Genomic DNA, 57,671 nt, shown 5'->3' on the forward strand with positions numbered 1-57,671 from the left:
CTGCGGCCTGCGGCCTGCGGCCTGCGGCCTGCGGCCTGCGGCCTGCGGCCTGCGGCCTGCGGCCTGCGGCCTGCGGCCTGCGGCCTGCGGCCTGCGGCCTGCGGCCTGCGGCCTGCGGCCTGCGGCCTGCGGCCTGCGGCCTGCGGCCTGCGGCCTGCGGCCTGCGGCCTGGCGGTGCCGCTGGCGGTCTGCCTGGTGGCTGGTGGGGTTTGGTGGTCGAGGGGCGCCCGTCGCGAGGGTGTGCGCCCCACAGCCCGTTCCGCGGAGCGGCGGTCGTCGGCTGGCCACAGCCCGCTCCACCGAGCGGCGGTCGTCAGCTGGCGCCCTGCGTCCCCCGAACCCCGACGCCCCCGCCCCGCCCTCCACCCGCCAGGCTGCCCCCCTGGTCGATCCCCCGAAGCCGCACGACGACCCCTGACCAGCCCTCCGTTCCCCAGCCGGCCCTCGCCGCCGAGCCCTCACGCCCATCTGACCACCACCAGCTGAGCCCCCCGCCCAGCCCTCGCCCCTGGCGTCCCGGCGTCCCTCACCCCGAATCTCACCCCGATCCCCGCCCGTCGTCCTCGCCCCCACCTTTCACCCGAACCTCGCCCCAACCCGCCACCTCCCCGCCCCCCTGCAAGCGCCGCTCCCCACTCACCCACCCCCAGTCACCCACCCCCACCCCCGTTCGACAGGCCGACCCCACCCACCCCACCTGCACACTCGCGGTCGCGACCAGCCCCGCGCCCTCAACTCCCCTCGCCGTCAAGGCGATCCCCCTCGTATCGATTCCTGTCCGAATCATTGACGCGCCCGAAACCCCTCCGTACCTTGTGCCAGCAAGCGCTTACTTGAAACGATTCATGCAGGCGGCAACGACGTCGCGGGGAGGCCCGACTGTGGGTAACAACGGGAGTGTCGAGAGGCGTACGGTCCTCAAGGCGGCGGGAGCTTCGCTGGCCACGGTGGGGCTGGCGGCGGCGACGGGGTGCGGCGGGGGGAGCGGTTCCGGGGACGGGACCGTGACGATCCGGTATGCCTGGTGGGGCGCCGACGAGCGGGCGAAGCGGATCAACCAGACCATCGCGCTCTTCGAGAAGAAGTACCCGAAGATCAAGGTGAAGACGGACTTCCAGGACTACGTGGCCTTTTGGGAGAAGTTTCAGACCCAGGCCGCGGGCGGAAATCCACCGGACGTATTCCAGAACGCGGTGGGATTTCTTCGGAAGTACGACAAGAGAAGCGTCCTTCTCGACCTCAAGACCCAAGTGGACGCGGGAAATCTGAGCCTGGAGAACTTCCGCGCCGGAGTCGAAAAGGTCGGGGAGGTCGACGGTAAACTTCTGGGAGTACCCGTCGGATCCAACACCATGTCACTTGTCATCGACGAAAAGGTATTTGAGGCGGCCGGCGTCAAGCCCGAGCAGGGCTGGACATGGGACGAGTATTTCGCCGCCCTCAAGAAGATCCACGACACCCAGAAGGTGGCCGGCGACACCGGTTACTTCGGGATCATGTACCTCTACGACCTCTACCTCCGCCAGAACGGCAAGGCGTTCTTCACCGAGGACGGACTCGGCTTCGATGAGGCCGATCTGACGGAGTGGTGGACGGACGGCTACAGCCGCGTCAAGGCGGGGATCGTCACCGACCCCAAGCGCGTCGAGCAGGACAAGCCCAAGTCGTCCCTCTCGGCCGCGCACGGCGCCTCCGAGTTCACCTGGGACAACTTCACCGTCCGCTACACCGCCGAGGGAGACAGCACGTACGGCCTCGCGCCGATCCCCACGACGGACGGCAAGCAGACCGGCCAGTACCTCGCCTCGCTCATGCTGAGCGCCTCCGCACGCACCGAGCACCCCAAGGAAGTCGCCCAGTTCATCAATTTCATGGTCCACGACCCCGAGGTCGGAAAGATCATGGGCTACGACCGCGGCATCCTCGCCACCACCGAGCAGTTCGACGCCTTCAAGCCGGCCGACGCCCCCAGCAAGGCGATCGCCAAGTACGAGGAGGACGTCGTCGCGGCCGGCGTTCTGGGCGCCCTCACCCCGCACCCGGCCGGCGCCGACACCGCCGAGGCGGCCTTCCTGCGGATCGCCGGTGACATGTCGCAGGGCACGACCAAGGTCGCCGACGCGGTGAAGCAGTTCTTCTCCGAGGCGAAGACCGCCCTCGCCGCCTGATGGGAACCGCCGTGACGCTCGTCAAGGACTCTCCGCCCGACGCCCCGGACAGGCCCCGCGCCGCCCCCGCCGCCCGAAAGCGGCGGGGGCGCCGGGAGAATCTCGCCGGATATCTCTTCATGTCCCCGTGGATCGCGGGCTTCCTGCTGCTGACCGCGGGCCCGATGGCCGCCTCGCTCTACTTCGCGTTCACCGACTACAACCTCTTCAATTCACCGAGCTGGATCGGCTTCGACAACTTCACGAAGATGTTCGAGGATCCCCGGTGGCAGAAGTCGGTCGAGGTGACGGCGAAGTACGTCGTCATCGGGACGCCGCTGAAGCTGCTGCTGGCCCTGGGGGTCGCCCTGCTGCTCGCGCAGAGCCGACGCGGGCAGGCCGTCTACCGGGCGGCGTTCTACGCGCCCTCGCTGATCGGCGCGAGCGTCTCGGTCGGCTTCGTCTGGCGGGCGCTCTTCTCGGACGAAGCCATCGTGGACCGTACGCAGTCGTTCCTCGGATTCCACACGGGCGGCTGGGTCGGTGACCCGGAGTGGGTGCTCTACAGCCTGGTCGCCCTCACCGTGTGGCAGTTCGGCGCGCCCATGGTGATCTTCCTCGCCGGGCTCAAGCAGGTTCCGAAGGAGCTGTACGAGGCCGCCGAGGTGGACGGGGCGGGGCCGCTGCGGAGGTTCTGGAACATCACGCTGCCGATGATCTCGCCGGTGCTGTTCTTCAACGTGCTGCTGGAGACCATCCACTCGTTCCAGATCTTCGGCTCCGCGTACGTCGTCTCCAACGCCACCTGCGGACCGGCCGACGCCACGCTCGTCTACACCTGCTACCTGTACCAGAAGGGCTTCAGGGAGTCCCAGATGGGCTTCGCGTCCGCCATGGCCTGGATGCTGCTGCTCGCCGTGGCGCTGGTGACGGCCGTCCTCTTCTGGTCGCAGAAGCGGTGGGTGCACTACGAGGAGGACTCCCGATGAGCACCACCCTGCGCAAGCCCGCGGAACTCGGCGGCCGCAGACGCGCCGGTTCGCTCGCCTGGCATCTCGGCGCCCTGGCCGTCCTGGCTGTCGTCCTCTACCCCGTCGTCTGGGTGATCGGTGCCTCGTTCAAGCCCAGCCGGGAGATCATCGGCAGCCTGGACCTGTTCCCGGCCAGTCCCGTCCTCGGCAATTTCCGGGGGCTCGCCGACGGCATCGCCGACATCTCGATCGCCACCTTCTTCCAGAACTCCCTTTTCTACGCGCTCGGTTCCGTCGTCGGCATCGTCGTCTCCTGCTCGTTGACGGCGTACGCCTTCGCCAAGATCAGGTTCGCCGGGCGGAACCTGATGTTCTCGATCATGATCGGCACACTGCTGCTGCCGTACCACGTGCTGATCATTCCGCAGTACGTGATGTTCCAGAAGATGGAGCTGATCAACACCTATGTGCCGCTGCTGATCGGCAAGTACCTGGCCACCGAGGCGTTCTTCGTCTTCCTCATGGTGCAGTTCATGCGGAACCTGCCCAGGGAACTGGACGAGGCGGCCCGGCTCGACGGGTGCGGGCATCTGCGGATCTACTGGTCGATCGTGCTGCCGCTGTGCCGGCCCGCGCTCATCACCAGCGCGATCTTCACCTTCATCAACGCCTGGAACGACTTCATGGGCCCGTTGATCTACCTCAACGAGCCCAGCAAGTACACCGTCTCGCTGGGCATGATGATGTTCCGGGACCAGGAGGGTGTCGCCAACTACGGCGGCATGATCGCGATGTCTCTGGTCGCGCTGCTGCCCGTGCTGCTGTTCTTCCTCGCCTTCCAGCGCTACCTCATCGACGGCATGGCGACCTCCGGATTGAAGGGCTGAGATGGCCACCGGCCGGGCGCGCGCGAAAGCACGCGAGGCACCTCGGGAGTCCGTTCTCGCCGAGCGGTTCGCCGTCTTCGCCGAGTGCCTGCTCACCGGAGTGTGGATCGCGGTGGCCTCGCTCCCGCTGATCACCTGGCCCGCCGCGTTCGCCGCCGGGTCACGGCACCTGCGGCGGCGTACGGGCCATGAGGCGGGCGGATGGCGGGAGTTCACCGCCGACTTCCGGGCGGCCGTCCGGGGCGGCTGGATCGTCGGGGTGGCCGGATGGGCCGCGGTCGCCGCGGCCTGGATCGATGTCCAGGCCGTGCGCGCCGGGATTCCCGGCGGCCCGCTCGTCGGCGCCGTCGGTCTCTTCGCACTGCTCGGACTCGCCGTCGCCGTGCTGCGCGCGGCGGCGGTCTGGGTGCCCGGGGTGTCCTGGCGCACGCTGCTCGCGGACGCCGGGCGCCGCACCGTCCTCGATCCGGCAGGCTCGTTCCTGCTGGTGGGCGGGCTGGCCGTGGTGGCCTGCTCGGCCTGGATCATCGCGCCCCTGGCGGTCCCCGTCCTGGGGGCCGTCGCGGCGGCGGCCGTCGCCGTCGAGGAGCGCCACCGCCACCGTCACCGCCTTCGCTGAGTTCTCCTCGGGCCGGCGCCGGGCGCTGTACCTCGCTGTGTCATGCCCCTGACTTCCCCGCACGGAAAGGAAAGGCCATGTCTCCCATTCCTCGCAGGTCCCTTCTCAAGGCGGCCGCGGTCGCCGGAGCCGCCGCCCAGTTCAGCTGGGCGCTGGGAAGCGCGAACGCCCAGGCCGCGCCGGGAACCGAGGCCGCCGACGCGGACCCCGTCACCCTGGACTGGCTGGAGGAGGGCGGCCTCGGCGCCGCCCCCGGTTCCACGGTCGGCGTGCCCTGGCCGATGGGCACCTACGCCGAGGGCCAGACCTTCGCGCTCACGGACGCCGAGGGCGGCGCGGTGCCTGTGCAGTCCTGGCCGATCGCCTACTGGCCCGACGGTTCCCTCAAGTGGACCGCGCACGCGGTCAGTTCGGGAGTCGGTCGGCTGAGTCTCGCCGCCGGGGAGCCCGCCGCCCCCGAGAGGAAGGTCACCGTCCGCGAACGCGGCGGAACCATCGACATATCGACTGGCGTCATCACCGCGAAACTCGGCAAGAGCGGCTCCACACTCGTCAGGTCCGTCACCCGCGGGACCACCGAGATCGCCAGGAACGGCCGCCTCGTGCTCATCCGCCAGCCCGAGATCGAGGACGAGGACCAGGGCGCGGAGAAGTTCGAACGCTTCGAGAGCGCCATCTCCGAGGTCGAGGTCGAGCAGGAGGGCCCGGTCCGCGCGGTCGTCCGCATCGACGGCAAGCACCGCAAGGGCGGCCGGAGTTGGCTCCCCTTCTCGGTGCGGCTGTACTTCTACGCCGGCGCCGACTCGTTCCGCATGGTCCACACCGTCACCTTCGACGGGACACAGGAGCCCGGTAAGGCGAGCGGTGACTTCATCCGCGGGCTCGGCGTCCGCTTCACCGTCCCGATGCGCGACGCCTCGTACGACCGGCACATCCGGATCGGCGGCGACGGCACCGGACTTCTGCGGGAGGCGGTCAAGGGCATCACCGGGCTGCGCCGCGATCCCGGCGCGACGGTGCAGGCGGCGCAGTTCGCGGGGGAGAAGCTGGCCGACCCGTCGACCTGGGACCAGCGGGTCACCACGCGGCTCCAGTACATCCCCGAGTGGGGCGACTACACGCTCTCGCAGCTCTCCGCGGACGGCTTCGGACTGCGCAAGCGCACGAAGAAGGGGTACGGCTGGATCCCCGCGGGCGGCGGCAGGCGGGCGTCCGGCTTCGGCTACGTCGGGGGCCCCAGCGGCGGATTCTCCTTCGGGCTGCGGGACTTCTGGGAGAAGCATCCGGCCCAGCTCGACATCCGCGACGCCCACACCGACGAGGCCGAGGTCACCCTCTGGCTCTGGTCGCCCGAGGCGCAGCCCATGGACCTGCGCTTCTACCACGACGGCATGGGCCAGGACACGTTCGCCGAACAGCTCGAAGGCCTCAACATCACCTACGAGGACTACGAGCCGGAGTTCGGGACCCCCTACGGCATCGCCCGCACCTCCGAACTCCTCTTCTGGGCCAACGAGTCGACACCCACCCCCGAGAAGCTCGCCCAACAGGTCAAGGCCGTAAGGGTGTTGCCCCAACTGGCCGCGCCGCCCGCGCACCTCGTCAAGGCCAAGGTGTTCGGCGGTCTCTTCTCCGAGCCCGACCGCTCCACCGCGGCCAAGGCGAAGATCGAGGACCACCTGGACTTCCTCTTCACCTACTACAAGGACCAGGTGGAGATGCGCCGTTGGTACGGCTTCTGGGACTACGGCGACATCATGCACTCCTACGACCCGGTCAGACACCAGTGGCGGTACGACGTCGGCGGCTACGCCTGGGACAACTCCGAGCTCTCGCCCGACCTCTGGCTCTGGTTCGCCTACCTCCGCTCGGGCCGTGCCGACATCTTCCGCTTCGCCGAGGCGATGACCCGGCACACCGGCGAGGTCGACGTCTACCACCTGGGCCAGTGGGCGGGCCTCGGCACCCGGCACGGCGTGCAGCACTACGCCGACAGCGCCAAGCAGCAGCGCATCGCGAACACCACGTACCGGCGCTACTACTACTTCCTCACCGCCGACGAACGCGTCGGCGACCTGATGCACGCCAACGTCGACTCCGACGAGACCTTCCTGGTCCTCGACCCGATCCGCAAGATCCGCACCGAGCCCTACACACCCGACCGGCACGCCCTGTCGATCGGCTTCGGCACGGACTGGAGCGGGCTGGTGTCGGCGTGGCTGACGGAGTGGGAGCGCAGGGGGCCCAAGTGGGAGAAGGCCAGGGCGCGCGTGCTGTCGACGATGGAGACGATCGCCGCCCAGCCCAACGGGTTCGTGCAGGGCACCGGCCTGTACGACCTGGACACCGGGAGGTTCGCGATCGCCGCGGCGCCCGTGGTCGGCGTCTCGCACCTGTCCGCGGTCTTCGGACTCAACGAACTCTGCGCCGAACTCATCGACCTCGTCGACGTGCCCGGCTTCAAGGACGCCTACCTCGACTACTGCCGCTACTTCAACGCCACCAAGACCGAACAGGCGGCCCGCTACGGCTCCAACTTCGGGACGCTGCTGCTGTTCCAGGGACACTCACGTCTCGACGCGTACGCGGCCGTGCAGACCGGTGACGCGAAGCTCGCGGCACGCGCGTGGGACAAGTTCTACAACTCCGACGGCTACAAGGAGTCGGCGCCCTGGACCACGGAGGAGCTGAGCGGCCCGGTCACCCTGGTGCCGGGCAGCGAGGCCGACTGGGTCTACACGAACGACACCGCCCTGTACGGCCTCGCGGCGATCGAGAACCTGGCGCTGCTCGGCGACCGGATGCCGTAGAGCGGGGCCCGTCAGCGCATCCTCCCCAGCACCTCCCGCACTCGCCGCGCGTCACGGATCCGCCGCTCGTACGTCGCCCCGAGCGCGAGCAGCAGCAGACCGGCGAGTGCGGGAAGCACCCAGCGGGGGAGCGCCTCGGCCACCTGCGCGATGTACGGGGCGAGTTCGTGCAGCGCGTCGAGGACCAGCACCGTGCCGCCCAGGACGAGCGGCGCCTGGAGACGGTGCCGGGCGCCGGTCAGAGTGACGGCGAGGGCCGCCACGCCGAACAGCAGCGGGCGCGTCCAGTGCGCGTCGCCCCAGGCGGCGAGGAGGCTGGGCACGAGCGTGACGGACAGACCCGGGCCGTACGCCGTCCAGGACGAGACGCGGGTGTCCCGGCGGCGCCTGAGCACGCCGACGAGCAGCGCGGGGACGGTCACCGCAAGCGTGTACGCCTCCGGGGAGCCGACGTCCCAGGACGCCAGGCGGACCCAGGTGGCTAGCACGAACAGCGCCGTGGCCGCGTAGCCGACGGGACGCCGGTCCACCCGTACGGCCGTACCCGCCGCGATGACTCCGCAGAGGGCCAGCACCAGGGCCAGCGTCGGCGGATCGGTGACCGTGAGTCCGACGGCGAGCAGCGCGGCGGCGGCGCCCGTCACCTCCAGGGACACGGTCGTGGGGGAGGCGCCGAGGCGTCCCGCGAGCAGCGCGGCGGCGACGGGCACCACGAGGACGAGCAGCGCGGTCCGCTGCGGCTGCCAGTCGAGGGAGGCACCGACGGCGCAGAGGAGGGCCGTCGCGTGGACCAGCGAGGCCGGCGCCGCGATCGGGCCGAGGCGCGGACGCGCGGCGGCGGCCGCGAACAGGGCCGTCAACGCGGCCGACACGAGCAGAGTGGCCGGCCTGGAGGCCAGGGCGAGGAAGGCGAGGCTGACGGAGGTGAGGAGGGCGAGACCGAGGGCGAGGAGCGGAGCGGGCTCGGGAAGCGCCGGGAGCCGCGGAGACCGCTGTGCGGCCGCCACCAGAGCCACCGTCAGCAGGAACTGCGCCGACAGGCCCGCCGCGTAGGGGAGTTCGAGGGTCGCGGGGAGGACGAGAGCCGTCGCCCAGGCCAGGGTGAGCGCACCCGTCACGGCCTGCGGGCGCCAGGTCGTGCCACGGGTCGCGAGCGCCAGTACAGCGGCGACCAGCGCGAGGACGAGAGGCGCCGTGGCCGAGTCCGCGGGCCAGGGCAGGTCGGCGGTCGTCACCGCGTCGCGGGCGGTGGCCGGGGCCCCGGTCCAGGCCCGCCGGGCCCAGTCGAGCGGGCCCAGCAGGGCGACGAGGACCGTGGGCAGCGCCCACAGCACCGCGACGGCCTGCACACCGGCGGAAGCCTGGGCCAGACCGTGCCGCAGGGGCTCCGGGAGGCGGGAGCGCAGGACCGCCAACAGGGCGACGGCGCACACCAGATAGCCGGGAACCGACCAGGAATCGGGCAGCGCCGAGTGCGGCACCCCGCCGATGCCGGCGACGGTGATCAGGCCGCCCGCCACCGCGATGCCGCTGCCGACGCGCGCTGCGGGGACCCGCCAGGCCGCCGTCAGGGCGATCGCCGCGGCGAAGAGGAGGAGCGCCGCCGCACGGGCCACGGCGCTCGGGCCGGCGGCCGTCCAGGACAGCCAGCCGGCGGCGAAGGTGCCCCAGCCGCCCCAGCCGTACGCACCCACGGTGGCGACGACGCGGACGGACCTCACGGGCGTCCGCAGCGCGAGAGCCGTGTCGAACGCGGCCGTCAGCAGAAGCGCGGCCGTCACGGTGTGAGCGCCCGCGTCCGCGGCGCCCGCCCAGAGCAGCAGCGGGAACTGGGCCGCCGCGGTCGCGAGCGGCAGGGGCAGCCGCAGCGGGCCCGGCCGGTGCGCCCGGACGCCCGCCGACGAGTGCGCCGCGCCGAGCGTGAGCCCGTACGCCGCCCACCCCACGGCGAGCACCGCCGAGGCCACGGCCGCGTACCCGAGGCCGTCCGTGTCCGGGAGCGCCACCTCGTACAGCGCGTAGGCGTCGAGGACCGTCAGCGCGAGACCCAGCCCCGCCACCGCCTCGGCCGTCGCGCCCAGCCCCCGCCGCAGGAGCGGCACGGGCGCCCCGAGCGCGGCCACGGTCACCGCGCCCAGCACCACAGAGCGGCCGGTGATCCCCAGGTGACCCCAGCTGACCAGGGTGAAAGCGATCGCGGCGATGGTCAGCAGGACGCCGCCGAGGATCAGCAGCACGTTCTGGACGCTGGGAGCCGTGGTCTCGGGCCGGCGTACGGCGGCGACGGGCCGTGGCGCGGGCACCGGGTACAGCGCCTGGATCAGCCAGGCGCGGCGGCCCAGCAACTGGGCGCGGCGAGCGTCGAGTTGCCGCAGCTCGGTGTCGAGGAGCCGCAACTCCTCGGCAGGGGGCGGGAAGTGGGTCATGCCCGAAAGTGTGGTCCCGGTCACGTCCGTGGGCATGAGCGCAGGTACTCAGGCGGTACTCAACCGGCCGGGCGGGCACACTCCGTACATGGACTGGAGCCATTACCGCTTCCGCAGCGTGTGGGACCTGCCCGCGCCGCCCGCCGACGTCTACGTCGTGCTGGAGCGGGCCGAGGAGTACCCGCGCTGGTGGCCACAGGTGCGCGAGGTGACGCGCCTCGACGGGCGCAGCGGTGAGATCCGGGTCCGCTCGGCCCTGCCGTACGACCTGACCTTCACCGGGCGTGAGGTGCGCCGCGACCCGGAAGGCGGCGTCCTGGAGATCGCGATGTCCGGCGACCTGGAGGGCTGGGCACGCTGGAGCCTGACAGCCGCGGGACGGGGCACACGGGCGCGGTACGAGCAGGAGGTCGAGGTGACCAAGCCGCTGCTGCGGCGGCTCGCCGTGCCGGGGCGGCCCGTCTTCCGCGCCAACCACGCGCTGATGATGCGGGCGGGCAGGCGCGGCCTCAGGGCGTACCTCGAAACGGACTGACCGAAGCGGTTTGACGGTTTGACCGAAGCGGTTTGAACGACACCCGCCGAGACCTGTATTGTTCGGTGCGTTCCCGGGCGATTAGCTCAGTGGGAGAGCGCTTCGTTCACACCGAAGAGGTCACTGGTTCGAACCCAGTATCGCCCACCCGGAAAGAACCGGTCCGTCGCAGACGGACCGGTTTTCTGTTGCCCGGTCTCCTGGCCGGGCGTGTCCTACGCCGCCGTCGCCAGGTCCGGGCGCAGCGGCCACGCCGGATCCACCGCCTCCTCCGAACCGCTGCGCGCGAACCAGGCCTGGAGCCCACGCGCCTGTGCCGCGTGCCACACGGCCTGGAGCGTGTGCAGTTCGGCCGGTGACAGCCGCTCCAGCCGGGCCGCGAACCGGCGCCCGACCGCGCGTACGACCTCGATCGAGGCGACCGCGTCGGCCGCCGCGTCGTGCGCGCCCTCCAGCGCCACGCCGTAGTGCGCGCAGAGGTCGGTGAGGGTGCGGCGGCCCTTGCGGTAACGGTCCAGATGCTTGTCGAGGACGCGGGGGTCGAGCACGCGCAGCGGCTTCGCCTCGAACCAGTGGTCGAGCGTCGAGGCGCGATGGCGGCGCAACTCCCGGTCCAGCAGGGTCAGATCGAAGGGAGCGTTCATCACCACGAGCGGCCGGCCCGCCGCGGCCTGTTGGGCCAGTTCCCTGGCTATCTCGTCCATCACGGGCGACGGCCAGCGGCCGTTGCTCCGCAGATGCTCGTCCGTCAGCCCGTGGATCGCCGTCGCCCCCGCGGGCACCGGCACTCCCGGGCTGACCAGCCACCGGGTCACCCGCGGGCGCAGGCCCGGGGCGTCCTGGACGACGACGGCGGCCGACACGATCCTGTCGGTCTCGACGTCCACACCCGTGGTCTCCGTGTCGAACGCGGCCAAGGGGCCCTCGTACCAGCACGTCATACGCACACAACTCCTCGTTCACCCACGGCAGCTGACGCACCGTCTTCTGCCAGTTTGGTGATACCCGCGCTGTTTGCGCCGTAACTCCGGAGGAGACAACAGAGGTACGGGTCTTCGCAGTTCAGCGGCCCGTCGCGGGGATACACCTGGTTTGGAAGGCTGTTGGACTCATGGCACTCGCGCAGCCCGAGCGGGGCGGGCTGCTGCCCCAGCGCACAGCACCCCACAGAGGCTCACTCGCCACCACCGCCTGCATGGAGACCCTCCAGGTGGGCTACCTGCACGCCGTCGCGGCAGCCGCGGGCTGCTCGCTCTCCCAGCCGTTTCCCGACAACGGCATCGACTGGCACGTCAGCCACAGCGCCCCCGCGCACACGGTCGACGACGAAGTCACCATAAAAGTGCAGCTCAAGTGCACGTACCAGATACCGCCGAACCCCCCGGGCCCCGCCTTCTCCTTCACGCTCGACAACGCGCACCTGGAGAAGCTGGCCCGTACCCCGGTCTCGGTGCACAAGATACTGGTCGTGATGCTCGTGCCCCGCTCGCAGGACGACTGGCTGCGCGCCGGCCACGACCGCCTCGACCTGCGGCACTGCTGCTACTGGATCAACCTCGCCGGACAGGCCGTCACCGGCCGGCGCAGGACCACCGTCCGCGTCCCGACCGCACGCGTCTTCGACGACCGAGCGCTCTGCGAGATCATGACGCGGGTCGGGACGGGAGGAAAACCGTGACACACCGCCCGATCGACGAAGCCCCGCGGCCGGTCAGGCCGCACCCGGCCGAGGCCCTCTGGAGCGAGCCGCCCGAGCCCGGCCAGGTCGACCCCGCAGTGCTCGGCGCGCTGCTCCACCGGCACGGCTGGCAGCGCCGCGGCGGCGCGCCGGGCCGGTACGGCCGATGGACCCCACCCGGGCCCGGTGGCGGCGGTACGAGCCTGCTCGTACCGGAAAGCCGGGCCTTCCCCGACAGCGACGACCTGCTCGGCGAGGCACTCCTCGCACTCTCCCGCAGCGACTCGCCCTCCGCGCGCGACATCCTGGTCGCGCTCGCCGTGCCCAGCGACGAGATCCGCTGGTGGCGCGACGTCCCGACCGGTCCCGCGGGCGCCGCGCCCTGGACCGTCGAGGAACAACTGCGCGCCGCAGCCCGCCAGATGCTGCTGGCCGGGGCGCTGGCCACCCGCGCGCGGGCCGGCTACCACGGCGCCCGCCACCGCGGGCCCGCCGCCGCCTCCCTGGACAAGGTCCTGGTCGGCGCCGAGCCCGGCGGACGCCGGCTCACCGCCTTCGTGCCCGTCGACACCGGACGGCCCCTCGCCGTACGCCTGCACCAGGCGCTGTACGCCGCCCGCGAGGCCGTCGACTACCAGCGGGCCACCGGCGGCATGGACGCCTTCGACGCGGCGGTGGAGGCCGGCGTCAGCCACGAGCTCATGGAAGCCCTGGTGACCCTCGTCCGCGGCACCGAGGGCGCCCGGATCGCCGTGGAGTGGGCGCCCTCCGCGGGCGTCCCCGAGGGCTGCGCGGCACCCGCCGAGCCCGTCGAGTTCTCGCCAGGCGACCTGCCCGTGCTGCGGGAGGCCGGGGCCCGCTTCCTGCGCGAGGAACCGTCCGTGCCCGTACGCGTCACGGGCGCCGTCGTACGGATGCGCAGGTCCGGGCCGCGCGGCGAGGGCACCGTACGGCTGAAGGTCATCGCGGGCGCGGAGGTCCCGCACGTCCGGATGACGCTCGACGAGGAGGCGTACCGGACAGCGGGCCACGCCCACCTCGTCGGGCTGCCGGTGCGGGTGCACGGGCGGCTGGAGAGCCGGGGCGGTTTCCGCCGGCTCACGGACGCCTCCGGGGTCGTGCCCGTACAGGTCGACGAGGCCGAGCGGGACCGGCTGATGAAGTCGATCCAGGAAACCGCCGAGATCACAGCCTTCTTCGAGGAGGCGTGCGGCGAGGACTGAGAAGGGGTGAGGTTTAACCGTTTAGCGAACGGGACCCAGGGCTCGGTACGATCCATCTTGTATTGCGTGCGTAATAGAAGATGCGCCCGTGCCCTTCAGTCAGGAGAAGACCGGTGTCAGACGTCCGTGTGATCATCCAACGCGATTCCGAGCGGGAAGAGCGCGTGGTGACGACGGGCACTACGGCGGCCGACCTCTTCGGCGGCGAGCGCACCATCGTCGCGGCGCGCGTCGGCGGCGAGCTCAAGGACCTCGCGTACGAGGTGCGGGACGGCGAGGAGGTCGAGCCCGTCGAGATCTCCTCCGAGGACGGCCTCAACATCCTGCGCCACTCCACCGCGCACGTCATGGCGCAGGCCGTGCAGGAGCTCTTCCCCGACGCCAAGCTGGGCATCGGCCCGCCGGTCAAGGACGGGTTCTACTACGACTTCGACGTCGAGAAGCCCTTCCACCCCGATGACCTCAAGGCCATCGAGAAGAAGATGCAGGAGATCCAGAAGCGCGGCCAGCGCTTCTCCCGCCGCGTGGTCACCGACGAGGCCGCCCGCGAGGAGCTGGCGTCGGAGCCGTACAAGCTGGAGCTCATCGGCATCAAGGGCGCCGCGTCCACCGACGACGGCGCGGACGTCGAGGTGGGCGGCGGCGAGCTGACCATCTACGACAACCTCGACGCGAAGACCGGCGAGCTGTGCTGGAAGGACCTCTGCCGCGGTCCCCACCTGCCCACCACCCGCTTCATCCCGGCGTTCAAGCTGATGCGCAACGCCGCCGCGTACTGGCGCGGCAGCGAGAAGAACCCCATGCTCCAGCGCATCTACGGCACCGCGTGGCCCTCCAAGGACGAGCTGAAGGCGCACCTCGACTTCCTCGCCGAGGCGGAGAAGCGCGACCACCGCAAACTGGGCAGCGAGCTGGACCTGTTCTCCATCCCGGAGCAGATCGGCTCCGGCCTCGCCGTCTTCCACCCCAAGGGCGGCGTCGTCCGCCGGGTCATGGAGGACTACTCGCGCCGCCGGCACGAGGAGGAGGGCTACGAGTTCGTCTACACCCCGCACGCCACCAAGGGGAAGCTCTTCGAGACCTCGGGCCACCTGGACTGGTACGCCGACGGCATGTACCCGCCCATGCAGCTCGACGAGGGCGTGGACTACTACCTCAAGCCCATGAACTGCCCGATGCACAACCTGATCTTCGACGCGCGCGGCCGGTCCTACCGCGAACTGCCGCTGCGCCTCTTCGAGTTCGGGACCGTGTACCGGTACGAGAAGTCGGGCGTCGTGCACGGTCTGACCCGGGCCCGCGGCTTCACCCAGGACGACGCGCACATCTACTGCACCAAGGAGCAGATGGCGGACGAGCTCGACAAGACGCTCACCTTCGTCCTGAACCTGCTGCGCGACTACGGCCTGACCGACTTCTACCTGGAGCTGTCGACCAAGGACCCGGAGAAGTTCGTCGGCTCCGACGAGGTCTGGGAGGAGGCCACCGAGACGCTGCGCAAGGTGGCGGAGAAGCAGGGCCTCCCGCTGGTCCCGGACCCGGGCGGCGCCGCGTTCTACGGCCCGAAGATCTCCGTGCAGACCAAGGACGCCATCGGCCGCACCTGGCAGATGTCGACCGTGCAGCTCGACTTCAACCTGCCGGAGCGCTTCGACCTGGAGTACACCGGCCCCGACGGCTCCAAGCAGCGGCCCGTCATGATCCACCGCGCGCTGTTCGGCTCCATCGAGCGCTTCTTCGCCGTGCTCCTGGAGCACTACGCGGGCGCGTTCCCGGCCTGGCTGGCGCCCGTGCAGGCGATCGGTATCCCGATCGGCGACGCGCACGTCGAGTACCTGGAGAAGTTCGCCGCCGAGGCCAGGCGGAAGGGGCTGCGCGTCGAGGTCGACTCGTCCTCCGACCGCATGCAGAAGAAGATCCGCAACGCGCAGAAGCAGAAGGTGCCCTTCATGGTCATCGCGGGCGACGAGGACATGGCGGCCGGCGCCGTCTCCTTCCGCTACCGCGACGGCGCGCAGGAGAACGGCATCCCGGTCGAGGAAGCCATCGCCAAGATCGCGAAGGTCGTCGAGGACCGCGTGCAGGTCTGACGCGCCGAGGTCGTGCCGGAGGCCCCCGGGGAGCTCAGCTCCCCGGGGGCCTCTTTCCGCCCTCGTCCCTGTCCTCGCTGGAGAACACCTGCAACAGCCACGACGAGAACGAACCCGTCACCGCGCCGAGCAGTGCGAGCCCGCACGCCATCAGGCCGACCGCGATCGTCCGCCCCGCGGGCGTCACCGGCGTCACATCCCCGTAGCCGACCGTCGCGAGCGTCGCGCAGGTCCACCACACCGCGTCACCGAAGGTCCGCATCGTCGCGCCCGGCGCCCCGCGCTCCTGCTGGTAGACGGCGAGGGCGCCCGCGAACCCGAGCAGCGCGACGGACAGGCCCGCGTACACGATCACGCGCGCGTGCAGCGCGAGCCGGGGCTCACCGCGCCGGCGCTGCACGGCCTCGTAGACCCGCACGACGCGCAGCGGCCGCAGCAGCGGCAGGACGACGACCAGGGTGTCCAGCCAGTGCTTCCGGACGAAGCGGTGGCCCTGCCCGCTCAGCCGCCAGCGCACGGCGTAGTCGAGGGCGAACAGCGCCCAGGCACCGAGCAGCACCGCGAGGCAGAGGTCCCGCCAGGCGGCGGGCAGACCGTGCGCGAGGACGAGGGTCGCGTACGCGGCCAGGTACAGCAGGGAGGCCAGCCCGAGCGGGAACTCGGTGAGCCGCTCCCAGTGGGCCTTGCGGCTGTCGTCGTCCATCGCACCAGCTTGGCCGGGGACCCTTTTGTTCGGCACCCGCCGACACGCCGCGAACGGGCGAAGCAATATGCTGCACATCATGACGAGCGAGCCGGAGCAGCAGGTCGGAGTGGGAACCCAGGACGCGTTCCAGCGCCTGTGGACGCCTCATCGGATGGCTTACATCCAGGGCGAGAACAAGCCCACCGGCCCCGGGGCCGAAGACGGCTGTCCCTTCTGCTCGATCCCCGCCAAGTCCGACGAGGACGGGCTCGTCGTCAGGCGCGGCGAGCAGGTCTACGCGGTGCTCAACCTCTACCCGTACAACGGCGGCCACCTGATGGTGGTGCCCTACCGGCACGTCGCGGACTACACCGATCTGACCGGCCCCGAGACCGCGGAGCTCGGCGAGCTGACCAAGCAGGCGATGACCGCGCTGCGGACCGCCTCGGGCGCGCACGGCTTCAACATCGGCATGAACCAGGGCACGGTCGCGGGCGCGGGCATCGCCGCCCACCTCCACCAGCACATCGTCCCCCGATGGGGCGGTGACACGAACTTCATGCCGGTGGTCGGCCACACCAAGGTCCTGCCGCAGCTTCTCGCGGACACCCGCAAGATGCTCGCGGAGGCATGGCCGACGGCTGCCTGACAGGCCGGCTGGTCCCGGGCGGCCGACGACCGCCCGGCCGGTCTCCGGCTACGCGTGCCGGCCGTGCGTGCCGACTGCGCGTTCCGGCCGTGCGTTCCGGCTACGCGTCGTACACGTCGGCCTTCCTCGGCATCGGGTCCTGCACCGCCGTGCTCAGGAACGAGGACCTGTTGCCGAACGGCTCCGTGTCGACGCCGTTCTCGTCGAGGACCTTGATCGCCGCCGAGTGCACCACGCGCAGCACGGGGGCCGCGGCCCGCAGCGCGTCGTCGGCCATGAAGCGGTGCCGCCAGGGCTGGTCGGCCCAGGAGTGCCGGAGGCCGAACGGCTCGGGGAGCGCCAGGCTGCCGCCGAGCCAGTTGAGGAGCGGCGGGTACCAGGTCAACGGGGCGCGGGCGGCGAGCCGTACGACCTCGTCGGTGGTGACCAGCGGCAGGCTGACCTTGCGGGTCTCCCAGAACTTGACGGCCTTCGCGACCTCTTTGCTGGGTGCTTCGGGCTTGCTGGTGAACAGCGAGTTCACCGGTCCCAGCGCGTGCCCGGTGACCTCGATGCGCAGCGTCTGGTGCAGCACGGTCACGGTGATGAGCATGGTGATGACCAACTGGCCGTCCCAGAGCGTCCACTGGACCCCGAGGTAGTGCCGGTCGCCACCGCCGAACTGCTGCTTGTTGCAGATTTCCTGTATGGCGTGGTTCTTGATCGTGTAGGCGTCGACGTCCGTACCGCCGGGCCGCGACACCGCCTTGGAGTTCTCGCCGATCGGCGTCACGATCCAGTGCTTTATCGTCGGCTTGGTGAAGCCGCCGGTGTTGAGCGGACCGCGCTCCAGCATGCGGAGCTGGTCGTGGATGGACCGGATGACGTCCCAACTGCGGAACGGGTGGATCTCCTTGTTCGCGTCGCGCGCCACCAGTTCCTCGGCGAGCTGCCAGCTGCCCCACCGGGTGCCCATGCCGAGTATGCCCTTGGGCCCGGCGTAGAAGACGGAGTTGGACTGCTGCTCGGCGCTGAGCCGGGCCAGTTCCTGGCGCAGCCGCTCGGCCGCCGACTCACCCGGGCTGCCGGGCACCGCCTCGGGGATCTTGGCGCCGATCGCGCCGCCGGACAGCAGGCTGGCCCAGCGCTCGCGGAGGTCCTTGGCGGTGCGCTCGCAGATCCGCTTGGCCCAGAACCAGCCGACGACCGGGAGGACGATCGACGCACGCCCGTACCAGCCCCAGAAGCCGCCGAACGGCATCTTGACCAGGAAGAGCACGGCCAGGGCGCCGACGGCGACCAGGAGGGTGGTGGCGAGCGCGGAGGCCCGCTTGTCCGCGGTCCTGGCGACGGTCGACCGGATCTGGAAGACCAGCAGCCACACCAACAGGCCGGGCAGGAAGAGCACTCCGCACAGCACCATCACGGCCGACAGCCAGTTGTCGCGCTCGCGGCGGATGCGGTTCGCCGCCAGGCAGTGCTCGACGACGACCTGCGGCTCGGTGCCGAAGGACTGGATGAGCGGCTTGCGTCCCGCGCCCAGCATGCGGTCCTGCACCGCCCGCGCGAAGGCCTCGCCCAGGTTCGGCGCGAACAGCTTGATCCGCGGGGGCTTGATGGTGGACTTGTGCCATTCGTTGTCGGCCTTGAGGATCTCCTCGACCGGTCCGTCCCGGTATGACGCCGAGGCGAGGGCGTAGGTCGCGGCCGTCTGTCCCTCGGCGCCCGAGAGCGGCACCTGCGCCCCAGGAGTGAAATCGAATCCGTCGAACGCCACTGCCGCCCCCCACTGCCGCTGTTCCGCTGCTGCGGCCTTTCCCGACTTCCGTGCTCCGCACACCTGTTGATCAGGTCATCGGCTTGATCAGGTTCTCAGAGTATCGGCCGGAACCGCCATTCGTCAGTGGGCGACCGAAGCCGTCCACCGATGCGCGGGGGAGCCGGGACGGTCCGGCGTCGCAGGTCGGACCACTCGCGGGGCCGGATCGACCACTTCACCGCGCGGCGGCCGAACTACGAGGCGGTACGGGCCTGTTCGCGAATCCTCTCGGCGATCTGTGGCGGCATCGGCTCGTGCCGCGCGTAACTTCGGCTGAAGCGCGCCGTGCCGTGTGACAGGGAACGGAGATCGACGGCGTACCGCCCGATCTCGATCTCCGGCACCTCGGCCCGTACGAGCGTGCGCCCGCCGCCCGCCTGCTCGGTGCCCACGACCCGGCCGCGCCGCCCCGAGAGGTCGCTCATCACGGCGCCCACGTAGTCGTCGCCGACCATGACGGTCACCTCGGCCACCGGCTCCAGGAGATGGATCCTGGCGTCGGCGGCGGCCTCGCGCAGGGCGAGCGCGCCCGCGGTCTGGAACGCGGCGTCGGAGGAGTCCACCGAGTGCGCCTTGCCGTCGAGCAGGGTGATCCTGATGTCGATGAGCGGATGCCCCGGGGACACCCCTCTGGCGGCCTGCGCGCGTACGCCCTTCTCCACGGACGGGATGAACTGCCGCGGCACGGCGCCGCCGACGACCTTGTCCACGAACTCGATGCCCGAACCGTTCGGCAGCGGTTCGACCTCGATCTCGCAGATCGCGTACTGGCCGTGCCCGCCGGACTGCTTCACATGGCGTCCCCGTCCGGTGGCCCCGGCGGCGAACGTCTCGCGCAGGGACACCCGGTACGGGATCACGTCGACCTGGACGCCGTAACGGTTGCGCAGCCGCTCCAGGGCCACGTCCGCGTGCGCCTCGCCCAGGCACCACAGGACGACCTGGTGGGTGTTCCGGTTCTGCTCCAGGCGCATGGTGGGGTCCTCGGCCACCAGCCGGCCCAGGCCCTGCGAGAGCTTGTCCTCGTCGGCCTTGCTGTGCGCCTGGATGGCGAGCGGCAGCAGCGGGTCGGGCATCTGCCAGGGCTCCATCAGGAGCGGGTCGTCCTTGGCCGAGAGGGTGTCGCCGGTCTCCGCCCGGTTCAGCTTCGCCACGCACGCCAGGTCGCCCGCGATGCAGTGCGTGAGGGCGCGCTGCTGTTTGCCGAACGGCGCGGACAGGGCGCCGACGCGTTCGTCGACGTCGTGGTCCTCGTGCCCGCGGTCGGACAGACCGTGCCCGGAGACGTGCACGGTCTGGTCGGGGCGCAGGGTTCCGGAGAAGACCCGCACGAGCGAGACCCGGCCCACGTAGGGGTCGGACGCCGTCTTCACGACCTCGGCGACCAGCGGCCCGTCCGGGTCGCAGGCGCCGACCTGACGCGCCCTGCCGTCCGGTGTGGTGACTGCGGGGGCCTCGCGCTCCAGCGGGGTCGGGAAACCGCCCGTGACGAGTTCGAGGAGCTCCACCGTGCCGAGGCCCTGCCGGGCTCCGTCTGCGGCAGGCGCGGCGGCCAGCACCGGGAAGAAGGCCCCGCGTGCCACCGCCCGCTCCAGGTCCTCCACCAGCGTCTTGAGGTCGATGTCCTCGCCGCCGAGGTAGCGGTCCATGAGGGTCTCGTCCTCGCTCTCGGCGATGATTCCCTCGATCAGCCGGTTGCGGGCCTCCTCGATCAGCGGCAGCCTGCCGGCGTCGGGCTCGGCCTCCTCGCGCTCCCCGGAGGAGTAGTCGTACAGACGCCGCGACAGCAGCCCGATAAGCCCGGTCACGTTCGCGTGCCCGTCAGGTCCCGCCGTGCCGTGCAGCGGCAGGTACAGGGGCAGGACGGCGTCGGGGTCGTCCGCGCCGAAGGCCTCCGCGCAGATCCGCGTCATGTCGTCGAAGTCGGCCCGCGCGGATTCGAGATGGGTGACCACGATGGCTCTCGGCATGCCGACGGCCGCGCACTCCTCCCACACCATCCGGGTCGAGCCGTCGACCCCGTCCGAGGCCGAGACGACGAAGAGGGCCGCGTCCGCCGCTCGCAGACCGGCCCTCAGCTCGCCGACGAAATCGGCGTATCCGGGGGTGTCGAGAATATTGATCTTGTATCCGTCCCAGTCGACGGGTACCAGGGAGAGCTGCACCGAACGCTGCTGCCGGTGCTCGATCTCGTCGTAGTCGGAGACGGTGCCGCCGTCCTCCACGCGGCCCGCCCGGTTCACCGCTCCCGCCGTGAGCGCGAGAGCCTCCACCAGAGTCGTCTTGCCCGAACCGCTGTGGCCGACCAGCACCACATTCCGTACGGACGCGGGGTGGTCGGCCGCCGTAGCCCTGCCGGCGGCTCCGGGATGTGCGTTCGCCTTGTCGCCCATGGCCTTGCCTCCCGTACACGGTGAGGTCACTGTGGGCGCGGACACACGGCCCCGCGTACGGTGGCGGCTCCGGTGACGCCCGCGGTGCCTTCGAGCTTTCCACTCGCGTCACGGTGCGTCCATACGGCGGACGCGATCGCGCCGTCGCACCGCCCCGGTCCCGCCGGGACACGGGGCGCGGGTGCCCGAGCGTCGCACAAGCGCGCGCGTGGCTACGATGGGCCAGCCGGCGGCCAACAGGGGCCGCGCGGCGACACCGAACCTCGGGAAGGCCATGCTGAACAAGTACGCGCGTGCATTCTTCACGCGTGTCCTCACACCGTTCGCCGCGTTTCTCATCCGCCGGGGGGTAAGCCCCGACACGGTCACCCTCCTGGGTACGGCCGGAGTGGTGGCGGGCGCGCTGGTCTTCTACCCCCGGGGAGAGTTCTTCTGGGGCACGATCGTCATCACGCTGTTCGTGTTCTCGGACCTCGTCGACGGGAACATGGCACGCCAGCTCGGCCGCACCAGCCGCTGGGGAGCTTTCCTGGACTCCACGCTCGACCGGGTGGCCGACAGCGCGGTCTTCGGCGGCTTCGCTCTCTGGTACGCGGGCAGCGGCGACAACAACGTGCTGTGCGCCGTCTCGATCTTCTGCCTGGCCAGCGGCCAGGTGGTCTCGTACACGAAGGCCCGCGGCGAGTCGATCGGGCTGCCGGTCGCGGTCAACGGACTGATCGAGCGCGCCGAGCGACTGGTGATCTCCCTGGTCGCGGCGGGCCTCGCGGGCTTCCACAAGTTCGGGGTCCCCGGCATCGACATCCTGCTGCCCATCGCTCTGTGGGTCGTCGCCGTGGGCAGCTTCGTGACACTGATCCAGCGCGTGGTGACGGTCCGCAGGGAGTCCGCCGAGGCGGACGCCGCGGCCGAGGCGCAGAGCACCGGGACGTCCTCGTGAGCGGTCTGAAGGACCGGCTGACGGACGGGGCCTACGCGCTCGGCTGGAGCACCGTCAAGAAGCTCCCGGAGCCGGTCGCGGTGCGGCTGGGCCGGAGCATCGCGGACATCGCCTGGAAGAAGCGCGGCAAGGGCGTACAGCGACTGGAGAGCAACTACGCGCGCGTGCTGCCCGACGCGACCCCGGAGCGGCTCGCCGAGCTCTCCAGGGCGGGCATGCGCTCGTACCTGCGTTACTGGATGGAGTCCTTCCGGCTCCCGGCGTGGAGCGCGGAGCGCGTGCGGACGGGCGTCGAGGTCACGGACCTGCACCACCTCACCGACGGGATCGCCTCCGACAAGGGCGTGATCCTGGCGCTGCCCCACATGGGCAACTGGGATCTCGCCGGCGCCTGGGTCACCACCGCCCTCGACACCCCCTTCACCACGGTCGCCGAGCGACTCAAGCCCGAATCGCTGTACGACCGTTTCGTCGCCTACCGCGAGGGCCTGGGCATGGAGGTCCTGCCGCACAGCGGCGGCACCGCGTTCGGCACGCTGGCCCGGCGGCTGCGCGACGGCGGCCTGGTCTGCCTGGTCGCCGAGCGTGACCTGTCCGCGTCCGGCGTCGAGGTCGAGTTCTTCGGCGAGGCGACCCGGATGCCGGCCGGCCCCGCCCTGCTGGCCCAGCAGACCGGTGCGCTGCTCCTGCCCGTGACGCTCTGGTACGACGACTCGACCGTGATGCGCGGCCGTGTCCATCCCCCCGTCGAGGTCCCCGGGTCAGGCGACCGGGCCGAGAAGACGTCTGTCATGACACAGGCGCTGGCCGACGCCTTCGCCACCGGCATCGCCGACCATCCGGAGGACTGGCACATGCTCCAGCGCTTGTGGCTCAAGGACCTCGACCCCGGGAGGGCTCCCGGCGCGGGACCCGACCAGGGCTCCCCGCCCGATCCGGCGAAGGGCACCCCGTGAGGATCGGCATCGTCTGCCCGTACTCCTGGGATGTGCCTGGCGGCGTCCAGTTCCACATCCGCGACCTGGCCGAGCACCTCATCCGCCTCGGCCACGAGGTGTCCGTCCTCGCTCCCGCGGACGACGAGACCCCGCTGCCGCCGTACGTCGTCTCGGCGGGCCGGGCGGTTCCGGTGCCCTACAACGGCTCGGTGGCCCGGCTGAACTTCGGCTTCCTGTCGGCGGCCCGGGTACGGCGCTGGCTGCACGACGGCACCTTCGACGTGATCCACATCCACGAACCGGCCTCGCCCTCGCTCGGCCTGCTGGCCTGCTGGGCGGCGCAGGGCCCGATCGTCGCCACCTTCCACACCTCGAACCCGCGCTCCCGGGCGATGATCGCCGCGTACCCGATCCTCCAGCCCGCGCTGGAGAAGATCCGCGCGCGGATCGCGGTGAGCGAGTACGCGCGGCGCACCCTCGTGGAGCATCTGGGCGGCGACGCCGTCGTCATCCCGAACGGCGTCGACGTCGACTTCTTCGCCCGCGCCGAGCCCAAGTCCGAGTGGCAGGGCGAGACCCTCGGCTTCATAGGGCGCATCGACGAGCCCCGCAAGGGCCTGCCGGTCCTCATGAAGGCCCTGCCGAAGATCCTTGCGGAGCGCCCCGGGACCCGGCTCCTGGTCGCCGGACGCGGCGACGAGAAGGAGGCCGTCGAGAGCCTGCCGGACGAGATGCGCGCGCGCGTCCAGTTCCTCGGCATGGTCAGCGACGAGGACAAGGCACGCTTCCTGAGCAGCGTCGACGTGTACGTCGCGCCCAACACCGGCGGCGAGAGCTTCGGGATCATCCTGGTGGAGGCGCTGTCGGCGGGGGCGCCGGTGCTGGCCTCCGACCTGGACGCGTTCACGCAGGTGCTGGACCAGGGGGCGGCGGGCGAGCTGTTCGCCAACGAGGACGCCGACGCGCTGGCCGCCTCCGCGGTACGGCTGCTCGGTGATCCCGCCCGCCGTGCCGAGCTGCGGGAGCGGGGGAGCGCGCACGTGCGGCGGTTCGACTGGTCGACCGTCGGGGCCGACATCCTGTCCGTGTACGAGACGGTGACGGACGGGGCCGCCGCGGTGGCTGCCGACGAACGCACCGGACTGCGGGCCCGGTTCGGGCTGGCGAGGGACTGAGCGGCACAGCGGAGAGGGAGCGGGCGAGTTGTCCACCCGCGGGCGTGGGTGGACGTATCTCGTGGGTGCCCTGCCGATGCTGATCGCCGTCGTCCACGCGCGCTCGGCTGGACGCTCCAGCTCGTGACGGGCGCGGTGATCCCGTTCGTCGTCCACCCGCGCGCGGGTGGACGACGGCCGAGGAGTACGCCGGAGCCGTCGACCTCGTCGTCAACCCGCGCGCGTGGGTGGACGGTTCGAAGGCCGGCTCCCGCGCCTGCTTGAACGCCGTCGTCCACCCACGCGTGGGTGGACGGTTCGAATGGCGGCTCCCACGCCGTCGTCCACCCGCACGCGGGTGGACGGTTCGAACGGCGGCTCCCACGCCTGCGTCCCCCCGCACGCGGGTGGACGGTTCGCTTTTCCAACTGCCCGTGTCCGGGCGCCCGGAGGGCGGGGCCGGTGCACAGGTAGCCTTTGCGCCCGTGACCCCAACCCTCATCTGGATCCTCGTCGCCCTCGTCGCGATCGGCCTCTACCTGAGCTGGACCGCGGGGCGGCTCGACCGGCTGCACTCCCGGATCGACGCGGCCCGCGCCGCGCTCGACGCGCAACTCCTGCGCCGGGCCTCGGTGGCCCAGGAACTGGCCACCTCCGGCGTGCTCGATCCGGCCGCGTCGATCGTGCTGTACGAGGCGGCGCACGCGGCCCGGCAGGCCGAGGAGGAACAGCGTGAGGTGGCCGAGAGCGAGCTGAGCCAGGCGCTGCGGGCCGTGTTCGGTGAGGTGCAGCAGGTCGAGGCGGTGCGGGCCGCGCCCGGGGGCGAGGAGGCCGCCGGGGAACTGGCCCAGGCGGTGCGGCGGGTGCCGATGGCCCGGCGCTTCCACAACGACGCCGTACGGGCGGCAAGGGCGCTGCGCCGGCACCGCGCGGTCCGCTGGTTCCGGCTGGCCGGGCACGCGCCGTTCCCGCTGGCCTTCGAGATGGACGACGAGCCGCCGGTGGCACTGGCGGACCGGCCGACGAGCTGAGTGCGCGCGGCGTCCTCGGTCCCCGTCCGCGGAGGAAAACGAGCCACCGCCTCCCCATTGGCCCTTGCTGTGGCCTGGTCCACTCCCGTTTCCTCGGTGATGCAGAAACCCTCTTTCACCGAGTGAGGTCTACCCGTGTCCAGCACGCTCTCCAGCTCCGCACAGCCCACCGAACCCACTGCGACCGGCACCGCGCGCGTCAAGCGCGGCATGGCCGAGCAGCTCAAGGGGGGCGTGATCATGGATGTGGTCAACGCCGAACAGGCGAAGATCGCCGAGGACGCGGGCGCCGTCGCCGTCATGGCCCTGGAGCGCGTCCCCGCCGACATCCGCAAGGACGGCGGCGTGGCGCGCATGTCGGACCCGACCATGATCGAGGAGATCATCGAGGCGGTCTCGATCCCCGTCATGGCCAAGTCGCGCATCGGCCACTTCGTCGAGGCCCAGGTGCTCCAGTCCCTCGGCGTCGACTACATCGACGAGTCCGAGGTCCTCACCCCGGCCGACGAGGTCAACCACTCCGACAAGTGGGCGTTCACGACCCCCTTCGTGTGCGGTGCCACCAACCTGGGCGAGGCCCTGCGCCGGATAGCCGAGGGCGCCGCCATGATCCGCTCCAAGGGCGAGGCCGGCACCGGCAACGTCGTCGAGGCGGTCCGCCACCTGCGCCAGATCAAGAACGAGATCGCCCGGCTGCGCGGCTACGACAACAACGAGCTGTACGCCGCCGCCAAGGAGCTCCGCGCCCCGTACGAGATCGTGCGCGAGGTCGCCGAGCTCGGCAAGCTGCCGGTCGTGCTGTTCTCCGCCGGCGGTGTCGCGACCCCCGCCGACGCCGCGCTGATGCGCCAGCTCGGCGCCGAGGGCGTCTTCGTCGGCTCCGGCATCTTCAAGTCCGGCGACCCGGCCAAGCGTGCCGCCGCCATCGTGAAGGCCACCACCTTCTACGACGACCCGAAGATCATCGCGGACGCCTCCCGCAACCTGGGCGAGGCCATGGTCGGCATCAACTGCGACACCCTCCCCGAGTCCGAGCGCTACGCGAACCGTGGCTGGTAGCCACCCATGAGCACTCCTGGTACCCCCGTGATCGGGGTCCTGGCACTCCAGGGTGACGTACGGGAGCACCTGATCGCCCTGGCCGCGGCCGACGCCGTGGCCAGGCCGGTGCGGCGCCCCGAGGAACTCGCCGAGGTCGACGGTCTGGTGATCCCCGGCGGCGAGTCGACCACCATCTCCAAGCTGGCCGTCATGTTCGGCCTGATGGAACCCCTCCGCGCGCGCGTGCGGGACGGCCTGCCGGTATACGGCACCTGCGCCGGCATGATCATGCTCGCCGACAAGATCCTCGACCCGCGCTCGGGCCAGGAGACAGTCGGCGGCATCGACATGATCGTGCGCCGCAACGCCTTCGGACGGCAGAACGAGTCCTTCGAGGCGGCGGTCGACGTCACGGGCGTCGAGGGGGACCCGGTGGAGGGCGTCTTCATCCGTGCCCCCTGGGTCGAGTCCGTGGGCGCCGGGACCGAGGTGCTGGCCGAGCACGAGGGCCACATCGTGGCCGTACGCCAGGGCAACGCGCTCGCCACGTCCTTCCACCCCGAACTGACCGGCGACCACCGCGTGCACGGCCTGTTCGTCGACATGGTGCGCGCCGACCGGACACCTCAGTCCTTGTAGGATCTGGGGATCTCCCCATGCTCTGAAAGCCTGGGGGAGTTCGTACGGGATGGGTTACGCGAAGGAGACAGGCAGATGTCCGGCCACTCTAAATGGGCTACGACGAAGCACAAGAAGGCCGTGATCGACGCCAAACGCGGCAAGCTCTTCGCGAAGATGATCAAGAACATCGAGGTGGCGGCCCGCACGGGCGGCGCCGACGTGTCCGGCAACCCGACGCTGTTCGACGCCATCCAGAAGGCCAAGAAGAGCTCGGTTCCGAACAAGAACATCGACTCCGCGGTGAAGCGCGGCGCCGGTCTCGAAGCCGGTGGCGCCGACTACGAGACGATCATGTACGAGGGTTACGGCCCCAGCGGTGTCGCGGTGCTCATCGAGTGCCTCACCGACAACCGCAACCGGGCCGCCTCGGACGTCCGCGTCGCCATGACGCGCAACGGCGGCAACATGGCCGACCCCGGCTCGGTCTCGTACCTCTTCCACCGCAAGGGCGTCGTGATCGTCCCCAAGGGTGAGCTGGGCGAGGACGACGTCCTGGGCGCCGTGCTCGACGCGGGCGCGGAGGAGGTCAACGACCTCGGTGACTCCTTCGAGGTCATCTCCGAGGCCACCGACCTGGTCGCGGTGCGCACCGCCCTCCAGGAGGCGGGCATCGACTACGACTCCGCCGAGGCGAACTTCGTCCCGACCATGCAGGTCGAGCTCGACGAAGAGGGCGCCCGGAAGATCTTCAAGCTGATCGACGCCCTTGAGGACAGCGACGACGTGCAGAACGTCTTCGCCAACTTCGACGTGAGCGACGACGTCATGGCGAAGGTCGACGCCTGACGCGAGGGTTCCTTTTCGGCGGGCCGGTGGGACACGTCCTACCGGCCCGCCGTCGTTGTCGGTGGCAGCGGATAGCCTGGCGACGACAGACGATGATCGCCGTCCCCGGACCGCGGCCGTCGAGGGAGCGACCAGGACGGCGACCGGCCACCTCCGCGAGAGCGGCGGCGGTTCGGCCGCGAAGGGGGGCTGGGGTGCTGGTACTGGGCGTTGACCCCGGGCTGACGCGGTGCGGTGTCGGCGTGGTCGAAGGTGTCGCGGGCCGGCCCCTGACCATGCGCGGCGTCGGCGTCGTACGCACCGCGGCGGACGCCGATCTGGGCCTGCGCCTCGTCGCCATCGAGCAGGGCATCGAGCGGTGGCTCGACGAGTACAGGCCCCAGTTCGTCGCCGTGGAGCGGGTGTTCAGCCAGCACAACGTCCGTACGGTGATGGGCACCGCCCAGGCCAGCGCGGTCGCCATGCTGTGCGCCGCCCGGCGCGGCATCCCCGTCGCCCTGCACACGCCCAGCGAGGTCAAGGCCGCCGTCACCGGCCACGGACGCGCGGACAAGGCCCAGGTCGGGGCGATGGTCTCGCGCCTGCTCCGCCTCGACACGCCCCCCAAGCCCGCCGACGCCGCGGACGCCCTGGCCCTCGCCATCTGCCACATCTGGCGCGGGCCCGCCCAGAACCGGCTCCAGCAGGCCGTCGCGCAGAACCGCCTGGAGCAGGCCCACGCCCTGCACGCGTCGAAGCAGGCGGCGCACCAGGCATCCCCTTCCGCGGCACAACCCGCATCACCACCCGCATCGAAAGGCCGTACCGCATGATCGCCTTCGTCAGCGGCCCGGTCGCCGCCCTCGCCCCCGACTCGGCGGTCCTGGAGGTCGGCGGCATCGGCATCGCCGTCCAGTGCGCGCCCAACACACTCTCCGGACTCCGGCTGGGACAGCCCGCCAAACTCGCCACCTCGCTGGTCGTACGCGAGGACTCACTGACCCTGTACGGCTTCGTGGACGACGACGAGCGGGGGACCTTCGAACTGCTCCAGACCGCGAGCGGCGTCGGCCCCCGGCTCGCCCAGGCCATGCTCGCCGTGCACTCGCCGGACGCCCTGCGCCGCGCGGTGTCCGCCGGTGACGAGAAGGCGCTCATGGCCGTCCCCGGCATCGGCAAGAAGGGCGCCCAGAAGCTCCTCCTGGAGTTCAAGGACCGGCTCGGCGCCCCCGTCGGCACCGGCACCGCCGTCGGCGCCCCGGTCAGCACCGGCTGGCGCGACCAACTGCACGCCGCGCTGATCGGCCTCGGATACGCGACACGCGAGGCCGACGAGGCGGTCTCCGCGGTCGCCCCGCAGGCCGAGGCCGCCGAGGGCACACCCCAGGTGGGCCACCTGCTGAAGGCCGCCCTCCAGACCCTGAACCGCACTCGCTGAACCGCCGGCGGCCCCACCACCCCGCGGGACACACGCGATGCTGTGTCCCACCGGGGGACGACCCCTGGACCCCGGCCGGCGAGAGCCACCCGGTGTGCCCCCTTCGAGGAGAACTTCAGTGAACTGGGACGACCCGACCGACGAAGCCGCCGACGAGCGGCTCGTCGGAGCGTCCGCCGACCGCGAGGACCAGGCCGTCGAGGCCGCGCTCCGTCCCAAGGACCTGGGCGAGTTCATCGGCCAGGAGAAGGTCCGCGAACAGCTCGACCTCGTCCTGCGCGCCGCACGCGCACGCGGCGCCACCGCCGACCACGTGCTCCTCTCGGGCGCCCCCGGCCTCGGCAAGACCACCCTCTCGATGATCATCGCGGCCGAGATGGAAGCCCCCATCCGCATCACCAGCGGCCCCGCCATCCAGCACGCCGGAGACCTCGCCGCGATCCTCTCCTCGCTCCAGGAGGGCGAGGTGCTCTTCCTCGACGAGATCCACCGCATGTCCCGGCCCGCCGAGGAGATGCTCTACATGGCGATGGAGGACTTCCGCGTCGACGTCATCGTCGGCAAGGGCCCCGGCGCCACAGCCATCCCCCTCGAACTGCCGCCCTTCACCCTGGTCGGCGCCACCACGCGCGCGGGACTGCTGCCCCCGCCGCTGCGCGACCGCTTCGGCTTCACCGCACACATGGAGTTCTACGAACCCGCCGAGCTGGAGCGGGTCATCCACCGTTCGGCGAACCTGCTCGACGTCGAGATCGACACCGCGGGGGCCGCCGAGATCGCCGGCCGCTCCCGGGGCACACCCCGTATCTCCAACCGCCTGCTGCGCCGCGTGCGCGACTACGCGCAGGTCAAGGCCGACGGCGTGATCACGAAGGACATCGCCTGCGCCGCCCTCGCCGTGTACGAGGTGGACGCGCGCGGCCTGGACCGCCTGGACCGCGGCGTGCTCGAAGCCCTGCTCAAGCTCTTCGGCGGCGGCCCGGTCGGCCTCTCCACGCTCGCGGTCGCGGTGGGGGAGGAGCGTGAGACCGTGGAGGAGGTCGCCGAGCCCTTCCTCGTACGGGAGGGACTGCTCGCCCGTACCCCCCGTGGCCGGGTGGCGACACCGGCCGCGTGGGCACATCTCGGACTCACCCCGCCCCGCCAGGCGACCGGCGGAAACGGACAACAGGACCTGTTCGGGACGTGACGACGCGGGTCCCCCCGGCCGAGCCCGGCCGAAGTGGGGGAGGGTACTGCCGGGACAGGAACCCCGGTGCCATGCTGAGCGTTGTTCCATGAGTGCGGACTCGCTTAGACTCCGCCGATGCCGCCCTTGTCGGCGGTGTACACACCCCCATCCAACAGGCCGCTCACCATCGCGGTCGACTGAAGGAAGTTCCGACCCGTGAGTCTCGTGACCCTCCTCCCGTTCATCGTGCTCATCGGGGCGATGTTCCTGATGACCCGCTCGGCCAAGCGCAAGCAGTCGGCGGCCGCGCAGATGCGCAATGAGATGCAGCCCGGCACCGGCGTCCGCACGATCGGCGGCCTGTACGCGACGGTGAAGGAGGTCAACGAGGAGACGGTCCTCCTTGACGCGGCCCCCGGCGTCGACCTCGTCTTCGCCAAGAACTCGATCGGTGCCGTCCTCTCCGACGACGAGTACAACCGCATCGTGCACGGCGTCGAGCACGACCTGAAGTCCGACGTCTCCGTCGTCCCGGACGACGCCTCCTCCCTCACCGAGTCCGACGAGCCCGCCGCCGACGCATCTTCCGACGCTTCCGACGACAAGCCCATCGACCTCGGCAAGAAGGACGCCGTGGACGAGCCGGCCGACAAGCCCGTCGACGTGAAGGCCGATGAGCCCACCGAGACCAAGGCCGCCGAAGCAGAGCCGAAGAAGACCGACGGCGAGACCGACGCGAAGTAGGCACACCCCCAGGCCGCGGCGCGATCCGCTCGCGCCCCGCCGCCGAGGGGATGTGCGGTCCTCGCACGGAATCGCGACACCATGTCATGGCCGCCCGCGCGCTCACCCGGCGTGAGGCGGCCCGAGAGGGAGTACGAGAAGGTGGCAGCACCGAAGAAGGGCCGGAGCGCGAGCGCCCAGAGCAGGCCGGGGCGCTCGCTGGCCCTCATCCTGATCGCCATCGTGGCGCTCACCGGGGGGATGTTCCTCTCCGGGCACACCACTCCACGTCTCGGTATCGACCTCGCCGGCGGCACGAGCATCACGCTCACGGCGAAGAACGAACCGGGCCAGCCCAACGCGATCAACAAGACCAACATGGACACCGCGGTCGACATCATGAACCGCCGTGTCAACGGTCTTGGCGTCTCCGAGGCGGAGGTCCAGACCCAGGGCGACAAGAACATCATCGTCAACATCCCCAAGGGCACGAACTCCGAGCAGGCCCGGGAGCAGGTCGGCACCACCGCCAAGCTCTACTTCCGTCCGGTCCTGGCCACCGAGGTCTCCGGGGCCGCCGCGTCGGCCAGCCCGTCGCCCAGCACCTCCGCCGGGGCGTCGAGCAGTCCTTCGAGCAGCGCCTCCGAGGAAGCCACCGACAAGGCGACCTCCGCCACCCCGTCGGCCACCGCCACCTCCCAGGGCCGCGCCGTCACCGACGCCCTGAAGGCCGACACGACGCCCTCCCCGACCGGCTCCACCAGCCCGTCGGCCAGTGCCTCGCCCTCCGCGAGCGCCAGTGCCCCCGACGCCGCGACGGCGAAGCTCCAAGCCGAGTACACCGCCCTGGACTGCACCGACAAGGCGGCCCGCGCCACCGCGGGCGACGGCGCCAAGCCCAGCGACTCCACCGTGGCCTGCGGTCAGAACGCCTCGGGCCAGTGGCAGAAGTACGTGCTCGGCCCGGCCGCCGTGTCGGGTACGGACATCAAGTCGGCCGCCGCGGTCTTCGACACCCAGGGTGCCGCTGGCTGGAAGGTCACCATGGACTTCACGTCCGGTGGCTCCAAGAAGTTCGCCGAGATCACCGGCACGCTCGCGCAGAACACCACCCCGCAGAACCAGTTCGCCATCGTCCTCGACGGTGAGGTCGTCTCCGACCCGTACGTCAGCCAGGCGCTGACCGGCGGCAGCGCGGAGATCTCCGGCACCTTCGACCAGACCGAGGCGCAGGACCTGGCGAACATGCTGAAGTACGGCGCCCTGCCGCTGACCTTCACCGAGTCCAGCGTCACCACGGTGACCGCCGCGCTCGGCGGCGAGCAGCTGCACGCCGGTCTGATCGCGGGTGCGATCGGCCTGGCCCTGGTCGTCATCTACCTGGTGGTCTACTACCGGGGCCTGTCGCTCATCGCCATCGCCTCGCTGCTGGTCTCGGCCGCCCTCACGTACGTGATCATGTCGCTGCTCGGTCCCGCCATCGGTTTCGCCCTGAACCTCCCGGCGGTCTGTGGAGCGATCGTCGCGATCGGGATCACGGCGGACTCGTTCATCGTGTTCTTCGAACGCATCCGGGACGAGATCCGCGAAGGGCGCTCGCTGCGCCCGGCCGTCGAGCGTGCCTGGCCGCGCGCCCGGCGCACCATCCTGGTCTCCGACTTCGTGTCGTTCCTCGCCGCGGCGGTGCTCTTCATCGTCACCGTCGGCAAGGTCCAGGGCTTCGCATTCACGCTCGGTCTGACGACGCTGCTCGACGTGGTCGTCGTCTTCTTCTTCACCAAGCCGCTGATGACGATCCTCGCCCGCAAGCAGTTCTTCGCGAGCGGTCACACCTGGTCCGGCCTCGACCCGAAGCGACTGGGCGCCAAGCCCCCGCTGCGCCGCACCCGTCGCCCCTCCGCCCCCGTCGACACGAAGGAGGCGTGAGATGTCGAAGCTCGGCACCCTCGGCGCCCGGCTCCACCGCGGTGAGATCGGCTACGACTTCGTCGGCAAGCGCAAGATCTGGTACGGCGTCTCGATCCTGATCACCATCACGGCCATCCTCGGCCTGACGGTCAGCGGCCTGAACATGGGCATCGAGTTCCGCGGCGGCGCCGTCTTCACCACCGAGAAGACCAGCGCCTCGGTCAGCCAGGCCGAGACGTACGCGGAAGAGGCCTCAGGGCACGACGCGATCGTCCAGAAGCTGGGCAACGGCGGCCTGCGCATCCAGATCGCCGACATCGACACCGCCAAGTCCGACGAGATCAAGACCGCTCTCGCCAAGGACCTGAACGTCGACTCCGAGAAGATCGCGGCCGACCTGGTCGGCCCCAGCTGGGGTGAGGAGGTCGCCAACAAGGCCTGGCAGGGTCTGGCGATCTTCATGGTCCTCGTCGTGATCTACCTGGCGATCGCCTTCGAGTGGCGCATGGCCATGGCCGCGCTCGTCGCCCTGATCCACGACATCACGATCACGGTCGGCGTCTACGCCCTGGTCGGCTTCGAGGTCACCCCCGGCACCGTGATCGGTCTGCTCACGATCCTCGGTTACTCGCTGTACGACACGGTGGTCGTCTTCGACAGCCTCAAGGAGCAGACGAAGGACATCACCAAGCAGACCCGCTGGACCTACAGCGACGTCGCCGACCGCTCCATCAACGGCACACTGGTCCGCTCCATCAACACCACCGTGGTGGCGCTCCTGCCGGTCGCCGCCCTGCTGTTCATCGGTGGCGGAGTCCTCGGCGCGGGCATGCTCAACGACATCTCGCTGTCGCTGTTCGTCGGCCTCGCGGCCGGCGCGTACTCCTCGATCTTCATCGCCACGCCGCTCGTCGCCGACCTCAAGGAGCGCGAGCCGCAGATGAAGGCCCTGCGCAAGCGCGTGCTCGCCAAGCGCGCGCAGGCCGCCGCCTCGGGCACGCCCGTGGAGGAGCCGGTCGCCGCCGAGGAGGAGTACGACGACGAGGCGGAGGACGCCGCCCCGGCGGTCGTGGGCCCGCGCAACCAGCCCGCTTCCCGCAACCGCGGCCGTGGCCGTCCGTCGGGCAAGCGCCGGTGACGGGCATCGAGGAGCTGCTGCTCAGCCGCATCCGCGACGTCCCCGACCATCCGCAGCCGGGAGTGGTGTTCAAGGACATCACCCCGCTGCTGGCCGACCCGGACGCCTTCACGGCGCTCACCGACGCCCTGGCGGAGCTCAGCCTGCGGCACGGCGCCACGAAGATCGTCGGCCTGGAGGCCCGTGGGTTCATCCTCGGCGCCCCCGTGGCCGTCCGCGCGGGGCTCGGCTTCATCCCCGTACGCAAGGCGGGCAAGCTCCCCGGAGCGACCCTGAGCCAGACGTACGACCTGGAGTACGGCTCCGCCGAGATCGAGGTGCACGCCGAGGACCTGGCCGCGGGCGACCGCGTCATGGTCATCGACGACGTCCTGGCCACCGGCGGCACCGCCGAGGCCTCGCTCCAGCTCATCCGCCGGGCGGGCGCCGAGGTCGCGGGCGTCGCCGTACTGATGGAGCTCGGCTTCCTCGGCGGCCGCGACCGCCTGGAGCCGGCCCTCGCGGGCGCTCCCCTGGAGGCGCTGCTCACGCTCTGAGCCACCGCGGGGAAGGGCTCAGGAAAGGCCTGGGACACCCGTAGGACACCGCGGAGGCGGGCCCGGAGGAATCCGGCGCCCGCCTCACGTGTTCCTTCTGTACGAGGACGTCCCACCGGCCGAAAGAGAGTCCGAGGCCCAGGATCGCTACCATGGGGGTCCGGAGCCTGACCGGGGGACCCGGAACGCGCACGAGGAGCCCTCTTGCCAGACGAGGCCCAGCCACTGACCGCCGCCAAGCCCGAGCCCGCCTCGGGCCCTGTGGCGACGCCCGCGGAGGACGCCGTCCGTGGGCCGGTCGAGCACGCCCAGTCCGCCCCGGACGACAAGGCGGCCGAGCAGCCGCGGCCCAAGCCCGCGCCTCCCGAGGCGGCGGAACGCCCCGCGAGCGCCCCGGTGGTCCGCCCGGCGACGCCCGCCGGCCAGCCCGCCCGCACCGGCGGTGGCTCCTCCAACCGGGTGCGCGCCCGCCTCGCCCGCCTCGGTGTGCAGCGCTCCAACCCGTACAACCCGGTCCTGGAACCGCTGCTGCGGATAGTGCGCGGCAACGACCCGAAGATCGAGACGGCCACGCTCCGCCAGGTCGAGAAGGCCTACCAGGTCGCCGAGCGCTGGCACCGCGGCCAGAAGCGCAAGAGCGGCGACCCGTACATCACGCACCCGCTCGCCGTCACCACGATCCTCGCCGAGCTCGGCATGGACCCTGCCACGCTGATGGCGGGCCTGCTGCACGACACCGTCGAGGACACCGAGTACGGCCTGGACACCCTCAAGCGGGACTTCGGCGACCAGGTCGCCCTCCTCGTCGACGGCGTCACCAAGCTCGACAAGGTCAAGTTCGGCGAGGCCGCGCAGGCCGAGACCGTGCGCAAGATGGTCGTCGCCATGGCCAAGGACCCCCGCGTCCTGGTCATCAAGCTCGCGGACCGCCTGCACAACATGCGCACCATGCGCTATCTCAAGCGCGAGAAGCAGGAGAAGAAGGCGCGCGAGACCCTGGAGATCTACGCGCCGCTCGCCCACCGGCTGGGCATGAACACCATCAAGTGGGAGCTGGAGGACCTCGCCTTCGCGATCCTCTACCCCAAGATGTACGACGAGATCGTGCGGCTGGTCGCCGAGCGCGCCCCCAAGCGCGACGAGTACCTCGCCATAGTGACCGACGAGGTCCAGTCCGACCTGCGCGCGGCCCGCATCAAGGCGACCGTCACCGGCCGCCCCAAGCACTACTACAGCGTCTACCAGAAGATGATCGTCCGCGGCCGTGACTTCGCGGAGATCTACGACCTGGTGGGCATCCGAGTCCTGGTCGACACCGTCCGCGACTGCTACGCGGCGCTCGGCACGGTGCACGCGCGGTGGAACCCGGTCCCCGGCCGGTTCAAGGACTACATCGCGATGCCCAAGTTCAACATGTACCAGTCGCTGCACACCACGGTGATCGGCCCCAACGGCAAGCCCGTCGAGCTGCAGATCCGCACCTTCGACATGCACCGCCGCGCCGAGTACGGCATCGCCGCGCACTGGAAGTACAAGCAGGAGCCGTCCGCCGGTGCCTCCAAGGTGCGCACCGACGCGCCCAAGGCCCTGGGCAGGGACAAGGACGGCGTCAACGACATGGCGTGGCTGCGCCAGTTGCTCGACTGGCAGAAGGAGACGGAGGATCCCAGTGAGTTCCTGGAGTCCCTCCGCTTCGACCTGTCCCGCAACGAGGTCTTCGTCTTCACGCCCAAGGGCGACGTGATAGCGCTTCCGGCGGGCGCGACCCCGGTGGACTTCGCGTACGCGGTCCACACGGAGGTCGGCCACCGCACGATAGGGGCACGCGTCAACGGACGCCTGGTCCCGCTCGAATCCACCCTGGACAACGGCGACCTGGTGGAGGTCTTCACCTCCAAGGCGGCCGGCGCGGGCCCCTCCCGCGACTGGCTGGGCTTCGTCAAGTCCCCGCGCGCCCGCAACAAGATCCGCGCCTGGTTCTCCAAGGAACGCCGCGACGAGGCGATCGAGCACGGCAAGGACGCCATCGCCCGCGCGATGCGCAAACAGAACCTGCCGATCCAGCGCATCCTCACCGGCGACTCCCTGGTCACGCTGGCCCACGAGATGCGCTACCCCGACATCTCGTCCCTGTACGCGGCGATCGGCGAGGGCCATGTCGCCGCGCAGAGCGTCGTACAGAAGCTCGTGCAGGCGCTCGGCGGCGAGGAGGCGGCCACCGAGGAGATCGACGAGAGCGTTCCGTCGCCCAGCGGCCGCGGCCGCAAGCGCCGGTCCAACGCCGACCCCGGTGTGGTCGTCAAGGGCGTCGACGACGTGTGGGTCAAGCTCGCCCGTTGCTGTACTCCCGTACCCGGCGACCCCATCATCGGCTTCGTCACCCGCGGCAGCGGCGTCTCCGTGCACCGCAACGACTGCGTCAACATCGAGTCGCTGTCCCGCGAACCCGAGCGGATCCTGGAGGTCGAGTGGGCGCCCACCCAGTCCTCGGTCTTCCTGGTCGCCATACAGGTCGAGGCGCTGGACCGCTCCCGGCTCCTCTCGGACGTCACGCGCGTCCTGTCGGACCAGCACGTCAACATCCTGTCCGCGGCCGTCCAGACGTCCCGCGACCGGGTGGCCACGTCCCGCTTCACCTTCGAGATGGGTGACCCGAAGCACCTGGGGCACGTTCTGAAGGCCGTCAGGGGCGTCGAGGGCGTCTACGACGTGTACCGCGTGACCTCGGCCCGCAGGCCGTAGCCGACCGGCACCACGTAGCCGTAGCCGACCGGTCGGCACCACGCAGAGGGGCTCCCGTACGCGACGTACGGGAGCCCCTCTGCGTAGCTGCGGGAAGACCCGGCCTCCAAGGCCCGGTCCTGCCGCGGTGCCTCAGCCGCCGAACTCCTGGAGGCCCTTCAGCGCCTGGTCGAGCAGTGCCTGACGGCCGTCGAGCTCCCGCTGGAGCTTGTCGGCCTTCGCGGTGTTGCCCGCGGAGCGAGCCGTCTCGATCTGGCCCTGGAGCTTGTCCACGGCGGCCTGGAGCTGACCGGTGAGACCCTCGGCACGCGCGCGTGCCTCCGGGTTCGTCCGGCGCCACTCGTTCTCCTCGGACTCCTGGAGCGCCCGCTCCACCGCGTGCATCCGGCCCTCGACCTTGGGACGGGAGTCACGCGGCACGTGGCCGATGGCCTCCCAGCGCTCGTTGAGGGAACGGAAGGCGGCGCGGGCCGTCTTCAGGTCCTGCACCGGGACGAGCTTCTCGGCCTCCTCGGCCAGCTCCTCCTTGAGCTTCAGGTTCTCCGTCTGCTCGGCGTCCCGCTCGGCGAAGACCGAGCTGCGGGCCGCGAAGAACACGTCCTGGGCGCCGCGGAAGCGGTTCCACAGATCGTCCTCGTGCTCCCGCTGGGCACGGCCCGCGGCCTTCCAGTCCGTCATCAGCTCGCGGTAGCGCGCCGCCGTCGGACCCCAGTCCGTCGAGGCGGACAGCCCCTCGGCCTCCGCGACCAGCTTCTCCTTGGCCTTACGGGCGTCCTCGCGCTGCGCGTCGAGCGAGGCGAAGTGCGCCTTGCGGCGCTTGGAGAACGCGGAGCGCGCGTGCGAGAAGCGGTGCCACAGCTCGTCGTCCGACTTACGGTCGAGCCGGGGCAGCCCCTTCCACGTGTCCACCAGGGCCCGCAGCCGCTCACCGGCCGCCCGCCACTGGTCGCTCTGCGCCAACTCCTCGGCCTCGACGACCAGCGCCTCCTTGGCGTGCCGCGCCTCGTCGGATTGCTTGGCCCGCTGGACCTTGCGCTCCTCACGGCGGGCGTCGACCGTCTCGACGAGCTTGTCCAGCCGCTGACTCAGCGCGGCCAGGTCACCGACCGCGTGATGCGCGTCCACCTGCTCACGCAGGTGGTCGACGGCGGCCTGGGCGTCCTTCGCCGACAGGTCGGTGGTCTTCACTCGCTTTTCGAGGAGGCCGATCTCGACAACCAGGCCTTCGTACTTGCGCTCGAAGTAGGCCAGCGCCTCATCAGGCGAACCGGCCTGCCAGGAGCCGACGACCTGCTCGCCGTCGGCCGTACGCACGTACACGGTCCCCGTCTCGTCGACGCGGCCCCACGGGTCGCTGCTCACAGCGCCTCCTCCACATGATGCCTGCGGGAGGCTTCAGCGCCCCCGGGCATCGTCCACAGTTTCGTCACGGCCAACATAGGCGACCGGCAGGGCGGCTGTCCGCATCCCGCGCGACCGAAATTTCGCAGCTGGCGCTCAGGATTTCGCCACGGTCATCTTGTTGATCACGACGGTCGCGTTGGGCGCTCCGTCACCCGCACCGGTGCTCTCACCGGCCGCCGCGATCTTCTTCAGGACCGCCATACCGGACTTGGAGATCGTCCCGAACGGTGTGTAGCTGGCCGGTAGCTGGCTGTCCTGGTAGACGAGGAAGAACTGGCTGCCGCCGGTGTGCGCCTGACCGGTGTTGGCCATGGCGATCGTGCCCGCCGGATAGATGCCGCCCGTAAGGGATTTGTCCTTCAGGTTCTCGTCCGGGATCGTGTAGCCGGGGCCGCCGGAGCCCGCGCCCGTCGGGTCGCCGCACTGGAGCACGTAGATGCCGTTGGTGGTGAGGCGGTGGCACTTCGTGTGGTCGAAGAACCCTTCGCCCGCGAGGAAGTTGAACGAGTTGACGGTGTGCGGCGCCTTCGCCGTGTTCAGCGCGATGTCTATCTCGCCGCAGGTCGTCGCCAACTTCATCGTGTAGTCCGCGGACTTGTCGATGGTGACCGCCGGTTCCTTCTTCCAGGTCAGCGTCTTGACCTTGCCGGCCGCGGCCTTCTCGCACGGGTCCGGCGCCGCGCTGGGCGCCGAGGCGCTCGGAGTCACCTCCGCGCTCGCGTTCGCCTTGCTGTCGTCGTCCTTGAACACGCCCGTCGCGTACGACACGATGCTGCCCACCACGATGACGCCGAGGACCGAGGCGATGATCGCGTTGCGTGCGTGTGTCTTGCGCCGAGCGGCCGTGCGCCGCTGCTGCTGTCGCAAGAACTTCTCCCGGGCGAGCTGACGCCGCCGCTGCTCCTGGGTGACCACCGGGTTTTCTCCTCATGCGTCTCGTACGTCAAGTGGGACGCGTGCGTCTTGTGAGCCGACCGCCTGCGTGTGCCCCGTACCGTATATGGGTTCGCTGAGGAAACGGCAGCGCCGGTAGGCTCTGAGCCACAGCCGCCCGCCCCGTACGACGCCGTATGACCTCGTACGCCACAAACGAAGGACGATCGTGCTCATTGCCGGGTTCCCCGCAGGGGCCTGGGGGACCAACTGTTATCTGGTCGCCCCCGGCGCGGGTGAGGAGTGCGTGATCATCGACCCGGGCCATCAGGCCGCCCAGGGAGTCGAGGAAGCGCTCAGCAAGCATCGGCTCAAGCCCGTCGCGGTCATCCTCACCCACGGCCACATCGACCACGTCGCCTCGGTCGTCCCGGTGTGCGGAGCGCATGACGTGCCCGCCTGGATCCACCCCGAGGACCGGTACATGATGAGCGACCCGGAGAAGGCGCTCGGCCGTTCCATCGGGATGCCGCTGATGGGCGAACTGACCGTGGGGGAGCCGGACGACGTCCACGAGCTCACCGACGGCGCACGGCTGGAACTGGCCGGACTGGAGCTGTCCGTCGCGCACGCGCCCGGCCATACGAAGGGGTCGGTGGCGTTCAGGCTGCCGGAGTCCACGGACATCCCGTCCGTGTTCTTCTCCGGGGACCTGCTCTTCGCCGGCTCCATCGGGCGCACCGACCTGCCGGGCGGCTCCCACGCCGAGATCCTCGACTCGCTGGCCCGTGTGTGCCTGCCGCTCGACGACTCGACCGTGGTGCTGTCCGGCCACGGCCCCCAGACGACCATCGGCCAGGAGCGCGCCACCAACCCGTATCTGCGGCAGGTGGCGGCAGGTGGCCAAGCACGCGGGGCGGACCCGACATCCGCTCCTCGACGAGGAATGTGACAAGAGACTTCGTGAGCACCTTCAAGGCCCCCAAGGGCACGTACGACCTGGTTCCCCCGGACAGCGCGAAGTACCTCGCGGTCCGCGAGGCGATCGCCGCCCCGCTCCGGAACTCCGGCTACGGCTACATCGAGACGCCCGGTTTCGAGAACGTCGAGCTGTTCGCGCGCGGGGTCGGTGAGTCCACCGACATCGTGACCAAGGAGATGTACGCCTTCGAGACCAAGGGCGGCGACAGGCTGGCGCTGCGCCCCGAGGGCACCGCGTCCGTGCTGCGCGCCGCGCTGGAGGCCAACCTGCACAAGGCGGGCAACCTCCCCGTCAAGCTCTGGTATTCGGGCTCCTACTACCGCTACGAGCGCCCCCAGAAGGGCCGTTACCGCCACTTCTCCCAGGTGGGCGCCGAGGCGATCGGAGCCGAGGACCCGGCCCTGGACGCCGAGCTGATCATCCTGGCGGACCAGGCGTACCGCTCGCTGGGGCTGCGCGACTTCCGCATCCTGCTGAACTCCCTCGGCGACAAGGAGTGCCGTCCCGTCTACCGGGCCGCGCTCCAGGACTTCCTGCGCGGGCTGAGCCTGGACGAGGAGACGCTGCGCCGCGCGGAGATCAACCCGCTGCGGGTCCTGGACGACAAACGCGACGACGTCCAGAAGCAGTTGGCCGGCGCCCCGCTGCTCCGTGACTACCTGTGCGACGCCTGCAAGGCGTACCACGAGGAGGTGCGCGAGCTGATCACGGCCGCCGGGGTCTCCTTCGAGGACGACCCGCGGCTCGTGCGCGGGCTCGACTACTACACCCGGACCACCTTCGAGTTCGTGCACGACGGCCTGGGCTCCCAGTCCGCGGTGGGCGGCGGCGGCCGTTACGACGGCCTTTCCGAGATGATCGGCGGCCCCGCGCTGCCGTCCGTCGGCTGGGCACTGGGCGTCGACCGTACGGTCCTCGCGCTGGAGGCCGAGGGCGTCTCCCTCGAACTCCCCGCGTCAACCAGCGTGTTCGCCGTCCCCCTCGGGGAGGAAGCCCGCCGGGTGCTCTTCGGCGTGGTCACCGAACTGCGCAGGGCGGGCGTCGCGGCGGACTTCTCCTACGGCGCGAAGGGGCTCAAGGGCGCGATGAAGAACGCGAACCGCTCGGGCGCCCGGTACACGATCGTCGCCGGTGAGCGGGATCTCGCCGAAGGCGTGGTGCAGCTCAAGGACATGGAGTCCGGCGACCAGGCCGCGGTGGCGGTCGACGGGATCGTGGCGGAGATCGCGGCGCGGCTGGGCTGAGCGGCCCCTCGGCGAGGCCCGCGGGCACGTCCTTCCTTATGCCGATCGAACGGTGGTCACGCGGGCGCGTGCGGCACAATGTCCGTGCCCGCTGGCCCCTTCGAAGCTACGGAAACGGCGTGATGAGCAAGACGACAGTCAAGGACGTCTCCACCGACCAGGACGACCGCACCGTCGCCCCGCCGCGCACGGTGGGCGGCAGCCGTGCGCTCGCCCTGCTGCTGGTGATCACGGGTGCGGCCGGTCTGCTCGCCGCGTGGGTCATCACGATCGACAAGTTCAAGCTGCTGGAGAACCCGGACTTCGTGCCCGGGTGCAGCCTGAACCCGGTCGTCTCCTGCGGCAACATCATGAAGAGCGACCAGGCCTCGGCCTTCGGGTTCCCCAACCCGATGCTGGGCCTGGCGGCGTACGCCATCGTGATCGGCGTCGGCATGAGCCTGCTCGCCCGCGCCACCTTCCCGCGCTGGTACTGGCTCACCTTCAACTTCGGCACGCTCTTCGGCGTCGGATTCTGCACCTGGCTGCAGTTCCAGTCGCTGTACCGCATCAACTCGCTCTGCCTGTGGTGCTGCCTGGCGTGGGTCGCGACGATCATCATGTTCTGGTACGTGACCTCGTCCAACATCCGCAACGGCTTCCTGCCCGCGCCGAACTGGCTGAAGAGCTTCTTCGGCGAGTTCACCTGGGTCCTGCCGGTGCTGCACATCGGCATCATCGGCATGCTGATCCTGACGCGCTGGTGGGACTTCTGGACCAGCTGACGGCGGCCCCTCCCGGGCGGGAGGGCGTTGTCAGTGGCGTGGCATAGGGTTTTGTCCGTGGAGCCCGACCTATTCACCGCAGCGGCGGAAGAACGCCAGGAGAAGGACCCGTCCAGCAGTCCCCTGGCGGTCCGGATGCGCCCGCGCGTCCTCGACGAGGTCGTCGGACAGCAGCATCTGCTGAAGCCGGGATCACCCCTGCGCAGACTGGTCGGGGAGAGCGGCGGGGGCCCCGCGGGACCCTCCTCGGTGATCCTCTGGGGCCCGCCGGGCACCGGCAAGACGACCCTCGCCTACGTGGTCTCCAAGGCCACCAACAAGCGCTTCGTCGAGCTCTCGGCGATCACCGCGGGCGTCAAGGAGGTCCGCGCGGTCATCGAGAGCGCGCGCCGTGCCACCGGCGGTTTCGGCAAGGAGACCGTCCTCTTCCTCGACGAGATCCACCGGTTCAGCAAGGCCCAGCAGGACTCCCTCCTCCCGGCCGTCGAGAACCGCTGGGTGACGCTGATCGCGGCCACCACCGAGAACCCGTACTTCTCGGTGATCTCCCCCCTGCTCTCCCGCTCCCTCCTCCTCACCCTCGAACCGCTCAGCGACGACGACCTGCGCGGCCTCCTCAAGCGCGCCCTCTCCGACGAGCGCGGACTCAAGGACGCCGTCACCCTCCCCGAGGACTCCGCCGAGCACCTGCTGCGGATCGCCGGCGGTGACGCCCGCCGCGCCCTGACCGCCCTGGAGGCCGCCGCCGGAGCCGCGCTGGACAAGGGCGAGCCGGAGATCACCCTCCAGACCCTGGAGGAGACCGTCGACCGGGCGGCCGTGAAGTACGACCGCGACGGCGACCAGCACTACGACGTGGCGAGCGCGCTCATCAAGTCCATCCGCGGCTCGGACGTGGACGCCGCCCTGCACTACCTGGCCCGGATGATCGAGGCCGGCGAGGACCCCCGCTTCATCGCCCGCCGCCTGATGATCTCCGCCAGCGAGGACATCGGCCTGGCCGATCCGAACGCGCTGCCGATAGCCGTCGCGGCCGCCCAGGCCGTCGCGATGATCGGCTTCCCCGAGGCCGCGCTCACCCTCAGCCACGCCACCATCGCCCTCGCCCTGGCCCCGAAGTCCAACGCCGCCACCACGGCCATCGGCGCGGCCATGGAGGACGTACGCAAGGGACACGCGGGCCCCGTCCCCATGCACCTGCGCGACGGGCACTACAAGGGCGCGGCCAAGCTCGGGCACGCCCAGGGCTACGTGTACCCGCACGACCTGCCCGAGGGCATCGCCCCCCAGCAGTACGCCCCCGAGGAGCTCAAGGACCGGGAGTACTACACCCCGACCCGCCACGGCGCCGAGGCGCGGTACGCGGACGCGGTGGAGTGGACCAGGCAGCACCTCGGTCGAGGGCGGTCCTGACCACCCTGTAGAATCCTCGAAGCGCTGCGTCCCGTGTCCGGCTCCGGTCGGCACCACCAGAACGGGACATCCAGCCGGAGCCCCCGCCTCCACGGGGGGATTCCAGGAGCGTCGCGCACCGTCGAAGGTGTCGCGGGCAGCCCACCACCCTCCCGGTTCCGGGAAAAGGTCGGTGGGCCACTCGCGTGCTGCACGTATGTGCCCAGTCCAGGGAGCGGCTGCCCAGCGGGTCCGTCAGGGTCCGAGGGGTTTCCCAGGCTGCGGATGCGACCTCCCTTAACTCTGGTGAGCCGAAACCCAGGAAAGAGAAGAAGTGGCGAATCAGTCCCGCCCCAAGGTCAAGAAGTCGCGTGCCCTCGGCATCGCGCTGACCCCGAAGGCCGTCAAGTACTTCGAGGCCCGCCCCTACCCGCCGGGCGAGCACGGCCGTGGCCGTAAGCAGAACTCGGACTACAAGGTCCGTCTGCTCGAGAAGCAGCGTCTGCGCGCGCAGTACGACGTGTCCGAGCGCCAGCTCGTCCGCGCCTACGAGCGTGCCTCCAAGGTCCAGGGCAAGACCGGCGAGGCCCTGATCATCGAGCTCGAGCGCCGTCTCGACGCGCTGGTCCTGCGTTCGGGCATCGCCCGCACGATCTACCAGGCCCGCCAGATGGTCGTCCACGGCCACATCGAGGTCAACGGCGGCAAGGTCGACAAGCCGTCGTTCCGCGTCAAGCCCGACGACGTCGTCATGGTCCGCGAGCGCAGCCGCAGCAAGACGCTGTTCGAGGTCTCCCGCGCCGGTGGGTTCGCCCCCGACGGCGAGACCCCGCGCTACCTCCAGGTGAACCTCGGCGCCCTGGCGTTCCGCCTGGACCGCGAGCCGAACCGCAAGGAGATCCCGGTGATCTGCGACGAGCAGCTCGTCGTCGAGTACTACGCCCGCTGATCGCTTTCCGGCGGACGTAGCACCACCTGCGTGTCAGCCCGTCGTCTCGCCGCCCTTCGAGGTGGGCGAGACGGCGGGCTTCCGCATGCCGGGGGGCAGCCCGCGCGGCGCCGGAACCGCGGTGAGCGGCCTGGCACCGGGCCGTCCCAGCGCCCGCGCCACCGCCGCCTCGTTCCCCAGCCCCGCCCCCTGCCGTACGCACTCCTCGTACCGCTCGTCGCCCAGCCGCTCCCGGGCGCTCGCCTCGCACCGCTCGTGCGGCGCGTTGTAGTACGCCGAGCCGAACAGGGGCAGGCCCACCGAAGGCCACATCCGGGAAGCGGCGCCCTGCAGCAGGGCCGCCTCCGCCGGATCGCCCTCCTCCGCGGTGACCAGCGCGAGCAGCTCGATCGCGAGGACCGTGCCGAGCAGATCGTTGAAGGCATGGCCGATGCCGATGCCCTCCTCCAGGAGCCGCCGGGCCCGTGCCTGATCGCCCTCGGCCTGGGCCCCGTACGCCAGGACGTACAACGCGTACGCCAGCGCCCAGCGCTCCCCGTGGTCCTCGCACACCTGGCGGACGTCCTCGCACAGCTTCACCGCGTCCGGCAGGGCCCCCTGGAACGCCAGTGCCATCGCCAGTTCGACCTGGCCCATCAGTACGTTGCTGTTGAGCTCGCCGATCGCGTGGTAGCGGTCCAGCGCCGAGCGGAGCAGGGTCTCGGCGCGGGGCATGTCGTCGGTGAGCAGGGCCAGGCAGCCGGTGCGGTGCTCGGCGTAGGCCATCGCCGTGGGGTTGCCGGTGCGGTCGGCCTCCTCGAGGCACTCCTGGAGCGCGGTCAGGGCGGGCACCATGTCGCCCTGGAGGACCGCCACATAGCCCAGCACCCACAGCGCCTTGAGCCGCGACTGGTCACGGTCGCTGTCGAGTTCGACGCCGCGCTGGAGCCAGTGCCGCCCCTCCGACAGCCGGCCGCAGCCGACCCAGTAGAACCACAGGCTGCCCGCGAGGTACTGGCCCAGATGCGCCTCGCCCGGCTCGGTCAGACAGTGCTCCAACGCGCGGCGCAGGTTGGGCAGTTCCGTCTCGACGCGTGCGGCGACCTCGCGCTGCCGGGGCGAGAACCAGTCCAGCTCGCACCAGGTGGCCAGCCCCATGTACCAGTCGCGGTGCCGGCGGCGCAGCCGTGGCGCGTCGCCCGTCGCCGCCAGCCAGTCGGCGCCGTACGCCCCGACGGTGTCCAGCATCCGGTAGCGCACGCCCGCCGCGGTCTCCTCGCGGGACAGCACGGACTGGGCGAGCAACTCGCCCAGCACGTCGAGGACGTCGTCGGTGTGCAGCCCGTCGCCGCTGCACACGTACTCGGCGGCCTCCAGGTCGAACTGCCCGGCGAAGACCGACAGGCGCGACCACAGCAGCCGCTCCGCGGGAGTGCACAGCTCGTGGCTCCAGCCGATCGCCGTACGCAGGGTCTGATGCCGGGCCGGCGCGTCCCGCCCGCCGCCCGTCAGCAGCCGGAAACGGTCCTCCAGCCGGGCCAGCAACTGCGCGGGGGACAGGGCGCTCAGCCGCCCCGCCGCCAGCTCGACGGCGAGCGGGATCCCGTCCAGCCGCCGGCACAACTCCCGTACGTCCGACCGGTTCCGGTCGTCCAGCGCGAACCCCGGCACCCGGGCGCCCGCCCGGTCCGCGAACAGCTCCACCGCCTCGCGCTCGGACAGCGGAGCCAGCGGGAACAGCCGCTCACCCTCCACGTCCAGGGGCCGGCGTCCCGCGGCCAGCACCCGCAGCCCCGGAGCGCACCGCAGCAGCTCGCCCACCAGCGGCGCGCACACGTCCACCAGGTGCTCGAACCCGTCCAGCAGCAACAGGAGCCGACGCTCCGCGAGAGCGTCGAGCAGGATCCGGCGGGGCGGCTTCGACGTGTGGTCCGTCAGACCGAGGGCTTCCACGACCGCGTGCTCGACGAGTTCCGGCTCACGCACCACCGACAGGTCGACCCGCCAGGCCCCGTCGCGTACGTCGGTCCGCGCCGCCGCCCGTGCCGCGAACCGCGACTTGCCGACCCCTCCCATGCCCGTCACCGTCACCAGCCGCGCCGTCCCCAGCACCTGGGCGAGTCGCGCGAGTTCGGCCGAGCGGCCCACGAACGCGTTGAGTTCCAGGGGCAGATTGCCGAGCGGTGAACGGTCGGAGCGCTGAAAGCCTCGCATGGGACACGGAGCGTACTGACCTGTGTGCGGTCCGTACAATCGCATCGCCGGACACTGGTGCCGGGCGGGCCTAATGCGGTACAGAGCGGCGGCCCCGGCGCGATAGGCTCGGGAAACGACTTTTCGATGCTCAGGCACGTATCAGGGAGCGGGTGCGCACAGTGTCCGGTGGAGAGGTGGCCGGGATCCTGGTGGCCGTCTTCTGGGCGATTCTGGTCTCCTTCCTCGCCGTCGCGCTGGCGAGGCTGGCCCAGACGCTCAAGGCGACCACCAAGCTCGTGGCGGACGTGACCGACCAGGCCGTCCCGCTGCTGGCGGACGCCTCCTCGGCGGTGCGCTCCGCACAGACCCAGATCGACCGTGTCGACGCCATCGCGTCCGACGTCCAGGAGGTCACGTCGAACGCGTCGGCGCTGTCCACCACGGTCGCCTCCACGTTCGGCGGCCCCCTGGTCAAGGTCGCGGCCTTCGGCTACGGCGTGCGCCGGGCCATCGGAGGCCGGCGTGAGAACGAGAGCCCCAAGGCGTCCCGACGTACCGTGATCGTGGGTCGCACCGTCCCGTCGGCGCGACGGGGAAAGCGGAAGAAGGACTGACGCAGCGATGTTCCGCCGTACGTTCTGGTTCACCGCGGGCGCAGCCGCCGGCGTATGGGCCACCACCAAAGTCAACCGCAAGATCCGCCAGCTGACCCCCGAGAGCCTCGCGGCGCAGGCCGCGAACAAGGCGATCGACGCGGGACACCGGCTCAAGGACTTCGCACTCGACGTCCGCGACGGCATGCTCCAGCGGCAGGCCGAACTCGACGAGGTGCTCGGACTGAACGCGCCCGTCGACAAGGAACTGCCGGGCTCGCGCCGCCGCGCCGCGATCGAGAACCGCAACAACCCGAACTACAGCAAGGACCCGACGTACGTCGAGAGGTCGACGTACTCGTACAACCGGAATGAGGACCACTGATGGAGTCGGCCGAGATTCGTCGCCGCTGGTTGAGCTTCTACGAGGAGCGCGGTCACACCGTCGTTCCTTCGGCGTCGCTCATCGCGGACGACCCGACTCTCCTCCTGGTCCCGGCCGGCATGGTCCCCTTCAAGCCGTACTTCCTCGGTGAGGTCAAGCCGCCGTGGCCGCGCGCCACCAGCGTGCAGAAGTGCGTCCGCACACCCGACATCGAAGAGGTCGGCAAGACCACCCGGCACGGCACCTTCTTCCAGATGTGCGGCAACTTCTCCTTCGGCGACTACTTCAAGGAAGGGGCCATCACCTACGCCTGGGAGCTGCTCACCTCCCCCCAGGACAAGGGTGGTTACGGGCTCGACCCGGAGCGCCTGTGGATCACGGTCTACCTGGACGACGACGAGGCCGAGCAGATCTGGCGCGAGAAGATCGGCGTCCCCGCCGAGCGCATCCAGCGCCTCGGCAAGAAGGACAACTACTGGTCCATGGGCGTCCCCGGGCCCTGCGGTCCGTGTTCCGAGATCAACTACGACCGTGGCCCCGAGTTCGGCGTCGAGGGCGGCCCGGCCGTCAACGACGAGCGGTACGTGGAGATCTGGAACCTGGTCTTCATGCAGTACGAGCGCGGCGAGGGCACCTCGAAGGACGACTTCGAGATCCTCGGCGAGCTGCCCAGCAAGAACATCGACACCGGCCTCGGTCTCGAACGCCTCGCCATGATCCTGCAGGGCGTGCAGAACCTGTACGAGATCGACACCTCGATGGCCGTCATCAGGAAGGCCACCGAGCTGACCGGCGTCGAGTACGGCGTGGCCCCGGACTCCGACGTCTCGCTGCGCGTGGTCACCGACCACATGCGCACCTCCGTCATGCTCATCGGCGACGGCGTGAGCCCCGGCAACGAGGGCCGCGGCTATGTGCTGCGCCGCATCATGCGCCGCGCCATCCGCAACATGCGGCTGCTCGGGGCCACCGGCCCGGTCGTTCAGGACCTCGTCGACGTCGTGATCGAGATGATGGGCCAGCAGTACCCGGAGCTGGTCTCCGACCGCAAGCGCATCGAGACGGTGGCCCTCGCCGAGGAGGCCGCCTTCGTCAAGACGCTCAGGGCCGGCACGAACATCCTCGACACCGCTGTCTCGGAGACCAAGGCCGCCGGTGGCAAGGTGCTGGCCGGCGACAAGGCCTTCCTGCTCCACGACACCTGGGGCTTCCCGATCGACCTCACCCTCGAAATGGCCGCCGAACAGGGCATTTCCGTGGACGAGGACGGCTTCCGCCGCTTGATGAAGGAGCAGCGGGACAAGGCCAAGGCCGACGCCCGGTCCAAGAAGACCGGCCATGCCGATCTGGGTGCCTACCGCCAGATCGCGGACGCCGCCGGTGAGACCGACTTCATCGGGTACGACCGCACCGAGGGCGAGTCGACGATCGTCGGCATCCTGGTCGACAGCGTCTCGTCCCCCGCCGCCACCGAGGGCGACGAGGTCGAGATCGTCCTGGACCGCACCCCCTTCTACGCCGAGGGCGGCGGCCAGATCGGCGACACCGGCCGCATCAGGCTCGACACCGGTGCCGTCGTCGAGGTCCGCGACTGCCAGAAGCCGGTCCCCGGCGTCTACGTCCACAAGGGCGTGGTCCAGGTCGGCGAGGTCACCGTCGGCGCCAAGGCCCAGGCCTCCATCGACGTCCGCCGCCGTACGTCGATCGCCCGCGCCCACTCGGCCACCCACCTCACGCACCAGGCGCTGCGCGACGCCCTCGGCCCGACGGCCGCCCAGGCCGGTTCCGAGAACCAGCCCGGCCGGTTCCGCTTCGACTTCGGCTCCCCGTCCGCCGTGCCGCACACCGTCATGACCGACGTGGAGCAGCAGATCAACGAGGTGCTCGCCCGCGACCTGGACGTGCACGCCGAGATCCTGAGCCTCGACGAGGCCAAGAAGCAGGGCGCCATCGCCGAGTTCGGCGAGAAGTACGGCGAGCGGGTCCGCGTCGTCACCATCGGCGACTTCTCCAAGGAACTGTGCGGCGGCACCCACGTGCACAACACCGCCCAGCTCGGCCTGGTCAAGCTGCTGGGCGAGTCGTCCATCGGTTCCGGAGTGCGCCGCATCGAGGCCCTGGTCGGCGTCGACGCGTACAACTTCCTCGCCCGTGAGCACACGGTCGTCGCCCAGCTCCAGGAGCTGGTCAAGGGCCGCCCCGAGGAGCTTCCGGAGAAGATCTCCGCCATGCTCGGCAAGCTGAAGGACGCCGAGAAGGAGATCGAGAAGTTCCGCGCGGAGAAGGTGCTCCAGGCCGCCGGCGGTCTCGTCGACGCCGCCAAGGACGTGCACGGCGTCGCCCTCGTCACCGGGCAGGTCCCGGACGGCACCGGCGCCGACGACCTGCGCAAGCTGGTCCTCGACGTACGCGGTCGCATCCAGGGCGGACGGGCCGCCGTGGTCGCCCTGTTCACCACCGCCAACGGCAAGCCGCTCACGGTCATCGCCACCAACGAGGCCGCCCGTGAGCGCGGTCTCAAGGCCGGTGAACTGGTCCGTACGGCCGCCAAGACCCTCGGCGGCGGCGGTGGCGGCAAGCCGGACGTCGCTCAGGGCGGCGGCCAGAACCCGGCCGCCATCGGCGAGGCCGTCGACGCGGTCGAGCGGCTCGTCGCCGAGACGGCCAAGTAGGGCCTGTGGACATGCGCAGAGGACGTCGTCTCGCGATCGACGTCGGGGACGCCCGTATCGGGGTCGCCTCGTGCGACCCCGACGGCATCCTCGCGACGCCGGTCGAGACGGTCCCCGGGCGCGATGTCCCCGCGGCGCAGCGCCGGCTGAGGCAGTTGGTCGAGGAGTACGAACCGATCGAGGTGATCGTCGGTCTCCCTCGCTCCCTCAAGGGGGGCGAGGGACCGGCCGCGGTGAAGGTCAGGGCCTTCGCCCGGGACCTCGCCCGGGGCATCGCTCCCGTGGGGGTCCGGCTCGTGGACGAGCGCATGACCACGGTGACTGCCAGTCAGGGACTGCGCGCCTCGGGCGTGAAGTCCAAGAAGGGCAGAGCGGTCATCGACCAGGCCGCCGCTGTGATCATCCTTCAGCAGGCCCTGGAGTCCGAACGGGTGTCGGGTAAATCTCCGGGCGAGGGCGTCGAAGTGGTCATCTGATCGCGATACGGTAACGTTCCGCGCGATGCGAAGGTGTTCGAACAGCCACCGCACAGCAGAAGAGACGGAACGGAGGCGGTGCCGCGAGCACCGCGTGCCCGCCGCCTCGCGGCTCTAGGGGATCAATGACTGAGTATGGCCGGGGCCCAGGCTCCGAACCGTGGCATCCGGAGGACCCGTTGTACGGGGACAACGGATGGGGAGGACAGGCCGAAGACGGCCAGTCCCCCTACGGCGGCCAGCCGCAGCAGTATCCGCAGCAGCCGCACCAGCAGCAGTACGGCGAGTGGGCCAACGGCCAGCAGGGTGGCTACGGCCAGGAGCAGCAGTATCACGGTCAGGGCCAGCAGCAGTACACCGGCCAGGAGCAGCAGCAGTACGTCGACCCGGCGCAGCAGCAGTACGGGGGTCAGGGCCAGCAGCAGTACGCCGATCCCGGACAGCAGCAGTATCAGGGTCAGCAGCAGTACGGCGGTCAAGGTCAGCAGCAGTACGCCGATCCGGGGCAGCAGCAGTACACCGGCCAGGGCCAGCAGCAGTACGACAACAGCGGCTGGGGCTCCGGGGCGCACCAGCAGGTCCCCTACGCCGCCGATCCGGCCGACCCGTACGGAGGCCAGCCCGTCGCCTACGGCGGTCAGCAGCCCGACCAGTACGGCACCCCCGACGCCTATCCGCCCCCCGAGCCGCCGGCCCGTCGCCGTGCCGAGCCCGAGCCGGAGCCCGACTGGGACCCAGGGCCGGACCAGGGCGAGCATGCCTTCTTCGCGGGCGGCGGTGACGACGACGACCTCGACGACGACGATCCCAGGGCACGCGGCGGACGCGGTGACCGCAAAGGGCGCGACGGCAAGGGCAAGAAGCGCCGCAGCGGGTGTGCCTGTCTGGTGGTCGTACTGGTCTTCGGAGGCGGGCTCGGCGGAGTCGGGTATTTCGGGTACCAGTTCTACCAAAATCGTTTCGGCTCGGCGCCCGACTTCGCGGGGGAGGGTACGGGCGAAAGCGTGAACGTGACCATTCCCAAGGGCTCGGGCGGTTATGCGATCGGGCAGGCGCTGAAGGAAGCCGGTGTGGTCAAGAGCGTCGACGCGTTCGTGGCCGCGCAGTCGCAGAACTCCAAGGGCAATTCCATTCAGGCGGGTGTCTACACGCTGAAGAAGGAAATGTCGGCCGAGAGCGCCGTCGCGTTGATGCTCAACGCCGAGAGCCGCAACAACCTGATCATCGCCGAAGGAAAGCGCAACGCCGAGATCTACGCGATGGTCGACGACCGCCTCGAAGTCAAGTCGGGCACGACCGAGGGAGTCGCCGACAAGGAATGGAAGAGTTTCGGCCTTCCGGACTGGGCGAACACCGAGGACGACATCAAGGACCCGCTGGAAGGATTCCTCTACCCCTCCAGCTATCCGGTCTCCAAGGGCATGAAGCCCGCCGACGTCCTGAAGCAGATGGTCGACCTGGCCAAGGAGAAGTACGCCGAATTCGGCCTGGAGTCGAAGGCCGAGAGCCTGAACCTGAAGGACCCGTTGCAGCTCCTCACGGTGGCGAGCCTCGTCCAGAAGGAAGGCAAGTACAAGCACGACTTCGAAAAGGTCGCGACGGTCGTCTACAACCGCCTGAAGCCGGACAACACCGAGACCTACGGTCTGCTCGACTTCGACTCGACGGTGAACTACCTCAAGGGCGAGTCCAAGCTGGCGACCGGTTCGGTCGACGACCTGCGGAAGATCGACGACCCCTACAACACGTACAAGATCAAGGGCCTGCCTCCCGGCCCGATCAGCAATCCCGGTGACGAGGCGATCGAGGCCGCGCTCAAGCCCGCCAAGGGAAACTGGTACTACTTCGTCTCGGTCAGCGCGGACAAGACGCTCTTCGCGGAGACGAACGAGGAGCAGAACGCCAACCGTGAGAAGTACCTCGAAGAACTGAAGGAGCAATGAGCGGTACCGACAGCCCGCGCCGGGCCGCCGTACTGGGTTCCCCGATCGCCCACTCCCTCTCCCCGGTGCTGCACCGCGCCGCGTACGAGGAACTGGGTCTCGACGACTGGTCGTACGACCGGTTCGACGTCGACGAGCAGGCGCTGCCGGGCTTCTTCGGGAACCTCGGGCCACAGTGGGCGGGTCTTTCGCTGACCATGCCCCTCAAGCGCGCCGTGATCCCGCTGCTCGACGAGATCAGCGAGACGGCGGGCGCGGTGGAGGCGGTCAACACCGTCGTGTGCACCGAGGACGGCCGCCGCGTCGGCGACAACACCGACATCCCCGGAATGGTCGCCGCCCTGCGTGAACGGGGCATCGAGCAGGTCGAATCCGCCGCGATCCTCGGTGCCGGCGCGACCGCCTCCTCGGCGCTCGCCGCGCTGGCCCGGATCTGCACGGGCGAGGTCGTCGCCTACGTCCGCAGCGCCGATCGCGCCGCCGAGATGCGGCGCTGGGGCGGGCGCCTGGGCGTCGACGTACGCGTCGCGGACTGGGCCGAGACCGACCGGGCGCTGCGCGCGCCGCTGGTGATCGCCACCACCCCCGCGGGCGCCACGGACGCCCTGGCAGCCGCCGTCCCCGAGCGGCCGGCCGCCCTGTTCGACGTGCTGTACGACCCGTGGCCCACCGAGCTCGCGGCGCGCTGGTCGGCGTACGGCGGTGCCGTGGTCGGCGGGCTCGACCTGCTGGTGCACCAGGCGGTGCTCCAGGTCGAGCAGATGACCGGCCGTTCTCCCGCGCCGCTCGGCGCCATGCGCAAGGCCGGCGAACAGGCCCTGGCCGCTCACTGACCGTCCCCGCGCACGTCCGCCTGATGGACCGGTGGGCGGTTCTCATACGTGGACGTGGGAGGATCGGAGGCGGCGGGCCAGGGCCGCGCACCCGGTCGCGCCGTACGCGAGGACGCGCGTACGCAGCAGCAGTACCAGGGCGCGAGCATGAGGAGCACCGTTGAGCAGGTTGCGCTGGCTGACCGCGGGGGAGTCGCACGGTCCCGCACTGGTGGCGACGCTGGAGGGACTTCCCGCCGGTGTGCCGATCACCACGGACATGGTGGCGGACCATCTGGCCCGGCGGCGGCTCGGTTATGGGCGCGGTGCCCGGATGAAGTTCGAGCGCGACGAGGTCACCTTCCTGGGCGGCGTGCGCCACGGGCTCACCCTCGGCTCACCGGTGGCCGTCATGGTCGGCAACACCGAGTGGCCCAAGTGGGAGCAGGTGATGGCGGCCGATCCGGTGGACCCGGCGATCCTCGCCGACGTGGCCCGCAACGCCCCGCTGACCCGGCCCAGGCCCGGTCACGCCGATCTCGCCGGTATGCAGAAGTACGGCTTCGACGAGGCGCGGCCGATCCTGGAGCGCGCGAGCGCGCGGGAGACCGCGGCGCGGGTGGCGCTTGGTGCGGTGGCGCGTTCGTACCTGAAGGAGACGGCCGGGATCGAGGTCGTCTCGCACGTCGTCGAACTGGCGGCGGCGAAGGCCCCCTACGGCGTCTACCCCAAGCCCTCCGACGTCGAGCGGCTGGACGCGGATCCGGTGCGCTGCCTGGACGCCGACGCGTCGAAGGCGATGGTCGCGGAGATCGACCAGGCCCACAAGGACGGCGACACGCTCGGCGGTGTGGTCGAGGTGCTGGCGTACGGGGTTCCGGTCGGGCTCGGTTCGCATGTGCACTGGGACCGGCGGCTGGACGCCAGGCTGGCGGCGGCGCTGATGGGGATCCAGGCGATCAAGGGTGTCGAGGTCGGTGACGGGTTCGACCTGGCGCGGGTTCCGGGGTCGCAGGCGCATGACGAGATCGTGCACACCGAGGACGGGATCCGGCGTACGTCGGGGCGTTCGGGCGGCACCGAGGGCGGTCTGACCACGGGTGAGCTGCTGCGGGTGCGGGCGGCGATGAAGCCGATCGCGACCGTGCCGAAGGCGCTGGCGACCATCGACGTCGCCACCGGCGAGGCCGCCAAGGCGCACCACCAGCGTTCGGACGTGTGCGCGGTGCCGGCCGCCGGGATCGTCGCGGAGGCGATGGTGGCGCTGGTGCTGGCGGACGCGGTCGCGGAGAAGTTCGGCGGGGACAGCGTCCCCGAGACGCGTCGCAACGTGCGCTCCTACCTCGAGAACCTGGTCGTCCGGTGACCGGTCCGCGGATCGTCCTCGTCGGACCGATGGGAGTGGGCAAGTCCACGGTGGGCGCCCTGGTCGCCGAACGGCTCGGCTGTGCCTGGCGCGACACCGACGAGGACATCGTGGGTGAGCAGGGCCGCAGCATCGCCGACATCTTCGTCGACGAGGGCGAGCCCGCCTTCCGCGCTATCGAGAAGCAGGCCGTGTCGCGGGCACTGGCCGAGCACGAGGGTGTTCTGGCGCTGGGCGGAGGCGCGATCCTGGACGAGGAGACGCGCGCCCTGCTGGCCGGGCACCAGGTCGTGTTCCTCTCGATGGACGTCGATGAGGCGGTCAAGCGCACCGGCCTGAACACGGCGAGGCCGCTGCTGGCCGTCAACCCGCGCCGGCAGTGGCGCGACCTGATGGAGGCCCGCCGCCATCTCTACACCGAAGTCGCCCGTGCGGTCGTGGCCACCGACGACCGCACCCCCGAAGAGGTCGCCCAAGCGGTCCTCGACGCACTGGAGTTGAAGGAAGCATGAGCGAGGCAGTGACCCGTATCCAGGTCGGCGGAACCGCGGGCACCGACCCCTACGAGGTCCTGGTCGGCCGTCAACTCCTCGGTGAGCTCGGCGGGTTGATCGGCGACGGCGCCAAGCGGGTCGCGGTCATCCACCCCGAGGCGCTCGCCGGCACCGGGGAGGCGCTCTGCGCCGACCTGGGTGAGCAGGGCTACGAGGCCGTCGCCATCCAGGTACCGAACGCGGAGGAGGCCAAGACCGCCGAGGTCGCCGCGTACTGCTGGAAGGCCCTTGGCCAGTCCGGCTTCACCCGCAGCGACGTCATCGTGGGCGTGGGCGGCGGTGCCACCACCGACCTCGCCGGATTCGTCGCGGCGACCTGGCTGCGCGGGGTGCGCTGGATCGTCGTACCGACCACCGTGCTGGCCATGGTGGACGCGGCGGTGGGCGGCAAGACCGGCATCAACACCGCGGAGGGCAAGAACCTCGTCGGCGCCTTCCACCCGCCGGCCGGCGTGCTCTGCGACCTGGCCGCGCTGGACTCCCTGCCGGTCAACGACTTCGTGTCCGGGCTCGCGGAGGTCATCAAGGCCGGCTTCATCGCCGACCCGGTGATCCTGGAGCTCATCGAGGAGGACCCCCAGGCGGCCCGTACGCCGGCCGGTCCGCACACGGCCGAGCTGATCGAGCGGTCCATCAAGGTCAAGGCCGAGGTCGTCTCCGGCGACCTCAAGGAGTCCGGGCTGCGCGAGATCCTCAACTACGGGCACACCCTCGGGCACGCGATCGAGAAGAACGAGCGGTACAAGTGGCGGCACGGCGCGGCCGTCTCCGTCGGCATGCACTTCGCCGCCGAACTCGGGCGGCTCGCCGGCCGGCTGGACGACGTCACGGCCGACCGCCACCGCACGATCCTGGAGTCCGTCGGCCTTCCACTGCGCTACCGCTACGACCAGTGGCCCAAGCTGGTGGAGAACATGAAGATCGACAAGAAGTCACGCGGCAACCTGCTGCGTTTCATCGTCCTGGACGGGCTCGCCAAGCCCACCGTCCTGGAGGGACCCGACCCTGCCGTCCTCCTCGCCGCGTACGGCGAAGTGGGGGAGTAGCCGCGAATCGGCGGTCCCGGCGACGCGACACGAGAACGTAACGTCCAACGGGCCCGCACTTGAACCGGTTTGCCCCCGGCGGACGGGCACTTCGCACCTTCCCCGGCCGTTCACACAACGGCGGCCGGGGAAGGTACCGTTCGGTGGCGAGCGGGCCTAGGGCCTCGCTCGCCAGCGCCAATTGCCTGTACGAGACGGAGTGGCACCGGATGCAGCACGCAGTGGGGGCTCCGCTGCCGCCGCCCCACCAGCCGGGGCAGGGACCGGCCGTCGGCTGGTCACCGGCCGGACCGCGGCCCGGACACCCGGGCCCCGTCCCCCCGCCACCGCACGCCCCGGGGTTCACCGGGCCGCCCCCGGGCCACGCGGCGCCCCACGCGCACGTCCCGCAGCACACACCCCCGCAGCACGCCCCCGTGCCGCCCACGCCGGACACCACCGGCCATGTGCAGCTGCCCCCGGGCGGACCGGTCGCCATGCCCAGCGCGCCGCCCACCGCGGGCCAGGCGGACCCCACGTCCATCACGCTCGCCGTGCTGCTCATCGGCCCCGCGGGCGCGGGGAAGACCAGCGTCGCCAAGTACTGGGCGGCCCACCGCCGGGTGCCCACCGCCCACATCAGCCTCGACGACGTACGCGAATGGGTGCGCTCGGGGTTCGCCGACCCGCAGTCCGGGTGGAACGACCACTCCGAGGCGCAGTACCGCCTGGCCCGCCGCACCTGCGGATTCGCCGCGCGGAACTTCCTGGCCAACGGCATCTCCTGCATCCTCGACGACGCCGTCTTCCCGGACCGCCCCGTCGTCGGCCTCGGCGGCTGGAAGCGGCACGTCGGGCCCGGCCTGCTGCCCGTCGTCCTGCTGCCGGGCCTGGAGATAGTCCTGGAGCGCAACGCCGAGCGCTCCGGGAACCGCCGCCTCACGG

At 70.7% G+C, this 57,671-nt stretch carries 48 protein-coding genes and 1 tRNA gene (1 of these 49 running past the window's edge); 41 read left to right on the forward strand and 8 right to left on the reverse strand.

The window, feature by feature from the left end; translation table 11 throughout:
* Positions 1 to 845: 845 nt before the first annotated feature.
* The 5 genes from ACIP79_RS35115 (at position 846) to ACIP79_RS35135 (ending at position 7,434) form a co-directional block, all read left to right on the forward strand.
* On the forward strand, positions 846 to 2,168 hold the full coding sequence (locus ACIP79_RS35115) for an ABC transporter substrate-binding protein (protein WP_383685575.1): 1,323 nt from the start codon (positions 846 to 848) through the stop codon (positions 2,166 to 2,168).
* Positions 2,168 to 3,136: a carbohydrate ABC transporter permease gene (locus tag ACIP79_RS35120; protein ID WP_401230100.1), complete on the forward strand. Its 969-nt coding sequence runs from the start codon at positions 2,168 to 2,170 to the stop codon at positions 3,134 to 3,136. The genes ACIP79_RS35115 and ACIP79_RS35120 overlap by 1 nt, the downstream gene beginning before the upstream one ends.
* Positions 3,133 to 4,005, forward strand: coding sequence for a carbohydrate ABC transporter permease (locus ACIP79_RS35125; protein WP_401230103.1), 873 nt, complete (start codon positions 3,133 to 3,135; stop codon positions 4,003 to 4,005). The genes ACIP79_RS35120 and ACIP79_RS35125 overlap by 4 nt, the downstream gene beginning before the upstream one ends.
* Before the next feature lies 1 nt (position 4,006).
* A complete protein-coding gene (locus tag ACIP79_RS35130) occupies positions 4,007 to 4,624 on the forward strand; it encodes a hypothetical protein (RefSeq protein ID WP_401230105.1) in 618 nt (205 codons plus the stop codon).
* Between the two features lie 77 nt (positions 4,625 to 4,701).
* On the forward strand, positions 4,702 to 7,434 hold the full coding sequence (locus tag ACIP79_RS35135) for a Tat pathway signal sequence domain protein (protein ID WP_401230107.1): 2,733 nt from the start codon (positions 4,702 to 4,704) through the stop codon (positions 7,432 to 7,434).
* 11 nt (positions 7,435 to 7,445) lie between these two features.
* Here the strand turns inward: ACIP79_RS35135 and ACIP79_RS35140 are convergent, their stop codons facing one another.
* Positions 7,446 to 9,860 carry an SCO7613 C-terminal domain-containing membrane protein gene (locus tag ACIP79_RS35140; RefSeq protein ID WP_401230109.1) on the reverse strand — a complete coding sequence of 805 codons (2,415 nt, stop codon included), beginning with the start codon at positions 9,858 to 9,860 and terminating at the stop codon, positions 7,446 to 7,448.
* An 88-nt stretch (positions 9,861 to 9,948) separates the two neighbouring features.
* On the opposite strand from ACIP79_RS35140, the gene ACIP79_RS35145 reads away from it, so the two are divergent.
* Together ACIP79_RS35145 and ACIP79_RS35150 are read left to right on the forward strand one after the other, a co-directional pair.
* Positions 9,949 to 10,395 (forward strand): SRPBCC family protein, encoded by a 447-nt coding sequence (locus ACIP79_RS35145; RefSeq protein WP_401230112.1) that lies wholly within the window; start codon positions 9,949 to 9,951, stop codon positions 10,393 to 10,395.
* Between the two features lie 75 nt (positions 10,396 to 10,470).
* Positions 10,471 to 10,542 (forward strand) — tRNA-Val (locus ACIP79_RS35150).
* Between the two features lie 68 nt (positions 10,543 to 10,610).
* Here ACIP79_RS35150 and ACIP79_RS35155 read toward each other — a convergent pair.
* Positions 10,611 to 11,336 (reverse strand): 3'-5' exonuclease, encoded by a 726-nt coding sequence (locus ACIP79_RS35155; RefSeq protein ID WP_383682479.1) that lies wholly within the window; start codon positions 11,334 to 11,336, stop codon positions 10,611 to 10,613.
* A gap of 170 nt (positions 11,337 to 11,506) precedes the next feature.
* On the opposite strand from ACIP79_RS35155, the gene ACIP79_RS35160 reads away from it, so the two are divergent.
* From ACIP79_RS35160 to thrS, 3 genes are all read left to right on the forward strand, one after another.
* Positions 11,507 to 12,073, forward strand: a complete 567-nt coding sequence (locus ACIP79_RS35160; RefSeq protein ID WP_401230115.1) for a DUF4365 domain-containing protein — start codon at positions 11,507 to 11,509, stop codon at positions 12,071 to 12,073.
* Positions 12,070 to 13,296, forward strand: coding sequence for a hypothetical protein (locus tag ACIP79_RS35165; RefSeq protein WP_401230118.1), 1,227 nt, complete (start codon positions 12,070 to 12,072; stop codon positions 13,294 to 13,296). The genes ACIP79_RS35160 and ACIP79_RS35165 overlap by 4 nt, the downstream gene beginning before the upstream one ends.
* A gap of 113 nt (positions 13,297 to 13,409) precedes the next feature.
* A complete protein-coding gene (gene thrS / locus ACIP79_RS35170; RefSeq protein WP_401230121.1) occupies positions 13,410 to 15,386 on the forward strand; it encodes a threonine--tRNA ligase in 1,977 nt (658 codons plus the stop codon).
* Positions 15,387 to 15,420: 34 nt separating this feature from the next.
* Here the strand turns inward: thrS and ACIP79_RS35175 are convergent, their stop codons facing one another.
* Positions 15,421 to 16,089 carry a potassium channel family protein gene (locus tag ACIP79_RS35175; protein WP_401230124.1) on the reverse strand — a complete coding sequence of 223 codons (669 nt, stop codon included), beginning with the start codon at positions 16,087 to 16,089 and terminating at the stop codon, positions 15,421 to 15,423.
* A gap of 67 nt (positions 16,090 to 16,156) precedes the next feature.
* On the opposite strand from ACIP79_RS35175, the gene ACIP79_RS35180 reads away from it, so the two are divergent.
* The gene (locus ACIP79_RS35180; protein ID WP_383682488.1) at positions 16,157 to 16,720 is read left to right on the forward strand and encodes an HIT family protein; all 564 of its coding nucleotides are present in this window, start codon (positions 16,157 to 16,159) and stop codon (positions 16,718 to 16,720) included.
* Between the two features lie 100 nt (positions 16,721 to 16,820).
* Here the strand turns inward: ACIP79_RS35180 and ACIP79_RS35185 are convergent, their stop codons facing one another.
* Together ACIP79_RS35185 and ACIP79_RS35190 are read right to left on the reverse strand one after the other, a co-directional pair.
* Positions 16,821 to 18,476, reverse strand: a complete 1,656-nt coding sequence (locus tag ACIP79_RS35185) for a hypothetical protein (RefSeq protein ID WP_401230127.1) — start codon at positions 18,474 to 18,476, stop codon at positions 16,821 to 16,823.
* A gap of 236 nt (positions 18,477 to 18,712) precedes the next feature.
* Positions 18,713 to 20,911, reverse strand: coding sequence for an elongation factor G-like protein EF-G2 (locus tag ACIP79_RS35190; RefSeq protein ID WP_401230130.1), 2,199 nt, complete (start codon positions 20,909 to 20,911; stop codon positions 18,713 to 18,715).
* 217 nt (positions 20,912 to 21,128) lie between these two features.
* Between ACIP79_RS35190 and pgsA the strand changes: the two genes are divergently transcribed.
* The 15 genes from pgsA (at position 21,129) to ACIP79_RS35265 (ending at position 37,117) form a co-directional block, all read left to right on the forward strand.
* Positions 21,129 to 21,851 (forward strand): phosphatidylinositol phosphate synthase, encoded by a 723-nt coding sequence (gene pgsA, locus ACIP79_RS35195; RefSeq protein WP_401230420.1) that lies wholly within the window; start codon positions 21,129 to 21,131, stop codon positions 21,849 to 21,851.
* Positions 21,848 to 22,807, forward strand: a complete 960-nt coding sequence (locus ACIP79_RS35200) for a phosphatidylinositol mannoside acyltransferase (protein ID WP_387186825.1) — start codon at positions 21,848 to 21,850, stop codon at positions 22,805 to 22,807. Before pgsA ends, ACIP79_RS35200 begins: the two co-directional genes overlap by 4 nt.
* Positions 22,804 to 23,964, forward strand: coding sequence for a glycosyltransferase family 4 protein (locus tag ACIP79_RS35205; RefSeq protein WP_401230133.1), 1,161 nt, complete (start codon positions 22,804 to 22,806; stop codon positions 23,962 to 23,964). The genes ACIP79_RS35200 and ACIP79_RS35205 overlap by 4 nt, the downstream gene beginning before the upstream one ends.
* 464 nt (positions 23,965 to 24,428) lie before the next feature.
* Positions 24,429 to 24,974 (forward strand): hypothetical protein, encoded by a 546-nt coding sequence (locus ACIP79_RS35210; protein WP_383682496.1) that lies wholly within the window; start codon positions 24,429 to 24,431, stop codon positions 24,972 to 24,974.
* Between the two features lie 135 nt (positions 24,975 to 25,109).
* Complete coding sequence (gene pdxS, locus ACIP79_RS35215) at positions 25,110 to 26,033, forward strand: pyridoxal 5'-phosphate synthase lyase subunit PdxS (RefSeq protein ID WP_387186824.1); 924 nt, start codon at positions 25,110 to 25,112, stop codon at positions 26,031 to 26,033.
* Between the two features lie 6 nt (positions 26,034 to 26,039).
* Positions 26,040 to 26,654, forward strand: a complete 615-nt coding sequence (gene pdxT / locus ACIP79_RS35220; RefSeq protein ID WP_401230136.1) for a pyridoxal 5'-phosphate synthase glutaminase subunit PdxT — start codon at positions 26,040 to 26,042, stop codon at positions 26,652 to 26,654.
* 75 nt (positions 26,655 to 26,729) lie between these two features.
* Positions 26,730 to 27,482, forward strand: a complete 753-nt coding sequence (locus ACIP79_RS35225; RefSeq protein ID WP_383682501.1) for a YebC/PmpR family DNA-binding transcriptional regulator — start codon at positions 26,730 to 26,732, stop codon at positions 27,480 to 27,482.
* A gap of 194 nt (positions 27,483 to 27,676) precedes the next feature.
* Positions 27,677 to 28,294, forward strand: a complete 618-nt coding sequence (ruvC, locus tag ACIP79_RS35230; RefSeq protein WP_401230138.1) for a crossover junction endodeoxyribonuclease RuvC — start codon at positions 27,677 to 27,679, stop codon at positions 28,292 to 28,294.
* Positions 28,291 to 28,899, forward strand: coding sequence for a Holliday junction branch migration protein RuvA (gene ruvA / locus ACIP79_RS35235; protein WP_401230140.1), 609 nt, complete (start codon positions 28,291 to 28,293; stop codon positions 28,897 to 28,899). The genes ruvC and ruvA overlap by 4 nt, the downstream gene beginning before the upstream one ends.
* Positions 28,900 to 29,017: 118 nt before the next feature.
* On the forward strand, positions 29,018 to 30,088 hold the full coding sequence (gene ruvB / locus ACIP79_RS35240; protein ID WP_401230142.1) for a Holliday junction branch migration DNA helicase RuvB: 1,071 nt from the start codon (positions 29,018 to 29,020) through the stop codon (positions 30,086 to 30,088).
* 198 nt (positions 30,089 to 30,286) lie between these two features.
* Positions 30,287 to 30,814: a preprotein translocase subunit YajC gene (gene yajC / locus ACIP79_RS35245; protein WP_383682507.1), complete on the forward strand. Its 528-nt coding sequence runs from the start codon at positions 30,287 to 30,289 to the stop codon at positions 30,812 to 30,814.
* Positions 30,815 to 30,955: 141 nt separating this feature from the next.
* Positions 30,956 to 32,719, forward strand: coding sequence for a protein translocase subunit SecD (gene secD, locus ACIP79_RS35250; protein ID WP_383682508.1), 1,764 nt, complete (start codon positions 30,956 to 30,958; stop codon positions 32,717 to 32,719).
* 1 nt (position 32,720) lies between these two features.
* Positions 32,721 to 33,839, forward strand: coding sequence for a protein translocase subunit SecF (secF, locus tag ACIP79_RS35255; RefSeq protein ID WP_401230146.1), 1,119 nt, complete (start codon positions 32,721 to 32,723; stop codon positions 33,837 to 33,839).
* Complete coding sequence (locus ACIP79_RS35260) at positions 33,836 to 34,375, forward strand: adenine phosphoribosyltransferase (protein ID WP_383682511.1); 540 nt, start codon at positions 33,836 to 33,838, stop codon at positions 34,373 to 34,375. The genes secF and ACIP79_RS35260 overlap by 4 nt, the downstream gene beginning before the upstream one ends.
* Before the next feature lie 204 nt (positions 34,376 to 34,579).
* Positions 34,580 to 37,117: a RelA/SpoT family protein gene (locus ACIP79_RS35265; RefSeq protein ID WP_401230149.1), complete on the forward strand. Its 2,538-nt coding sequence runs from the start codon at positions 34,580 to 34,582 to the stop codon at positions 37,115 to 37,117.
* Positions 37,118 to 37,249: 132 nt separating this feature from the next.
* Here ACIP79_RS35265 and ACIP79_RS35270 read toward each other — a convergent pair whose 3' ends face one another.
* Positions 37,250 to 38,479 (reverse strand): DUF349 domain-containing protein, encoded by a 1,230-nt coding sequence (locus ACIP79_RS35270; protein ID WP_387186820.1) that lies wholly within the window; start codon positions 38,477 to 38,479, stop codon positions 37,250 to 37,252.
* 135 nt (positions 38,480 to 38,614) lie between these two features.
* Entirely contained in the window at positions 38,615 to 39,436 is an 822-nt protein-coding gene (locus ACIP79_RS35275; RefSeq protein ID WP_401230153.1) for a peptidylprolyl isomerase, read from the reverse strand.
* Positions 39,437 to 39,623: 187 nt separating this feature from the next.
* Between ACIP79_RS35275 and ACIP79_RS35280 the strand changes: the two genes are divergently transcribed.
* From ACIP79_RS35280 to rpsD, 5 genes are all read left to right on the forward strand, one after another.
* The gene (locus tag ACIP79_RS35280) at positions 39,624 to 40,346 is read left to right on the forward strand and encodes an MBL fold metallo-hydrolase (RefSeq protein ID WP_383682517.1); all 723 of its coding nucleotides are present in this window, start codon (positions 39,624 to 39,626) and stop codon (positions 40,344 to 40,346) included.
* Between the two features lie 11 nt (positions 40,347 to 40,357).
* Complete coding sequence (gene hisS, locus ACIP79_RS35285) at positions 40,358 to 41,620, forward strand: histidine--tRNA ligase (protein WP_387186818.1); 1,263 nt, start codon at positions 40,358 to 40,360, stop codon at positions 41,618 to 41,620.
* A gap of 122 nt (positions 41,621 to 41,742) precedes the next feature.
* Complete coding sequence (locus ACIP79_RS35290; protein WP_401230158.1) at positions 41,743 to 42,384, forward strand: vitamin K epoxide reductase family protein; 642 nt, start codon at positions 41,743 to 41,745, stop codon at positions 42,382 to 42,384.
* A gap of 57 nt (positions 42,385 to 42,441) precedes the next feature.
* Positions 42,442 to 43,797 (forward strand): replication-associated recombination protein A, encoded by a 1,356-nt coding sequence (locus ACIP79_RS35295; protein ID WP_401230161.1) that lies wholly within the window; start codon positions 42,442 to 42,444, stop codon positions 43,795 to 43,797.
* Between the two features lie 313 nt (positions 43,798 to 44,110).
* Complete coding sequence (rpsD, locus tag ACIP79_RS35300) at positions 44,111 to 44,725, forward strand: 30S ribosomal protein S4 (protein ID WP_043683972.1); 615 nt, start codon at positions 44,111 to 44,113, stop codon at positions 44,723 to 44,725.
* A 33-nt stretch (positions 44,726 to 44,758) separates the two neighbouring features.
* On the opposite strand, the gene ACIP79_RS35305 is transcribed toward rpsD, so the two are convergent.
* Entirely contained in the window at positions 44,759 to 46,918 is a 2,160-nt protein-coding gene (locus ACIP79_RS35305; RefSeq protein WP_401230164.1) for an ATP-binding protein, read from the reverse strand.
* Between the two features lie 152 nt (positions 46,919 to 47,070).
* Here ACIP79_RS35305 and ACIP79_RS35310 point away from each other — a divergent pair, with 152 nt between their 5' ends.
* The 10 genes from ACIP79_RS35310 to ACIP79_RS35355 all read left to right on the forward strand — a co-directional run.
* A complete protein-coding gene (locus ACIP79_RS35310; protein WP_383688449.1) occupies positions 47,071 to 47,514 on the forward strand; it encodes a DUF948 domain-containing protein in 444 nt (147 codons plus the stop codon).
* A gap of 7 nt (positions 47,515 to 47,521) precedes the next feature.
* On the forward strand, positions 47,522 to 47,878 hold the full coding sequence (locus tag ACIP79_RS35315; RefSeq protein WP_401230168.1) for a DUF6167 family protein: 357 nt from the start codon (positions 47,522 to 47,524) through the stop codon (positions 47,876 to 47,878).
* Positions 47,878 to 50,550 (forward strand): alanine--tRNA ligase, encoded by a 2,673-nt coding sequence (gene alaS / locus ACIP79_RS35320; RefSeq protein WP_401230171.1) that lies wholly within the window; start codon positions 47,878 to 47,880, stop codon positions 50,548 to 50,550. Before ACIP79_RS35315 ends, alaS begins: the two co-directional genes overlap by 1 nt.
* An 11-nt stretch (positions 50,551 to 50,561) precedes the next feature.
* On the forward strand, positions 50,562 to 51,026 hold the full coding sequence (gene ruvX, locus ACIP79_RS35325) for a Holliday junction resolvase RuvX (RefSeq protein ID WP_401230173.1): 465 nt from the start codon (positions 50,562 to 50,564) through the stop codon (positions 51,024 to 51,026).
* Positions 51,027 to 51,151: 125 nt separating this feature from the next.
* Positions 51,152 to 52,969 carry an endolytic transglycosylase MltG gene (gene mltG / locus ACIP79_RS35330; RefSeq protein ID WP_401230176.1) on the forward strand — a complete coding sequence of 606 codons (1,818 nt, stop codon included), beginning with the start codon at positions 51,152 to 51,154 and terminating at the stop codon, positions 52,967 to 52,969.
* Positions 52,966 to 53,802 (forward strand): shikimate dehydrogenase, encoded by an 837-nt coding sequence (locus tag ACIP79_RS35335; protein ID WP_401230177.1) that lies wholly within the window; start codon positions 52,966 to 52,968, stop codon positions 53,800 to 53,802. Before mltG ends, ACIP79_RS35335 begins: the two co-directional genes overlap by 4 nt.
* A gap of 160 nt (positions 53,803 to 53,962) precedes the next feature.
* A complete protein-coding gene (gene aroC, locus ACIP79_RS35340) occupies positions 53,963 to 55,147 on the forward strand; it encodes a chorismate synthase (protein ID WP_383686849.1) in 1,185 nt (394 codons plus the stop codon).
* Positions 55,148 to 55,176: 29 nt separating this feature from the next.
* Positions 55,177 to 55,659: a shikimate kinase gene (locus ACIP79_RS35345; protein ID WP_401230422.1), complete on the forward strand. Its 483-nt coding sequence runs from the start codon at positions 55,177 to 55,179 to the stop codon at positions 55,657 to 55,659.
* On the forward strand, positions 55,656 to 56,747 hold the full coding sequence (aroB, locus tag ACIP79_RS35350) for a 3-dehydroquinate synthase (RefSeq protein WP_401230181.1): 1,092 nt from the start codon (positions 55,656 to 55,658) through the stop codon (positions 56,745 to 56,747). The genes ACIP79_RS35345 and aroB overlap by 4 nt, the downstream gene beginning before the upstream one ends.
* A gap of 209 nt (positions 56,748 to 56,956) precedes the next feature.
* Positions 56,957 to 57,671, forward strand: the 5' portion of a protein-coding gene (locus ACIP79_RS35355; RefSeq protein WP_401230183.1) for a Pro-rich N-terminal domain-containing protein. It continues 152 nt past the right edge of the window; the window shows 715 of its 867 coding nt (coding positions 1-715); the start codon lies at positions 56,957 to 56,959; the stop codon falls past the right edge of the window.

The sequence above is a fragment of the Streptomyces sp. NPDC088747 genome, from assembly GCF_044751025.1.
GTDB lineage: Bacteria > Actinomycetota > Actinomycetes > Streptomycetales > Streptomycetaceae > Streptomyces.

Coding starts and splice junctions, on each gene's coding strand:
- ACIP79_RS35115 (WP_383685575.1), top strand. CDS start 846: ATGCAGGCGGCAACGACGTCGCGGGGAGGCCCGACTGTGGGTAACAAC.
- ACIP79_RS35120 (WP_401230100.1), top strand. CDS start 2,168: ATGGGAACCGCCGTGACGCTCGTCAAGGACTCTCCGCCCGACGCCCCG.
- ACIP79_RS35125 (WP_401230103.1), top strand. CDS start 3,133: ATGAGCACCACCCTGCGCAAGCCCGCGGAACTCGGCGGCCGCAGACGC.
- ACIP79_RS35130 (WP_401230105.1), top strand. CDS start 4,007: ATGGCCACCGGCCGGGCGCGCGCGAAAGCACGCGAGGCACCTCGGGAG.
- ACIP79_RS35135 (WP_401230107.1), top strand. CDS start 4,702: ATGTCTCCCATTCCTCGCAGGTCCCTTCTCAAGGCGGCCGCGGTCGCC.
- ACIP79_RS35140 (WP_401230109.1), bottom strand. CDS start 9,860: ATGACCCACTTCCCGCCCCCTGCCGAGGAGTTGCGGCTCCTCGACACC.
- ACIP79_RS35145 (WP_401230112.1), top strand. CDS start 9,949: ATGGACTGGAGCCATTACCGCTTCCGCAGCGTGTGGGACCTGCCCGCG.
- ACIP79_RS35155 (WP_383682479.1), bottom strand. CDS start 11,336: ATGACGTGCTGGTACGAGGGCCCCTTGGCCGCGTTCGACACGGAGACC.
- ACIP79_RS35160 (WP_401230115.1), top strand. CDS start 11,507: ATGGCACTCGCGCAGCCCGAGCGGGGCGGGCTGCTGCCCCAGCGCACA.
- ACIP79_RS35175 (WP_401230124.1), bottom strand. CDS start 16,089: ATGGACGACGACAGCCGCAAGGCCCACTGGGAGCGGCTCACCGAGTTC.
- ACIP79_RS35180 (WP_383682488.1), top strand. CDS start 16,157: ATGCTGCACATCATGACGAGCGAGCCGGAGCAGCAGGTCGGAGTGGGA.
- ACIP79_RS35190 (WP_401230130.1), bottom strand. CDS start 20,911: ATGGGCGACAAGGCGAACGCACATCCCGGAGCCGCCGGCAGGGCTACG.
- pgsA (WP_401230420.1), top strand. CDS start 21,129: ATGGGCCAGCCGGCGGCCAACAGGGGCCGCGCGGCGACACCGAACCTC.
- pdxT (WP_401230136.1), top strand. CDS start 26,040: ATGAGCACTCCTGGTACCCCCGTGATCGGGGTCCTGGCACTCCAGGGT.
- ACIP79_RS35225 (WP_383682501.1), top strand. CDS start 26,730: ATGTCCGGCCACTCTAAATGGGCTACGACGAAGCACAAGAAGGCCGTG.
- ruvA (WP_401230140.1), top strand. CDS start 28,291: ATGATCGCCTTCGTCAGCGGCCCGGTCGCCGCCCTCGCCCCCGACTCG.
- secF (WP_401230146.1), top strand. CDS start 32,721: ATGTCGAAGCTCGGCACCCTCGGCGCCCGGCTCCACCGCGGTGAGATC.
- ACIP79_RS35290 (WP_401230158.1), top strand. CDS start 41,743: ATGAGCAAGACGACAGTCAAGGACGTCTCCACCGACCAGGACGACCGC.
- ACIP79_RS35305 (WP_401230164.1), bottom strand. CDS start 46,918: ATGCGAGGCTTTCAGCGCTCCGACCGTTCACCGCTCGGCAATCTGCCC.
- ACIP79_RS35315 (WP_401230168.1), top strand. CDS start 47,522: ATGTTCCGCCGTACGTTCTGGTTCACCGCGGGCGCAGCCGCCGGCGTA.
- alaS (WP_401230171.1), top strand. CDS start 47,878: ATGGAGTCGGCCGAGATTCGTCGCCGCTGGTTGAGCTTCTACGAGGAG.
- ruvX (WP_401230173.1), top strand. CDS start 50,562: ATGCGCAGAGGACGTCGTCTCGCGATCGACGTCGGGGACGCCCGTATC.
- mltG (WP_401230176.1), top strand. CDS start 51,152: ATGACTGAGTATGGCCGGGGCCCAGGCTCCGAACCGTGGCATCCGGAG.
- ACIP79_RS35335 (WP_401230177.1), top strand. CDS start 52,966: ATGAGCGGTACCGACAGCCCGCGCCGGGCCGCCGTACTGGGTTCCCCG.
- ACIP79_RS35345 (WP_401230422.1), top strand. CDS start 55,177: ATGGGAGTGGGCAAGTCCACGGTGGGCGCCCTGGTCGCCGAACGGCTC.
- aroB (WP_401230181.1), top strand. CDS start 55,656: ATGAGCGAGGCAGTGACCCGTATCCAGGTCGGCGGAACCGCGGGCACC.